The sequence below is a fragment of the Aeromonas sp. FDAARGOS 1406 genome, from assembly GCF_019048565.1.
Classification (GTDB): domain Bacteria; phylum Pseudomonadota; class Gammaproteobacteria; order Enterobacterales; family Aeromonadaceae; genus Aeromonas; species Aeromonas caviae.
Genome location: NZ_CP077378.1, coordinates 173,015 through 230,685, shown reverse-complemented (window position 1 = coordinate 230,685; position 57,671 = coordinate 173,015). Strand labels below are relative to the sequence as shown.

At 61.8% G+C, this 57,671-nt stretch carries 45 protein-coding genes and 1 tRNA gene (2 of these 46 running past the window's edge); 33 read left to right on the top strand and 13 right to left on the bottom strand.

Annotated elements, in window-relative coordinates:
* From pabB to I6L36_RS01055, 3 genes are all read left to right on the top strand, one after another.
* A protein-coding gene (pabB, locus tag I6L36_RS01065; protein ID WP_050498229.1) for an aminodeoxychorismate synthase component I crosses the window boundary here: on the top strand, positions 1-214 show its end. Its footprint begins 1,157 nt before the window's first position; the window shows 214 of its 1,371 coding nt (coding positions 1,158-1,371); the start codon falls outside the window, past its left edge; its stop codon occupies positions 212-214.
* Positions 215-257: 43 nt separating this feature from the next.
* Positions 258-824 carry a CoA pyrophosphatase gene (locus I6L36_RS01060; RefSeq protein ID WP_104453290.1) on the top strand — a complete coding sequence of 189 codons (567 nt, stop codon included), beginning with the start codon at positions 258-260 and terminating at the stop codon, positions 822-824.
* A 215-nt stretch (positions 825-1,039) separates the two neighbouring features.
* Positions 1,040-2,338 carry a serine/threonine transporter gene (locus I6L36_RS01055; protein WP_029314600.1) on the top strand — a complete coding sequence of 433 codons (1,299 nt, stop codon included), beginning with the start codon at positions 1,040-1,042 and terminating at the stop codon, positions 2,336-2,338.
* 735 nt (positions 2,339-3,073) lie between these two features.
* Here I6L36_RS01055 and sstT read toward each other — a convergent pair.
* Positions 3,074-4,324 (bottom strand): serine/threonine transporter SstT, encoded by a 1,251-nt coding sequence (sstT, locus tag I6L36_RS01050; RefSeq protein WP_010674901.1) that lies wholly within the window; start codon positions 4,322-4,324, stop codon positions 3,074-3,076.
* 332 nt (positions 4,325-4,656) lie between these two features.
* On the opposite strand from sstT, the gene I6L36_RS01045 reads away from it, so the two are divergent.
* From I6L36_RS01045 to I6L36_RS01030, 4 genes are all read left to right on the top strand, one after another.
* Entirely contained in the window at positions 4,657-6,579 is a 1,923-nt protein-coding gene (locus I6L36_RS01045) for an ATP-dependent DNA helicase RecQ (protein ID WP_053288419.1), read from the top strand.
* Between the two features lie 572 nt (positions 6,580-7,151).
* Positions 7,152-9,074: a PrkA family serine protein kinase gene (locus I6L36_RS01040; RefSeq protein WP_010674903.1), complete on the top strand. Its 1,923-nt coding sequence runs from the start codon at positions 7,152-7,154 to the stop codon at positions 9,072-9,074.
* Positions 9,075-9,098: 24 nt separating this feature from the next.
* Entirely contained in the window at positions 9,099-10,370 is a 1,272-nt protein-coding gene (locus I6L36_RS01035) for a YeaH/YhbH family protein (RefSeq protein ID WP_053288418.1), read from the top strand.
* A 10-nt stretch (positions 10,371-10,380) separates the two neighbouring features.
* Positions 10,381-11,901, top strand: coding sequence for a SpoVR family protein (locus tag I6L36_RS01030; RefSeq protein ID WP_039040868.1), 1,521 nt, complete (start codon positions 10,381-10,383; stop codon positions 11,899-11,901).
* A gap of 25 nt (positions 11,902-11,926) precedes the next feature.
* Here the strand turns inward: I6L36_RS01030 and I6L36_RS01025 are convergent, their stop codons facing one another.
* Together I6L36_RS01025 and fadR are read right to left on the bottom strand one after the other, a co-directional pair.
* The gene (locus I6L36_RS01025) at positions 11,927-13,129 is read right to left on the bottom strand and encodes an ISL3-like element ISAeme19 family transposase (RefSeq protein WP_081843999.1); all 1,203 of its coding nucleotides are present in this window, start codon (positions 13,127-13,129) and stop codon (positions 11,927-11,929) included.
* 143 nt (positions 13,130-13,272) lie between these two features.
* Positions 13,273-13,986, bottom strand: coding sequence for a fatty acid metabolism transcriptional regulator FadR (gene fadR / locus I6L36_RS01020; protein WP_010674906.1), 714 nt, complete (start codon positions 13,984-13,986; stop codon positions 13,273-13,275).
* Positions 13,987-14,319: 333 nt separating this feature from the next.
* Here fadR and nhaB point away from each other — a divergent pair, with 333 nt between their 5' ends.
* Positions 14,320-15,894: a Na(+)/H(+) antiporter NhaB gene (gene nhaB / locus I6L36_RS01015; RefSeq protein ID WP_052814370.1), complete on the top strand. Its 1,575-nt coding sequence runs from the start codon at positions 14,320-14,322 to the stop codon at positions 15,892-15,894.
* 86 nt (positions 15,895-15,980) lie between these two features.
* A complete protein-coding gene (gene dsbB / locus I6L36_RS01010; protein ID WP_010674908.1) occupies positions 15,981-16,502 on the top strand; it encodes a disulfide bond formation protein DsbB in 522 nt (173 codons plus the stop codon).
* Between the two features lie 246 nt (positions 16,503-16,748).
* Here dsbB and I6L36_RS01005 read toward each other — a convergent pair whose 3' ends face one another.
* From I6L36_RS01005 to uvrB, 3 genes are all read right to left on the bottom strand, one after another.
* Positions 16,749-17,411, bottom strand: coding sequence for a DedA family protein (locus I6L36_RS01005; protein ID WP_010674909.1), 663 nt, complete (start codon positions 17,409-17,411; stop codon positions 16,749-16,751).
* 147 nt (positions 17,412-17,558) lie between these two features.
* On the bottom strand, positions 17,559-17,816 hold the full coding sequence (locus I6L36_RS01000; protein WP_041215068.1) for a DUF1232 domain-containing protein: 258 nt from the start codon (positions 17,814-17,816) through the stop codon (positions 17,559-17,561).
* Entirely contained in the window at positions 17,813-19,825 is a 2,013-nt protein-coding gene (gene uvrB, locus I6L36_RS00995; protein ID WP_052814371.1) for an excinuclease ABC subunit UvrB, read from the bottom strand. The genes I6L36_RS01000 and uvrB overlap by 4 nt, the downstream gene beginning before the upstream one ends.
* Before the next feature lie 132 nt (positions 19,826-19,957).
* Between uvrB and I6L36_RS00990 the strand changes: the two genes are divergently transcribed.
* The 6 genes from I6L36_RS00990 (at position 19,958) to I6L36_RS00965 (ending at position 27,399) form a co-directional block, all read left to right on the top strand.
* Positions 19,958-20,033, top strand: a tRNA-Asn gene (locus I6L36_RS00990).
* Positions 20,034-20,805: 772 nt separating this feature from the next.
* The gene (locus I6L36_RS00985) at positions 20,806-22,491 is read left to right on the top strand and encodes an aspartate:alanine antiporter (protein WP_029314601.1); all 1,686 of its coding nucleotides are present in this window, start codon (positions 20,806-20,808) and stop codon (positions 22,489-22,491) included.
* Positions 22,492-22,668: 177 nt separating this feature from the next.
* Entirely contained in the window at positions 22,669-24,201 is a 1,533-nt protein-coding gene (locus I6L36_RS00980; RefSeq protein WP_109111841.1) for a lytic transglycosylase F, read from the top strand.
* A gap of 174 nt (positions 24,202-24,375) precedes the next feature.
* Positions 24,376-25,341, top strand: coding sequence for a tripartite tricarboxylate transporter substrate binding protein (locus I6L36_RS00975; protein ID WP_201972406.1), 966 nt, complete (start codon positions 24,376-24,378; stop codon positions 25,339-25,341).
* Positions 25,342-25,398: 57 nt separating this feature from the next.
* Complete coding sequence (locus I6L36_RS00970; RefSeq protein WP_005300329.1) at positions 25,399-25,860, top strand: tripartite tricarboxylate transporter TctB family protein; 462 nt, start codon at positions 25,399-25,401, stop codon at positions 25,858-25,860.
* 9 nt (positions 25,861-25,869) lie between these two features.
* On the top strand, positions 25,870-27,399 hold the full coding sequence (locus I6L36_RS00965) for a tripartite tricarboxylate transporter permease (protein ID WP_119197648.1): 1,530 nt from the start codon (positions 25,870-25,872) through the stop codon (positions 27,397-27,399).
* Positions 27,400-27,536: 137 nt separating this feature from the next.
* On the opposite strand, the gene I6L36_RS00960 is transcribed toward I6L36_RS00965, so the two are convergent.
* The 4 genes from I6L36_RS00960 to I6L36_RS00945 all read right to left on the bottom strand — a co-directional run bounded on the left by I6L36_RS00960 (position 27,537) and on the right by I6L36_RS00945 (position 32,766).
* Complete coding sequence (locus I6L36_RS00960) at positions 27,537-28,202, bottom strand: response regulator (protein WP_119197647.1); 666 nt, start codon at positions 28,200-28,202, stop codon at positions 27,537-27,539.
* Positions 28,203-29,786, bottom strand: a complete 1,584-nt coding sequence (locus I6L36_RS00955) for a sensor histidine kinase (RefSeq protein WP_052815431.1) — start codon at positions 29,784-29,786, stop codon at positions 28,203-28,205.
* The gene (locus I6L36_RS00950) at positions 29,783-30,994 is read right to left on the bottom strand and encodes an ROK family transcriptional regulator (protein ID WP_029314606.1); all 1,212 of its coding nucleotides are present in this window, start codon (positions 30,992-30,994) and stop codon (positions 29,783-29,785) included. The genes I6L36_RS00955 and I6L36_RS00950 overlap by 4 nt, the downstream gene beginning before the upstream one ends.
* Positions 30,995-31,098: 104 nt before the next feature.
* Positions 31,099-32,766 carry a methyl-accepting chemotaxis protein gene (locus I6L36_RS00945; RefSeq protein ID WP_216986942.1) on the bottom strand — a complete coding sequence of 556 codons (1,668 nt, stop codon included), beginning with the start codon at positions 32,764-32,766 and terminating at the stop codon, positions 31,099-31,101.
* Positions 32,767-32,894: 128 nt separating this feature from the next.
* On the opposite strand from I6L36_RS00945, the gene I6L36_RS00940 reads away from it, so the two are divergent.
* From I6L36_RS00940 to glpC, 5 genes are all read left to right on the top strand, one after another.
* Positions 32,895-33,350 (top strand): YchJ family protein, encoded by a 456-nt coding sequence (locus I6L36_RS00940; protein ID WP_109111836.1) that lies wholly within the window; start codon positions 32,895-32,897, stop codon positions 33,348-33,350.
* A 221-nt stretch (positions 33,351-33,571) separates the two neighbouring features.
* Positions 33,572-35,251, top strand: coding sequence for an anaerobic glycerol-3-phosphate dehydrogenase subunit A (gene glpA / locus I6L36_RS00935; protein ID WP_041215061.1), 1,680 nt, complete (start codon positions 33,572-33,574; stop codon positions 35,249-35,251).
* The gene (gene glpB, locus I6L36_RS00930) at positions 35,241-36,518 is read left to right on the top strand and encodes a glycerol-3-phosphate dehydrogenase subunit GlpB (RefSeq protein ID WP_201972408.1); all 1,278 of its coding nucleotides are present in this window, start codon (positions 35,241-35,243) and stop codon (positions 36,516-36,518) included. Before glpA ends, glpB begins: the two co-directional genes overlap by 11 nt.
* 1 nt (position 36,519) lies before the next feature.
* Entirely contained in the window at positions 36,520-36,657 is a 138-nt protein-coding gene (locus I6L36_RS00925) for a hypothetical protein (protein WP_201972409.1), read from the top strand.
* Between the two features lie 51 nt (positions 36,658-36,708).
* Positions 36,709-37,911, top strand: a complete 1,203-nt coding sequence (glpC, locus tag I6L36_RS00920) for an anaerobic glycerol-3-phosphate dehydrogenase subunit GlpC (RefSeq protein WP_010674925.1) — start codon at positions 36,709-36,711, stop codon at positions 37,909-37,911.
* A 301-nt stretch (positions 37,912-38,212) separates the two neighbouring features.
* On the opposite strand, the gene I6L36_RS00915 is transcribed toward glpC, so the two are convergent.
* Complete coding sequence (locus tag I6L36_RS00915; RefSeq protein ID WP_216986941.1) at positions 38,213-39,550, bottom strand: IS4-like element ISAeme15 family transposase; 1,338 nt, start codon at positions 39,548-39,550, stop codon at positions 38,213-38,215.
* Positions 39,551-40,312: 762 nt separating this feature from the next.
* Between I6L36_RS00915 and nrfA the strand changes: the two genes are divergently transcribed.
* From nrfA to I6L36_RS00860, 11 genes are all read left to right on the top strand, one after another.
* The gene (gene nrfA / locus I6L36_RS00910) at positions 40,313-41,755 is read left to right on the top strand and encodes an ammonia-forming nitrite reductase cytochrome c552 subunit (protein WP_114523130.1); all 1,443 of its coding nucleotides are present in this window, start codon (positions 40,313-40,315) and stop codon (positions 41,753-41,755) included.
* Positions 41,756-41,806: 51 nt separating this feature from the next.
* A complete protein-coding gene (gene nrfB / locus I6L36_RS00905) occupies positions 41,807-42,442 on the top strand; it encodes a cytochrome c nitrite reductase pentaheme subunit (protein WP_201972495.1) in 636 nt (211 codons plus the stop codon).
* Positions 42,439-43,113, top strand: a complete 675-nt coding sequence (gene nrfC, locus I6L36_RS00900; RefSeq protein WP_201972494.1) for a cytochrome c nitrite reductase Fe-S protein — start codon at positions 42,439-42,441, stop codon at positions 43,111-43,113. Before nrfB ends, nrfC begins: the two co-directional genes overlap by 4 nt.
* An 87-nt stretch (positions 43,114-43,200) precedes the next feature.
* Positions 43,201-44,154, top strand: a complete 954-nt coding sequence (nrfD, locus tag I6L36_RS00895; RefSeq protein WP_216986940.1) for a cytochrome c nitrite reductase subunit NrfD — start codon at positions 43,201-43,203, stop codon at positions 44,152-44,154.
* Between the two features lie 173 nt (positions 44,155-44,327).
* Positions 44,328-46,289 carry a heme lyase NrfEFG subunit NrfE gene (nrfE, locus tag I6L36_RS00890; protein WP_201921943.1) on the top strand — a complete coding sequence of 654 codons (1,962 nt, stop codon included), beginning with the start codon at positions 44,328-44,330 and terminating at the stop codon, positions 46,287-46,289.
* Positions 46,286-46,873 (top strand): DsbE family thiol:disulfide interchange protein, encoded by a 588-nt coding sequence (locus tag I6L36_RS00885; protein ID WP_216986939.1) that lies wholly within the window; start codon positions 46,286-46,288, stop codon positions 46,871-46,873. The genes nrfE and I6L36_RS00885 overlap by 4 nt, the downstream gene beginning before the upstream one ends.
* Positions 46,870-48,060 (top strand): heme lyase NrfEFG subunit NrfF, encoded by a 1,191-nt coding sequence (gene nrfF, locus I6L36_RS00880; RefSeq protein WP_201921949.1) that lies wholly within the window; start codon positions 46,870-46,872, stop codon positions 48,058-48,060. The genes I6L36_RS00885 and nrfF overlap by 4 nt, the downstream gene beginning before the upstream one ends.
* A 350-nt stretch (positions 48,061-48,410) precedes the next feature.
* A complete protein-coding gene (locus I6L36_RS00875) occupies positions 48,411-49,331 on the top strand; it encodes a serine hydrolase (RefSeq protein ID WP_029314613.1) in 921 nt (306 codons plus the stop codon).
* A 160-nt stretch (positions 49,332-49,491) separates the two neighbouring features.
* Complete coding sequence (locus I6L36_RS00870) at positions 49,492-49,632, top strand: DUF2256 domain-containing protein (protein ID WP_080944260.1); 141 nt, start codon at positions 49,492-49,494, stop codon at positions 49,630-49,632.
* On the top strand, positions 49,632-51,152 hold the full coding sequence (locus I6L36_RS00865; protein ID WP_104454267.1) for a cryptochrome/photolyase family protein: 1,521 nt from the start codon (positions 49,632-49,634) through the stop codon (positions 51,150-51,152). The genes I6L36_RS00870 and I6L36_RS00865 overlap by 1 nt, the downstream gene beginning before the upstream one ends.
* Positions 51,153-51,305: 153 nt before the next feature.
* Positions 51,306-52,559, top strand: coding sequence for a D-amino acid dehydrogenase (locus I6L36_RS00860; RefSeq protein ID WP_010674940.1), 1,254 nt, complete (start codon positions 51,306-51,308; stop codon positions 52,557-52,559).
* Positions 52,560-52,613: 54 nt separating this feature from the next.
* On the opposite strand, the gene I6L36_RS00855 is transcribed toward I6L36_RS00860, so the two are convergent.
* Positions 52,614-53,312 (bottom strand): TetR/AcrR family transcriptional regulator, encoded by a 699-nt coding sequence (locus I6L36_RS00855; protein WP_199767332.1) that lies wholly within the window; start codon positions 53,310-53,312, stop codon positions 52,614-52,616.
* Between the two features lie 183 nt (positions 53,313-53,495).
* Here I6L36_RS00855 and I6L36_RS00850 point away from each other — a divergent pair, with 183 nt between their 5' ends.
* Entirely contained in the window at positions 53,496-55,427 is a 1,932-nt protein-coding gene (locus I6L36_RS00850; protein WP_104452994.1) for an amidohydrolase, read from the top strand.
* Positions 55,428-55,457: 30 nt separating this feature from the next.
* On the opposite strand, the gene I6L36_RS00845 is transcribed toward I6L36_RS00850, so the two are convergent.
* Complete coding sequence (locus tag I6L36_RS00845) at positions 55,458-56,591, bottom strand: HPP family protein (protein ID WP_201921952.1); 1,134 nt, start codon at positions 56,589-56,591, stop codon at positions 55,458-55,460.
* A gap of 177 nt (positions 56,592-56,768) precedes the next feature.
* On the opposite strand from I6L36_RS00845, the gene I6L36_RS00840 reads away from it, so the two are divergent.
* Positions 56,769-57,671, top strand: partial view of a glycosyltransferase family 9 protein gene (locus tag I6L36_RS00840; RefSeq protein ID WP_201921955.1) — the 5' portion only. The gene runs 210 nt beyond the window's last position; only the first 903 of its 1,113 coding nucleotides appear in the window; it begins with the start codon at positions 56,769-56,771; its stop codon lies off the right edge, out of view.

The window sequence follows — 57,671 nt, the reverse complement described above, 5'->3', positions numbered from 1 at the left end:
GGTGCGGCGCAATGCCTACTGCGGCAGCATCGGTTATCTGAGTCAGCACGGAAGGATGGATACCAGCATCTGCATCCGTACCCTGATCGCCGAAGCCGGTCAGCTGCACTGCTGGGCGGGGGGCGGCATCATCGCCGACTCCGATCCCGACGCCGAATATCAGGAGACCTACGACAAGGTGGCCCGCATCCTGCCACTGCTCGATGCCCTTTGACCCCATCCGGCCCTGCGGGGCCGACACAAGGAGACCCATGGAGATGACGAGTGCCGAGCTGCTGACCCGCTTTTTGCTGCAGCGCCCCGCCCCCGCCCATCGCCTGGCACTGGCCGGGCTCAAACCTGCCGCCGTGTTGATCCCCCTGGTGGAGCGCCCCGAGGGCCTGCACCTGCTGCTGACGCGCCGCAGCGCCGCCCTGCGCCACCACCCGGGGCAGATCAGCTTTCCCGGCGGGCGCCAGGACCCGGAAGACCGGGACCTCATTCACACCGCGCTCAGGGAAACCGAGGAGGAGCTTGGCATTCCCCCCTCCCAGATCCGGATCATCGGCAGCCTCACCCCTCTCAATACCGTCTCACGCTTCGATGTGCTGCCGGTCCTCGCCATGCTCGACCCAGGCTACGGGCTGACCCTGAGCCAGGACGAGGTGGCCCAGGCCTTCGAAGTCCCCCTCGCCCACGTGCTGGATCCGGGGCAGCACATAGCCCTGAGCCTGCCAAGGGCGGACGGACGTCACACCATCTATTGGATCCCTTGGGAGCAATCTTTCATCTGGGGGGCCACTGCCAGCATGATCCGCCAGCTTGCCCAACACATCTCGACATAACATTTCGACAACATGATGAGGTGGGAAATTATCCAGTTAACATTCAAATAACACTGCATTTGATAAATAAGTTTTGATTTTTTATTCTTTTGATCACATTTCTACAAGAAAGTACGGGTTTTAGCCGCACAAAGGTGAATTTGATCAACATTTTTGATTAAAAAGAAAGTATTCTTGCGCCGACTAATTAAAACCACACATTCGGGGTGAGACACATGTCCAATACTGTCACTGGCGCACAGGATGTTGCAGCCGCACAGGAGCAAGGAATCAGCTCGGTCCAATCTCGCGGTTGGAGTAAACAAGACACCACCTGGGTGATCAGCCTGTTCGGTACCGCCGTCGGTGCAGGTATCCTGTTCCTGCCCATCAACGCCGGCATGGGTGGCTTCTGGCCGCTGGTAGTGATGGCGCTGCTGGTCGGCCCCATGACCTACCTGGCACACCGTGGTCTGGCGCGCTTCGTGCTCTCCTCCAAGCAGCCCAATGCCGACATCACCCAGGTGGTGGAAGAGCACTTCGGCGTGGGTGCCGGTAAATTGATCACCCTGCTCTACTTCTTTGCCATCTACCCCATCGTGCTGATCTACGGCGTGGGCATCACCAACACGGTGGAAAGCTTCCTGGTCAACCAGTTGCAGATGACGCCGCCCCCGCGCTGGATCCTCTCCATCGTGCTCATCATGGCCATGATGTCCGTGATGCTGGCTGGCGAGAAGCTGATGCTGAAAGTGACCGAGTTCCTGGTCTATCCGCTCATCGCCATTCTGGCGGGCATCTCCCTGTACCTGATCCCGGACTGGACCGGTGCGGCCCTGAATGAAATGCCGAGCACCAAGGATTTCGCCACCACCCTGTGGCTGACCATCCCGGTGCTGGTGTTCTCCTTCAACCACAGCCCGGCCATCTCCAGCTTCGCCCTGGCTCAGCGCCGTGATCACGGTGAGCATGCCGTCGCCAAGTCCGACGCCATCCTCAAGCGCACCGCCATCATTCTGCTGGGCTTCGTGATGTTCTTCGTCTTCTCCTGCGTGATGAGCCTGACGCCGGCCCAGCTGGCAGAAGCCAAGTCCCAGAACATCGCCGTGCTCTCCTACCTGGCCAACCAGCATGCGAGCCCCATCATCTCCTACTTCGGTCCGCTGGTTGCCTTCGTGGCCATCGTCTCCTCCTTCTTCGGCCACTATCTGGGTGCCCGTGAAGGTCTGAAAGGGATGATCGTCCAGAACATGCGCAGCTCCGGCAAGGCACCGAACCACAAGAAAGTGGAGCTGTTCATCATCGCCTTCTTCATCCTGACCCTGTGGGGCGTGGCCGTGATCAACCCCTCCATCCTCGGGATGATCGAATCCCTGGGTGGCCCCATCATCGCCACCATCCTGTTCCTCATGCCCATGTACGCCATCAAGCGCGTTCCGGCCATGGCGAAATACCAGGGTCAGATCAGCAACGTCTTCGTGGCGACCATGGGCCTCATCGCCATCTCCGCCATCCTCTATCAACTGGTCGGCTAAGCCTTCCTGCGATACCGTCGGGCCAGCATCTGGCCCGGCGCCTCCCACAGCCCGGCAGATCTCCTCTGCCGGGCTGTGTTCGTTATGATCATCAGACACTGGACTCAGATGATCAGAGCCCCTCAGATCAAAGACAGCCCTTTCATCCACTCTCTTTCCCCTTGGTGACAGCTTGCCGCTCATATTCCTTTCCCCATGGCACACGACCAAGGCGTGCTGCGTTATCCCGTCATCTGCCGCACGCCATTTGCCTTGCCAGACAGAACACCAGAGCCCTTGTCCTTACCAGGAACGCCCGATCTTCGGGGTTTAGCCCAGAGAGCCCAGATCCCCACCCAATTGAGCCTTTCTTCAAGGCATTCAAGGAAAATACCGGCCACAGGGCGCAGGCAAACCGCCGAGAGGGCCTTGACCGGGCTTCCCGTACAGCGTCCGAAGAGCAGATGACCCCTTCGGTCACCAGAGGGGATGCCACAGGCCGCCATGCTGACAGCACAAACAGCCCGATATGCCCTGCCGAATGCAGTGCCGGGCACGCGGGTACAGGGAATGGCTTGTTGGCGGTGGCGAGAACACGTAAGGCGGCCAACGGGCCCCTCCCGGGAAATCACACAGGGGGATCCGAGCACTGTCAGTGCCATGACACGGCGAGAAGGTGCAGGGCGCCTGACGCGCGCGCAAATAAAAAGCGCCCTCCGAAGAGGGCGCCTGTGCAGAGCGGAAAGTCTGAGGGGATCAAGCTTCGCGGCTGGGGACCGGGGCGGCATCCAGCAGGCTCTCATCCTCGGCCATGCAGGCGGCCGCAGTGAACAGCACGTCGGTGGAGCTGTTGAGGGCCGTTTCGGCGGAATCCTGCAACACCCCGATGATGAAGCCAACGGCCACCACCTGCATGGCGATGTCGTTGCTGATACCGAACAGGCTGCACGCCAGCGGGATCAGCAGCAGGGAGCCGCCCGCCACACCGGAAGCGCCACAGGCACTGATGGTGGCGACGACGGAGAGCAGAATGGCGGTTGCCATGTCCACTTCCATCCCCAGGGTATGCACCGCCGCCATGGAGAGCACGGTAATGGTGATGGCGGCGCCGGCCATGTTGATGGTGGCCCCCAGCGGGATGGAGACCGCATAGGTGTCTTCCGGCAGGCGCAGCCTCTCGGCCAGGGCCATGTTGACCGGAATGTTGGCGGCGGAGCTGCGGGTGAAGAAGGCGGTCACACCGCTCTCTTTCAGGCAGGTCAGCACCAGGGGATAGGGGTTGCGCTTGATCTTCCAGAAGACGATGAGCGGATTGACCACGAAGGCGATGAACAGCATGCAGCCGATCAGTACCACCAGCAGCTGGGCATAGCCAAACAGCGCATCGAAGCCGGTTTCAGCCAGGGTGGAGGCAACCAGGCCCAGGATGCCGAGTGGAGCGCAACGGATCACGGCCTTGACGATGGCGGAAACCCCGTGGGACACATCGGAAATCAGTGATTTGGTGCTCTCATTGGCGTGACGCATGGCGATACCAAGGCCGATGGCCCAGGCCAGGATGCCGATATAGTTGGCTTCCAGCAGTGCTTTCACCGGGTTGGTCACCACGTTGAACAGCAGGGTCTGCAGCACTTCCGTGATGCCCCCCGGCGGCGTGATCTCGGTAGCGCCTGCCACCAGATGCAGGTTGGAGGGGAAGAGGAAGCTCGCCACCACTGCCACGGCAGCCGCCAGGAAGGTACCCAGCACATAGAGCAGCAGGATCGGTTTCATGTTGGTCTTCTGACCCTGCTTGTGGCCGATGATCGCCGACATCACCAGCACGAAGACCAGCAGCGGCGCCACGGCCTTCAGGGCGCCGACGAACAGGCTGCCGAGCAGACCCGCCGCCTTGGCCCACTCGGGCATGAACATCGCAAGAAGGATACCGAATACCAGACCGACTAGGATCTGGCTAACCAGACTGGTGCTGTTGACCAGTCGAATGAGGGGGTGTTGTTGTGTCATCAAGTAGTCCCTGTGCACTCATGGTGCGTGAATCATTAGTCCTGTTGGCAACCAGCCCCGCGCATTGGCACCGGTCCGTTGACGGTGACGCCGTGGGCAGCTCTTCTGGTGGATCTGTCCCGTTCGCGTGGGGTTGCGGACAAGAATATCCCATCTGCCATGGTTTTTTTCCACATAATCACTGAAAAATATCAGGGTTACCTCACAAAAAATCTACAACAATGTGATAACACAATATCAACCACGGTCAAAATGTCACCAAACCAGTCCGATCATCGGCCACCACTGGGCCAGAAGTGATATGATGACGCCCTTTTTCAGGGAGCCTTGCCATGATCACCTCTTTATTGACCCGACACTTCGGCTTTGATCGCTTGCGGCCCGGGCAGGAAGCGGTGATCAGTCGTCTGCTGGCCGGCAAGAGCGCCGCAGCCATCTTCCCGACTGGCGCGGGGAAATCCCTCTGTTATCAATTGCCCGCCCTCGCACTGCCCCACCTGACCCTGGTCATCTCTCCCCTGCTGGCCCTGATGCACGATCAGCTCGCCTTTTTGCGCAGCAAGGGGATCGCCGCCGCCACTCTGGACTCCAGCCAGACAGCGGAAGAGAGCCGGCGCGTGATGCAGCAGGCCAGCGATGGCCAGCTCAAGATCCTGATGATTTCGGTGGAGCGCCTCAAAAATGAGCGCTTTCGCCGCTTCATCGCCCACATCCCCCTGTCACTGCTGGTGGTGGACGAGGCCCACTGCATCTCGGAGTGGGGCCACAACTTTCGCCCCGACTACCTCAAGCTGCCGGATCATCGCCGTGAACTGGCCATCCCCCAGGTGCTGTTGCTGACCGCCACCGCCACCCCGGCCGTCATGGCGGACATGCAGGCAAAATTTGCCATCGACCGGGACGATCTGGTGGTCACCGGTTTCTACAGACCCAATCTGGATCTGGCCGTCCTCCCGCTGGCCGGCAGTGCCCGCGATACCTGGCTGCGCGAGGAGCTGCACCGGGATCCGGCCGCCCCCACCATCGTCTACGTGACTCTGCAACACAGCGCAGAGCAGTGCGCCGCGCAGCTACAGGCCAGCGGCATCCGGGCATGCGCCTACCATGCGGGGCTCGATCCCGCCCTGCGCAGCCAGATCCAGCATGACTTCATGGCTGGCAGACTCGACTGCATCGTGGCCACCATCGCCTTTGGCATGGGCATCGACAAGGCCGACATTCGCCGGGTCATTCACTACGACCTGCCCAAGTCCATCGAGAACTACAGTCAGGAGATAGGCCGCGCCGGACGTGACGGGCTTCCCTCCCGCTGCACCGTGCTGGCGAGCCGCGCCCAGTTGCCGGTACTGGAAAACTTCGTCTATGGGGATACGCCGGACAGGGACGCCATCGCGCACTTGCTCGATATCGTGCGCCAGAGCGGCGCTGAGTGGGAATTCAGCCTGCTGCGCCTCTCCAACGAGACCAACATTCGCCAACTGCCCCTCAAGACCCTGCTGGTCTATCTGGAGATGGCGGGGGTCATTGCACCGGCCTACAGCTACTTTGCCGAGTACCGCTTCAGGTTCGTACTGGAAAAACAGGCGATCCTCGCTCGTTTCAATTCCGAACGCCGCCAGTTCCTGGAGCAGGTCTTTGCCTGCGCACCCCAGGCGCGCACCTGGAGCACCATGGACTTCGAAGCGCTGTGGCAGGGATACCAGGGGGAACGCCAGCGCGCCGCGACGGCGCTGGACTACCTGCAGCAGCAGGGTTGGATCGAGCTTGAAAGCAAGCAGATGACCGAGGTCTATCGGGTGCTGAGCCAGCAAATCGATACCGCGACCCTGGCCGAAGAGCTGCATGGATTGTTTGAAAAGAAAGAGCAGAGCGAACTGGCCCGCCTTCAGGCGCTGCTGGCCTTTTTCACCTCGACCACCTGCCTCAGCCATGAGCTTGCCCGCTATTTTGCCGACGACGCGGCCCCCGAGCGGTGCGGGCACTGTTCCGTCTGCCGGGGAGAGATCGCCGTGTTGCCGCCGCTTGCATCACCGGGCTTGCCCAACGAGCACGGTTTGCGCGCCTGGTGCGATCCGCTGATCGCCCTGTGCCATCAGCGCCATCCCAGGATCCTGACCCGTTTCCTGTGTGGCATCGCCACCCCGCTGACGACCCGTCTCAAGGCCAGGGATCTGGCCGGTTTTGGCCAGTTGGCGGACCATCCCTTCGCCGAGGTGCTGGCGGTGGTGTCAGCCCTCTATCCCGCCGAATCCTGAGCTTGCAGGTTTGGCGCCGTTCAGGCGCTGAAAAAATAAGACCCTCGCGGATGCGAGGGTCAAGCCAACGGAAACGTGCTTAAACAGAGCTTAGTATCTGCACAATCACCCACTCTCTTGCTAAAGCGATGACTGCTCGACACAGGGCCAATCTAGAGCAGCCAGAATGTAGCGTCAATGTAAAAATTAGAGCAAAAGCATCAAACAAATAACGTTACGTTAACGTAAGCGACACGTCTTTTTACCCTCTATTCCCTGCCGCCCTTGCCCTTGCTGGCACCGCCCCCTGACAAAACAGAGCGTCACCATTTTCTCCCTCTGGCACACAAAGATTTATTTTTTATGTCTTTGACATTTGCATCACTGTCGTGGCAAAAATAATTTAACAGTCAGTAACATAGGTATGTCACTTACTGCTTCTTCCCGCACGAGGATCGGGAAGCTCCCGCACAAACTTAAACCAATGATGGCGATGGATTACTGGGGGCTGTTGACTAGGCTTAAGAGGTAAACAGAACAAAAGTAGTGATCCACTCTTTTTCAGGGCAAGCGACTATAGCGAGGGCTAAGTTATGGGCATCTTCGAGCACTATCAACAGCGGTATGAGAAGGCCAGAGAGGAGGAGTACAGCATCCAGGAGTTTCTGGATATGTGCAAACAGGACAAATCCTGCTACGCCTCTGCCGCCGAACGTCTGCTGACCGCCATCGGCGAGCCGGAAATGATCGACACCTCGACCAATCCACGTCTCAGCCGTCTCTTTTCCAACCGCGTCGTCGCACGTTATCCCGCTTTCAAAGACTTCTATGGCATGGAAGAAGCCATCGAACAGATTGTCTCCTATCTCAAACATTCCGCTCAGGGTCTGGAAGAGAAGAAACAGATCCTCTATCTGCTCGGACCGGTTGGCGGCGGTAAATCCTCGCTGGCAGAGAAACTCAAATCCCTGATGCAAAAAGTGCCCATCTATCGCATCAAGGGCTCACCAGTGAATGATCACCCCTTCTGCCTGTTTGACATCGACGAAGATGGCGAAATCCTCGAGAAGGAGTACGGCATCCCTCGCCGTTATCTGCGCCCCATCATGTCTCCCTGGGTCGCCAAGCGCCTTCACGAGTTTGGCGGCGACATCACCAAGTTCAAGGTGGAGAAGGTGAACCCCTCCATCCTCGATCAGATCGCCATCGCCAAAACCGAACCGGGGGACGACAACAACCAGGACATCTCCTCCCTGGTCGGCAAGGTCGATATCCGCATGCTGGAACACTTCGCCCAGGATGATGCCGATGCTTACTCCTACTCCGGTGCGCTATGCAAGGCAAACCAGGGGATGATGGAGTTCGTCGAGATGTTCAAGGCCCCCATCAAGGTGCTGCACCCGCTGCTGACGGCGACGCAAGAGGGGAACTACAACGGTACCGAGGGGCTCTCCGCCCTCCCCTTCGACGGCATCCTGCTGGCCCACTCCAACGAATCCGAGTGGCAGCAGTTCCGCAACAACAAGAACAACGAAGCCTTCCTCGACCGTGTTTACATCGTCAAGGTGCCCTACTGCCTGCGCGTCTCGGAAGAGGTGAAGATCTATGAAAAACTGCTGTTCAACAGCGAGCTGACCGAGGCCAAATGCGCACCGGGTACTCTGGAGTTGCTGGGCCAGTTCTCGGTGCTGTCGCGGCTCAAGGAGCCGGAAAACTCCAGCCTCTATTCCAAGATGCGAGTCTATGACGGCGAGAGTCTCAAAGACACGGATCCCAAAGCGAAAAGCTATCAGGAGTACCGGGATTATGCGGGGGTTGACGAGGGCATGAACGGCCTTTCCACCCGTTTCGCGTTCAAGATCCTCTCCCGTGTCTTCAACTTCGACCACGCGGAAGTGGCAGCCAACCCGGTGCACCTCTTCTATGTGCTGGAGCAGCAGATAGAGCGCGAGCAGTTCCCGCAAGAGCTGCACGATCGCTATCTGGAGTTCATCAAGGGTTACCTGACTCCGCGCTACGTCGAGTTCATCGGCAAGGAGATCCAGACCGCCTACCTCGAGTCGTATTCAGAGTACGGTCAGAACATCTTCGATCGCTACGTCACCTACGCCGACTTCTGGATCCAGGATCAGGAGTATCGTGACCCAGAAACCGGCCAGCTGTTTGACAGAGCGTCTCTCAACAGCGAGCTGGAGAAAATTGAAAAACCTGCCGGGATCAGCAACCCGAAAGATTTCCGCAACGAAATCGTCAACTTCGTGCTGCGTGCCCGGGCCAACAATGCAGGCCGTAACCCCAACTGGACCAGTTACGAGAAGCTGCGCACCGTGATCGAGAAGAAGATGTTCTCCAACACGGAAGAGCTGCTGCCGGTTATCTCCTTCAACAGCAAAACCTCGGCTGAGGAGCAGAAGAAGCACGATAACTTTGTCGAACGGATGATGGAGAAAGGCTACACACGTAAACAGGTGCGGCTGCTCTCCGAGTGGTATCTCAGGGTACGCAAGTCATCCTGACCCTGCCGTGTTCAAGGGGGAGTTATGGCGCATTTTATCGACCGCAGGCTCAACGGCAAAAACAAAAGCGCTGTCAATCGGCAGCGCTTCATCCGCCGCTACAAGAAGCAGATAAAACAAGCGGTCTCGGATGCTGTCTCCAAGCGCAGCATTCAGGACGTGGACAAGGGTGAGAGCATCAGCATCCCGACCAAGGACATCGGGGAACCCCATTTTCATCAGGGTCATGGCGGCAAACGGGAGATGGTGCATCCAGGCAACGACCAGTTCGTATCTGGTGACAAGATTGACCGGCCCAAAGGGGGTGGCGGCGGCCAAGGGAGTGGCGAGGGCCAGGCTTCGGATCAAGGAGAGGGAGTCGATGATTTCGTCTTCCAGATCTCCAAGGACGAGTACCTGGACTTGCTGTTCGAGGATCTGGAGCTGCCGCGGCTGCAAAAGACCCAGCTCAACCAGCTGATGGAGATGAAGACCTATCGGGCCGGCTACACCTCCAACGGGGTGCCTGCCAACATCAACGTGGTGCGCTCCCTGCAAAATTCGCTGGCGCGGCGCATGGCGCTGCAGGCAGGCAAGAAACGTCAGTTGCGTGAACTGGAGGAGCGCCTGGCCCAGCTGGCTTGCGAGCCCAACGACCATTTCGCCGAAATGGCGCAACTTGAAAAAGAGATCAGGGAGCTGAAACGACGGATCGATGCGGTCCCCTTTATCGACACCTTCGACCTCAAATTCAACAACTTTGTCAAACGGCCCGTCCCCTCGAGCCAGGCGGTGATGTTCTGCCTGATGGACGTCTCCGGTTCCATGGATCAGGCTACCAAGGAGATGGCCAAGCGTTTCTATATCCTGCTTTATCTATTCCTGAGCCGGACTTACAAGAATGTCGAGGTGGTCTACATCCGCCACCACACCCAGGCCAAGGAGGTGGACGAGCACGAGTTCTTCTACTCCCAGGAGACCGGCGGCACCATCGTCTCCAGTGCGCTCAAGATGATGAACGACATCATCAACGAACGTTTTCCCGCCAACCAGTGGAACATCTATGCGGCGCAGGCCTCTGATGGTGACAACTGGGCCGATGACTCACCCCAGTGCAGGGAGATCCTGATGCGCGACATCATGCCGCGGGTGCGTTACTACTCCTACATCGAGATCACTACCCGCGCCCACCAGACCCTGTGGCACGAATATGAGGCGGTGGCAGAGCAATACGCCCACTTCGCCATGGAGCACATTCGCAAGGTCGAGGACATTTATCCGGTGTTCCGGGAATTGTTCAAGAAGCAAGCGGCTTGAGGGATCACATATGGTAGAAACCGCAAGAAAGATAGCGCCGCTGGACGATGGTCCTGACTGGAACTTCGATCTGCTGGAGCTTTATCACCAGGAGATAGCCCGGGTCGCCAAATTCTATCGGCTCGACACCTATCCCAACCAGATCGAGGTGATCACTGCAGAGCAGATGATGGATGCCTACTCCAGTGTCGGCATGCCCATCGGTTATCAACACTGGTCATTCGGCAAGCGCTTTATCCACACCGAGCGCAACTACAAGCGCGGCCAAATGGGACTGGCCTACGAGATCGTCATCAACTCGGACCCCTGCATCGCCTATCTGATGGAAGAGAACACCATGCCGATGCAGGCGCTGGTCATGGCCCACGCCTGCTATGGTCACAACTCCTTCTTCAAGAACAACTATCTGTTCAAGGCCTGGACCGATGCCTCCTCCATCATCGACTACCTGTTGTTTGCCAAGAACTACATCACCGAGTGCGAGGAAAAACACGGCATCGATGCGGTGGAGAAACTGCTTGACTCCTGTCATGCCCTGATGAACTTCGGGGTGGATCGTTACAAGCGGCCCCAGAAGATTTCTCTGGCCGAGGAGAAACGGCGCCAGAAGGCGCGGGAAGATTATCTGCAAACCCAGGTCAATGAGCTGTGGCGTACCCTGCCCAAGCAGCACAAGATTGCCGGGGTGGAAGACAGGCGCTATCCTGCCGAGCCTCAGGAGAACATCCTCTATTTCATCGAAAAGAATGCCCCCCTGCTCGAGCCCTGGCAGCGCGAGGTGGTGCGTATCGTGCGCAAGATCAGTCAGTACTTCTACCCGCAGAAGCAGACGCAGGTGATGAACGAGGGCTGGGCCACCTTCTGGCACTACACCATTCTCAACCACCTCTATGACGAGGGAAAAATCAGCGATCGCTTCATGCTGGAGGTACTGCACAGCCACACCAACGTGGTCTATCAGCCCCCCTACAACAGCCGGTATTACTCGGGGATCAACCCCTACGCCCTTGGCTTTGCCATGTTCACGGACCTGCGTCGCATCTGCGAACACCCGACCGAGGAGGACAGATACTGGTTCCCCGATTACGCTGGCACCAACTGGGTCGAGACATTGCATTTCGCCATGCAGAACTTCAAGGACGAAAGCTTCATCAGCCAGTTCCTCAGTCCCAAGGTGATGCGCGACATGAAGCTCTTTGCCATCGATGACGACGATCTGAAGAACTACCTCAAGGTGTCCGCCATTCACAATGAAGAGGGCTACCGACTGGTGCGTAGCACCCTGTCCGCTCAATACAACCTGAGCAACCTGGAGCCCAACATTCAGGTCTACAACGTGGCAGTGAAAGGCGATCGCTCCCTGACCCTGCGCTATGTTCCCCACAACCGCATCCCCCTTGGCGAGTCACGCCACGAGGTGCTCAAGCATCTGCATCAGCTGTGGGGCTTCGATGTGGTGCTGGAGCAGGACAATGGCGAGCTATCCGCAGATATCATCGGCCGTTGTCCGGACCGCAAGAGCATGACCTGACGTCAGTGCCGGGCATAAAAAAGGTTCATCGCGGCTTTCCGGGGAAGGCCGCCTTGATTTTCAGAAAAAAGTATTCTGAGTCCCTAAATCCATATGCCATGCGCTTTATCACTTTGATCTTGTTGTTCACCCCTTCCAGCACACTCGTGTGCATCGGGTAGTTTGCACTCGCCAGGATCCCCCGCATATATTTCGATAAATTTCGACCAAATCGTTGCAGCGGCGCTAGCCCGCTTTCCTTCACCTGCCGCATCCAGCTCCGCCATCGTCGCCATCCTTCCCACACGCTCGGCGCATACCAGATGCCCTTCAACGCCTCTTTCAGCACGTACACCATCGCCAGCGGTTGATTCGCCGCCAACAGCTCCTGCAACTTCACATCCTGTTTTTCACTCAGCTTCGCCCGATTACGTAGCAGCAACCAACGCGCACTTTTGACCACTTTTCGCGCCGGTTTATCGCTTTTCAGTGCATTCGCCTGCTCCACTCGCACCCGGTCCACCACCTCTCGGCCATAGCGAGCCACCACGTGGAACAGGTCGTAGACCACCTCCGCCTGCGGGCAGTGTTGCTTCACCTCCAGGTCGAACGCCGTGTTCATGTCCATCGCCACCGCCTCAATCTGCTGGCATCGCTCGCCGAGCTGCTCGAAGAAGGGACGGATAGCGGCCCGACTGTTGCCGTGCCCCACCCACAGGACGCGGGTTCGCTCGGCATCCATGATCACGGTGGCATAGCGGTGTCCCTTGTGCAGGGCAAACTCATCCATCACCAGCCGCCGCACCTCCCCAAGTTCGATGGTGCCCACACTGGTCTGCAAACGGCGCTTGTCGATCTCCTTGATGGTGTGCCAACCGACCCCGGTGAGCTGGCTGACATGGCGGATGGGGAGGTACTGAACGAGCGCTTCAATCCAGCACTGCATGCGCCGGGTGAGGCGGGAGCCAGAGGGGAGCCAGTCGATATGTTCACTGACGCGACCACAGCGCAGACAGTCGACGCGGCGAACAGGCAGTTGTAACCAGACTTGTCGGTCAAATAGGTCTCGCTCACGCACCCGGCGGATACGTTGGTCGTGGATCAATGGCGTGGGTTGCAGGCATCGGCGACAACGGGGCAAGAAGTCGGCGCGAGGCTCAAGGGTAAACAGGGTGTGATGGTTGGCAGAAAGCGCTTGGGCGATGACGGTATAACCTGGCCAGAAGGAGGCAATATCAATATGATGCACGGCGACAGCAGGGTGATGGTGGTGGTGTGTTTGGCGACAACCAGTTTACCAGCACCCTGTCTGTCAACTTCCACTTTCCCAGGATCCCGCGAAGAACCATAAAAAAACGCGCCATCAGGCGCGTTTTTCTTGGATCAGGGCAATCAGTTGTCACACAGGTTGCTTGGCATGTCCTGACGCAGACGGGTCCAAAGCTTGCCAGACTCGATGCCGTACTGGCGTACCGTCATGAACACGGCTTCGTGATCCTTGGTTTCGGCCAGCTTGCGCAGCGTCTTGTAGTAGGCATCTGCGGTTTCCCGCGCCTGTTTGTCCGAGAAGTAGTAGCGGCCAACCCGGCTATACAAGCCCTTGAAACCGTTGAGAATCAAGGCATAGATGGGGTTGCCCGAGGCAAATGAAAGCTGGTGATGCAAACGGTAGTCGAAGTCCGCATAGGCCTCGGCCGTGTTCTCCACATCATCGGCACCCCGCAAGATCTCGGCGGCCTGTTCCGGGTTGTTGCGAATGGCGCCACGGATGAAGATGGTGCAGATGTTGGTCCGGGCGGAGAGCAGCTGTGCCACCAGATCCGGCACCTTGTCCTGATCGAGACGTGCCAGTGTCTCCAGAATGTTGAGACCGGAGGTTTCCCAGAAATTGTTGACCTTGGTCGGTTTGCCATGCTGGATGGTGAGCCAGCCATCACGGGCAAGGCGCTGCAACACTTCACGCAAGGTAGTGCGAGTCACGCCGATCAATTCGGACAGCTCGCGCTCCGCCGGCAGAATGGATCCAGGAGGAAAGCGATTGTTCCAGATGGACTCGATGATGTATTCCTCGGCAAACCCGGCAGGGCTTTGCGCTTTAATGACCATGTAATGACTCTGTTGTAGTGCGTAAAAAGGCCCCCGAATAATAGCAAAGCCGGTCATGCTGGCAAGCAGAAGGTCGGTCCTCTGCTCACATTACCCCGATCTTTTTGTTAAAAATATGTATACAGCAACAAGTGGGGAGTCAACCAACACCAAATGATGGGGATATAAGCGTTTGCTCGCTGGGCAAGTTCGGCGAGCTTATTTATAGTTATCGCTCCCTTGATTAAAATCATGTGCAATCAATCTGATACAGGTGAATATCCGGATGTTCGGCTCGGGTCGGGCTCGACTGCATAGACGCAGATATCAACAACAGAACAGAGAACCATCATTATGCCAATCAGCCTAGGGCGCGCGTTTACAAAGAACTTTTTGGGCAATGCTCCGCGATGGTACAAAATTGCCATCGTTCTATTCCTGCTGATCAACCCGGTCATTTTCTACGTTGATCCCTTCCTGGCCGGCTGGCTGCTGGTTGTCGAGTTCATTTTCACCCTGGCCATGGCCCTCAAGTGCTATCCGCTGCAACCGGGCGGACTCCTGGCCATCGAAGCCGTGCTCATCGGCATGACCTCCGCCAACCAGATAAAGCATGAGCTGGTGGCCAATATCGAAGTGCTTCTGCTGCTGGTCTTCATGGTGGCCGGCATCTACTTCATGAAGCAGTTGCTGCTCTACGTCTTTACCAAGATGCTGGTGCGCATCCACTCCAAAACGTTGCTTTCTCTCGCCTTCTGCCTGGTGTCTGCCTTCCTCTCCGCGTTCCTTGATGCCCTGACCGTGATCGCCGTGGTCATCAGCGTCGCCACCGGCTTCTACGCCATCTACCACAAGGTGGCCTCCCGGGATGAGTCCGGCAATCTGCATCATGATGACGAAGAGATTGACGAGCTCTCCCGCCAGCATCTGAACGAGTTTCGTGCTTTCCTGCGCAGCCTGATGATGCACGCCGCCATCGGTACCGCCCTGGGGGGCGTCTGCACCCTGGTCGGCGAACCCCAGAACCTCATCATCGGTGAACAGGCCGGGTGGCACTTCGGTGAATTTGCCATTCGCATGGCACCAGTCACCATTCCGGTCTTCATCTGCGGCCTGCTGACCTGCATCCTGGTCGAAAAATTCCGCTGGTTCGGTTATGGCGCCCGCTTGCCCGAGCCCGTGCGTCACATCATGGAATCCTACGAGCGCGACGAAGACGCACAACGTACCCCGCAGGACAAGGCCAAGCTGATCGTCCAGGCGCTGATTGCCACCTGGCTTATCACGGGTCTTGCCCTCCATCTGGCTGCAGTTGGGCTGATCGGCCTGACGGTCATCGTGCTCGCGACGGCGTTCACCGGCGTGACTGAAGAACACGCGCTTGGCAAGGCATTCCAGGAGGCTTTGCCATTCACCGCCCTGCTCACCGTCTTTTTCAGCGTGGTGGCGGTCATCATCGATCAACAGCTGTTCAAGCCGGTGATCCAGTGGGTACTGGCGGCCAAGCCGGAGGATCAGCTTGCCCTCTTCTACCTAGCAAACGGTCTGCTCTCCATGGTCAGTGACAACGTCTTCGTCGGCACCGTCTACATCAACGAGGTGAAGACCGCCCTGATCAACGGCGCCATCAACCGGGAGCATTTTGATCTGCTGGCCGTGGCCATCAACACGGGCACCAACCTGCCGTCGGTCGCCACCCCCAATGGCCAGGCCGCATTCCTGTTCATGCTCACCTCGGCCCTCGCTCCCCTGCTGCGCCTCTCTTATGGCCGTATGGTCTGGATGGCGCTGCCCTATACCCTGGTGCTGGGGCTTGTCGGCTTTTTCTCCGTGGAACTGCTCCTCGGTCCTGCAACCGAATGGTTCTATCAGGCAGGGTGGTTGCTGGATCATGGGGCACTGCCACTGCCCACCCCGTCCACACACTGATCATGAAAGGGGCTGTTCGGCCCCTTTCTTTTCAGATGGGGCTCTGCTCTAATTCAGCCACTATTTTTCTCTGAGAGATCAATCATATGATCGAGTATCTTCGCCGCATTGCCAGTCATCGTCTGGCCTGGGGATTGCTGGCAGCCTCCGCTTTCGCGCTGGAACTCTGCGCCCTCTTCTTCCAGCACGTGTTGGGTTTGCACCCTTGCGTGATGTGCATTTATGAACGTATCGCCCTCCTCGGCGTACTCACGGCCGGCCTCCTCGGCATGGTCGCGCCAGAGCGCTGGTACCTGCGCTGGAGTGCCATGCTCCTGTGGGGTTACAGCGCCTTCTGGGGCCTGAAACTGGCGCTCAAGCATGTGGATTACCAGATGAACCCCTCCCCCTTCAACGTATGCGAGGGATTTGTTGACTTCCCTGCCTGGGCACCACTGGATAAGTGGGTTCCCTGGATGTTCTACCCGGACGGCGACTGCAGCGAGATCAGCTGGCAGTTCCTCGGTTTCTCCATGCCGCAGTGGCTCGTGGTCATCTTTGCCGCCTATCTGCTGGTGTTCGTCATCGTGGCTGCTGGCAACCTGATAAAAGGGCGCTGCTGCAACTAGTTCGTCACTCGACCCTAAGAAGGGAGCCCATGGCTCCCTTTTTATTTCCTCTTTATCGCCTCACGACCCCATGCCCAGAGGGCCGGATCTCCTTCTCCCTGTTCTGCCAATGAAGTGGCTGCCTGCGGGTGTGCATCATCGTAACAGGCCACAAGCGGGTCAAAGGGCGCAGCAGCGACCTGCCACTCGGCCTACCAACAAGAAGGGAGCCATCGGCTCCCTTCTTTCATGTCGTGCACGGCGATGTCACGCGCCTTCGGAGGTAGCCTTGCTGGCACTTCTCCTGGCCTTCACCATGCCGATCACCATGGGCAACAAGGAGACCGCGATGATGCCGAAGATGAGCAGGGTAAAGTTGTGGCGCACTACCGGCAGATTGCCAAAGAAGTGGCCGGCATAGACGAAGGAGAGCACCCACAAGAGCCCCCCCACCAGGTTGAACGCCAGGAAGCGGGGATAGGTCATGGCCCCCATGCCCGCCACGAAGGGGGCGAAGGTGCGCACTATGGGCAGGAAGCGGGTGATGATGATGGTCTTGCCGCCATGCTTGGCATAGAAGGCATGGGTCTTGACCAGATAGTCCCGGCGAAAGATTTTGGAATCGGGGTTGCGAAACAGCTGCTCACCGAAGAAGTGGCCTATGGTGTAGTTCACCACGTTGCCGAGCACCGCGGCGATGATCAGCACGGCGGCTAGGGTGTGCACGTCCAACACGCTGCCCACGGTGAGGGCACCTGCAGCAAACAACAGGGAGTCCCCCGGCAGGAAGGGAGTCACCACCAGCCCGGTTTCACAGAAGATGATGAGAAACAGGATGGCGTATACCCAGACGCCATAGTTCTCGAACAGCTCTTTCAGATGCACGTCAACGTGCAGAATAAAGTCGATGGCAAAGAGGATCAGATCCATTTTTTGGTACCCATGAAGTGAACGGCGTGGAGTCTACGCCAATGAGACCTGGCTCACAATCTCCCCATGGTCCCCTTTTTCGAATCCCATGAAGGGAGTCATTCAGTCCCCCCTTCTTTTCCCCTCTCCCTGAACGTAGGCTTCTGCTCACTCGGCCTTGTCCAGAGCGGCCAGCACCTCGCCGGGCAAGCATTTCTCCCAGCCCCACAAGAGGAGCAGCAACAAGGTAGCGTCGTCGAGCCAGCCAAGGAGAGGCACCACATCGGGGACAACGTCCACCGGGCTGATGCCATAGAGCAGAATAAGGATCACCAGCCCCTTCGCCCACCAGGGCGTGCCTGGGTGGCGAAAGCCTTGATAGAGGCGGCGCAAACGCCGCCAGATGAGCCAGCGTCTGGTGCTCATGACTCGATCAGCTCGCCGCGCAGCCGCTGGATCTGATCCCGCAGCGCCGCCGCCTGTTCGAACTCCAGATCCCGCGCATGCTGGAACATCTGCTCTTCCATCCGCTTGATCTCCTTGCTGATCTCGCTGGCAGAGCGGGCATGGTACTCCCCTTGCGGTTCGGCAGCCTTGCGACTCCCCTTGCCCGCCTTGCCCGCCGTGCGGCTGCCCCCCATGTCCATCACATCGCCGATGGCCTTGTTGAGCCCCTTCGGCACGATGCCGTGTTCCAGGTTGTGGGCGTGTTGCAGGGCGCGGCGCCGCTCGGTCTCTTCGATCGCAACCTTCATGGAGTTGGTGATGGTATCCCCGTAAAGGATCACCTTGCCGTTGAGGTTGCGCGCTGCCCGGCCGATGGTCTGGATGAGGGAGCGGGTGGAACGCAGGAAGCCCTCTTTATCCGCATCCAGAATGGCCACCAGGGAGACTTCCGGCATGTCGAGTCCTTCGCGCAGCAGGTTGATGCCCACCAAGACGTCGAACTTGCCAAGGCGCAGGTCGCGGATGATTTCCACCCGCTCCACGGTATCAATATCCGAGTGCAGATAGCGCACCCGTACCTCGTGATCCGCCAGGTATTCGGTCAAGTCCTCCGCCATCCGCTTGGTCAGTGTCGTGACCAGCACCCGCTCCTCCACCGCCACCCGCTTGCGGATCTCGGAGAGCAGATCGTCCACCTGGGTGCTGACCGGCCGCACTTCCACCTCAGGATCGAGCAGGCCGGTGGGACGCACCACCTGCTGCACCACGTCACCGCCTGACTTCTCCAGCTCGTAGGGGCCGGGGGTCGCCGAGACGAACACCGTCTGGGGCATCAGCGCCTCGAACTCGTCGAACTTGAGGGGCCGGTTGTCCAGCGCCGAGGGAAGGCGGAAGCCGTACTCCACCAGGGTCTCCTTGCGGGATCTGTCCCCTTTGAACATGGCGCCGATCTGCGGCACCGTGACGTGGGATTCGTCGATGATGAGCAGGCCGTCCCCCGGCAGGTAGTCAAACAGGGTGGGCGGCGGCTCACCCGGTGCGCGGCCGGAGAGGTAGCGGCTGTAGTTCTCTATACCGGAGCAGTAACCCAGCTCCTGCATCATCTCCATGTCGAACTGGGTGCGTTGGCTGATGCGCTGCTCCTCCACCAGCTTGTTGAGGTTCATCAGCTGCTCGCGCCGCCCCTTGAGCTCCTCCTTGATGTGCTCGATGGCACCCAGAATGGTCTCCCGCGGGGTGGCGTAGTGGGTCTTGGGGTAGATGGTGTAACGCACCACCGTCTGCTCGATGGCGCCGGTCAAGGGATCGAACAGGGAGAGGCGTTCTACCTCTTCATCAAACAGCTCCACCCGCAGGGCCAGCTTGTCCGATTCGGCGGGGTAGATGTCGATCACCTCCCCCCGCACCCGGAAGGTGCCGCGCTGGAAGGCCATGTCGTTGCGGGTGTACTGCAGTTCGGCGAGGCGGCGCAGGATATCCCGCTGATTGATCACGTCCCCCACTTTGAGGTGCAGCATCATGCTGAGGTAGGCCTGGGGATCCCCCAGACCATAGATGGCCGATACCGAGGCGACGATCACCACGTCGCGCCGCTCCAGCAGCGCCTTGGTGGCTGACAGCCGCATCTGCTCGATGTGATCGTTGATGGAGGCATCCTTCTCGATGAAGGTGTCCGTGGTCGGCACATAGGCTTCGGGCTGGTAGTAATCGTAATAAGAGACGAAATACTCCACCGCGTTGTCGGGGAAGAACTCCTTCATCTCCCCATAGAGCTGGGCCGCCAGGGTCTTGTTGGGGGCCAGGATCATGGTGGGCCGATTAAGAGTCGCGATGACGTTGGCCATGGTAAAGGTCTTGCCCGAACCGGTCACCCCGAGCAGGGTCTGGTGGGCCAGTCCCGACTCGATGCCATCGAGCAGCTGGGCGATGGCCCTCGGCTGATCCCCGGCGGGTTGAAACTGGCTGGCCAACTGGAATAACTTGCTCATGACGACTCCCGGCAAAAAACGGCAAGGGAGCAGTGTACCCCGAGTTGAAGGAGCTGGGTATCCGCTCACCCTCCCTGATGGCTATTGACCCTGAAATACGACCTCTGTATGATGCACCTCCTTGCCTGATGTTCCCCCGTAGTTCAGTCGGTAGAACGGCGGACTGTTAATCCGTATGTCACTGGTTCAAGTCCAGTCGGGGGAGCCAATTCCTCACCATCTCGGTGCAAGTTATCCACTTTAGTGCTTTCCTCTTCCAATTTTAATGCACAAGCCCTCCCCTGCGGCCTGACTCCCTTTTGATCTCCCGTTACTGACCAGCAGCGTTTTGTTCTGCTGCGTATAACTATTTGATTTTTATAGAAACAATTTATTGCAGGTATTTTTTGAACAGTCCTTGCAGCCCAGTATTGGCGCGGCTTTCAGCCTGATCGCCAAGTTTCATAAACAGGGTTATCCACAGTTTCTGTGGGTAACTTGACCAAAGCCACGGTTCATCTGGGCTGGCAGCCATTGTCCCCGGTTTGCGATGGCTGCCCCCGCTCTTCCCCATTTTCTGCTGTTTTTCCCTTCCCCCCTAAATGGGATGAATCGACTCGCGGTGCTGCCTGTGGGGGATTTTTTTTCGCTATGCCGCGTCCTGCGGGTCAGCCCTCGCCGGATGAGTCATGAGTCTCTTTTGTTACCCTTCAATTTCCTCAGTGGAAAATGCTGAAAAACATGCCCGTTTGCTCCCCATGCAGCAGGTAATAAATTGTCCACAGGAGCGTCATCCCCTCTCTGCTCGACAGCATATTTCACTCATTGACAGCGGGCCTTGCAGCGTAAAATAGAGGTGTTTTCCCCAGCCCCCCCCTCGCATCCCTATCTTCATCGAAGAGACCAGCACTTAACTGGCTGTTAATCCGCTTTGGCGCTTCTTTCTTGATACAGGATCCGGCACAATATCGGCCTCACTTTTATCCTCGGTTTTTCCGGGCATGACCATAGATTTCGTGACACTGCTACATCAAAGCGACTCCCTGCTGCTGTTCGTGGTACTAGCCTTCGGGCTGCTGCTGGGCAAGGTACGCATCGGCAACTTCCAGATAGGCAACACCATAGGCGTGCTCTTCACCGCCCTGCTGTTTGGCCAGATGGGATTCCAGTTTTCCACCTCCACTGAAAACGTCGGCTTCATGCTGTTCATCTTCTGTGTGGGAATTGAAGCGGGGCCGCACTTTTTCAGCGTCTTCCTTCGCGACGGCATCCACTACATCACCCTGACCCTGGTGATCCTGCTGTCGGCCCTGCTGCTGACCGTGGGGCTCGCCAAGTTCTTTAATCTGGGGCCCGGCATGGCCGCCGGCATTCTGGCAGGTTCCCTCACCTCCACGCCGGCCCTGGTGGGGGCGCAGGACGCCCTGCGAAGCGGATTGCTCAACCTGCCCCACCAGACCGACATGCAGTCGGTGCTGGACAACATGGGCATCGGCTACGCCCTGACCTACCTGGTGGGGCTGGTGGGGCTGATGCTGGTGGTGCGCTACCTCCCCTCCCTGGCCAGGCTGGATCTCAATACCGAAGCGCAGAAGATTGCGCGCGAGCGGGGGCTGTCCGACAGCGAGAGCCGCAAGACCTATCTGCCCATCATCCGCGCCTATCGGGTCGGCCCAGAGCTCGCCGCCTGGATCGGGGGGCGTACCCTGCGGGAGACCGGCATCTATCCCCACACCGGCTGCTATGTGGAGCGCATTCGCCGCAACGGCATCCTGGCGAGCCCCGACGGTGATGCCGTCATTCAGGAAGGGGACGAGATAGCTCTGGTGGGCTACCCCGAGAGCCACGAGAAGCTCGACGTCAACTACCGCAACGGCAAAGAGGTGTTCGATCGCAACCTGCTTGACCTCCAGATCGTCACCGAAGAGATCGTGGTGAAGAACGATGCCGTGGTGGGTCGCCACCTGGTGGAGCTCAACCTCACCGAGAAGGGGTGCTTCCTGAACCGGGTGGTGCGCTCCCAGATCGAGATGCCGTTCGATCGCAATATCATGCTGCAAAAGGGTGACGTGCTGCAGATCAGCGGCGAGAAGCAGCGGGTCAAGCTGCTGGCCAACAAGATCGGCTTCATCAGCATCCACAGCCAGACCACGGATCTGGTGGCCTTTGCCACCTTCTTCGTGCTGGGGCTGCTCATCGGCTCCGTCTCCCTGGTGTTCGGCCAGATAGAGTTCGGCCTCGGCAATGCCGTCGGCCTGCTGCTGGCGGGGATCCTGATGGGCTACCTGCGGGCCAACCACCCCACGGTGGGCTATGTGCCGCCGGGGGCCCTGCGCCTTGCCAAGGATCTCGGGCTCGCTGTCTTCATGGTGAGTACCGGCCTCAAGGCGGGGGGCGGCATCCTTGATCACCTGAGCGAAGTGGGGATGGTGGTGCTCTTCTCCGGCATGCTGGTGACCACCTTGCCGGTGCTGGTAGGCTACCTGTTCGGTGTCTGGGTGCTCAAAATGAACCCAGCCCTGCTGCTCGGCGCCATCACGGGCGCACGTACCTGCGCCCCGGCCATGGACGTGGTGAACGAAGCGGCCAACAGCTCCATCCCGGCGCTCGGCTATGCCGGCACCTATGCGGTGGCCAACGTCATGCTGACCCTGGCGGGCTCCTTCATCATCGGCTTCTGGTTCTAGCCAAACGGGCCCGCAACACGCAGAAAAAGAGGAGCCTCGGGGCTCCTTTTTTCATGGGCGGGCACTCCTGGATGGAATAGTGGAAATCGTGCTATGGGGCCATCTCTATCAAACCCAATAAGCTAAATCACCCACAAGGCGCCACTTACACTCAATAAAACGAGCGAGGTGTAAGTGATGAAACGCGCATGGATGGTCGTGATCTGGTGGTTCTGCTCCCTGACGCCAGCCTGGGGGGCCGAATCCGGCAAGCAGGTGGCCCCCGAGGCAGAGACGGAGAAAAGCGCCCTGAGCTTTGAGGGGGACGAGCTTGCCAGACCCAGGCTGGGAGATCTCGACGTCATGCTGGAGCAGCGCACCATCCGAGTGCTCACCACCTACAACAAGACGGGGTTCTTCATCACCAAGGGCGTGCAGCGGGGCGTCACCTACGATGCCTTCATGCAGGTGGAAAAGCGTCTCAACGAACAGTTGCGCAAGCAAAAGGCGATCAAGCGCCACCTCAAGGTGCACTTCGTCTTCATTCCCGTGGCCCGGGAAGCGCTGCTGAGCTCCCTCATCGAGGGCAAAGGCGACATCGCCGCCGCCAATCTCACCATCACGGACAAGCGCAAGAAGCAGGGTATCGCCTTCACCGATCCCCTGCTTGAAAACGTGCGGGAGCTGCTCGTCTCCGGCCCCCTCTCCCCCAAGGTGGAAAGCGCCGCCGATCTCGGGGGCCAGCGCGTCTTCGTGCGCCCCTCCTCCAGCTACTACGAGAGCCTCATGGCCTACAACCAGGCCCGCAAGTCGGCGGGAGAGCCCCTCATCGACCTCCAACCCGCCTCGGAGGTACTCGAAGATGAAGATCTGGTGGAGATGGTGAACGCAGGCCTGCTCCCCTTCATCGTCATGGACGAGCACAAGGCCCGCTTCTGGCAAAAGATTTTCCCCGGGATCACCATTCACGACGCCCCCGTGTTCCGGGAAGGGGGCGTCATCGCCTGGGCGGTGCGCAAGGAGAGCCCCCAGTTGCTCGCCATGCTCAACGAGCAGATCAAGGCGCTGCGCGGCAAGGCGACGGGGGATGAGATCCTGGCCCGTTATCTCAAGCAGAACAAGTTCGTCAAAAGCGCCGCCGCCGAGGCGGAGCGCAAGAAATTCCTGCAGGTGGTCGAGCTGTTCCGTGAATATGGCGAACGCTATGACATGGACTGGCTGCTGATGGCGGCCCAGGGCTACCAGGAGTCCGCCCTCAACCATCATGCCCGTAGCCATGTGGGCGCCATCGGCATCATGCAGATCATGCCCGCCACCGGCAAGGGGCTGAAGGTCGGCGACATCCGCCAGCTCGAGCCCAATATTCACGGGGGCGTCAAATACATGCGCTGGATGATCGATCACTACTATGCGGACGAGCCCATGACCGCCCTCGACAAGGCCCTCTTCTCGTTCGCCTCCTACAATGCCGGCCCCGCCCGGGTAGCCAGGCTCCGTGCCGAGGCCAGGAAACGGGGGCTGGATCCCAACGTCTGGTTCCACAATGTCGAGTACGTGGCGGCAGAGAAAATCGGCCCCGAGACGGTCACCTATGTGGGCAACATCTACAAGTACTACATCGCCTACAAGCTGGTGATGGAGCAGGTGGCTCTGCGCCAGCAGGCGAGCGATGCCCTGAAACAGGAGGCGAAGGAGAACATCAGCACATCGGCGGCGAAACCGACCCAGTGATCCTTGCCGGACGAGGCGCTCACGGGCGCCTCGTTTCTATACGCGCCCCCCTCTTCGGCCCATGACCAGAATGAACACAATGGCCACAACAGCCTTAATAGCCATTACGGTCAGATTGTTTTCCAGTCAGACATGATTAATTAACCTTCTTGCAACAATCACAAGGAGAGCACCATGTTGCAAGGAACCTTCAAGCGTACCCTGATCGGTAGTCTGCTCGCACTGAGCGTCGGCGCCCACGCCCAGATCAACGAAGTCCACTTCCTGATCCCGGGCGGCGCTGGCGGCGGCTGGGATACCACGGCCCGCGGCACCGGTGAAGTGCTGGCCAAGTCCGGTCTGGTCAAGACCGTCTCCTACCAGAACATGTCCGCCGGTGGCGGCGCCAAGGCCATCGCCCACCTCATCGAGACCTCGGCCCAGTCCGACAAGACTCTGATGGTCAACTCCACCCCCATCATCGTCAAATCCCTCTCCAAGGAGCTGCCCCAGTCCTTCCGTGATCTGACGCCGGTGGCCGCCATCATCGCCGACTACCAGGCGCTGGCGGTGAAGGCTGACTCCCCCTATCAGAACTGGGCCCAGCTGCTGGCCGCCTACGAGGAGAACCCGGCCAAGGTGAAGATTGCCGGGGGTTCCGCCCGTGGCAGCCTGGATCACCTGGTCGCCGCCCTGACCTTCAAGAACGCCGGGGCCGACGCCAGCAAGCTGCGCTACGTCGCCTACGATGCCGGTGGCAGCGCCATGGCCGCCGTGCTGGCCGGAGAGACCCAGGCCATCTCCACCGGCTTTGGCGAGGCAATGGAAGCGGTCAAGTCGGGCCAGATGCGGATCCTCGGGGTCACTTCCGACAAACGCCTGCCGGGGGCGGAGCAGATCCCCACCTTCAGCGAGCAGAACAACCCCACCATCTTCGCCAACTGGCGCGGTTACTTCGCCTCGCCCACCATCAGCCCGAAGAAATCCGCCGAGTTTGCCGCCCTGCTCAAGCAGATGTACGACAAGCCGGAATGGGAAGTGGTCCGCAGCCGCAATAGCTGGACCAACCTCTACCAGTCAGGTCCCGAGTTCACCGCCTTCCTTGACGGCCAGGAGCAGCAGATCGGCGGCCTGATGCGCGAGCTCGGCTTCATCAAATAACCCTCGCTGTCCCATCGCAGGCGGGCGCAGGCCCGCCGCTCATGTTGGAGTCAAAAGATGAACATTACCAAGGAGCGACTGGGGGGCCTGCTGTTTCTGCTGCTCTCCCTCGCCTATGGCTACTACGCCACCGAGATACCGGGCTACCCCGGCGACGAATACGAACCCTTCACCGCCAGCACCCTGCCCTATGCCCTGGCCGGGATCGGGGCGCTGCTCTCCCTGCTGCTGGTGCTCTTCCCCGGGGGCGAGCCCCTGCGCCGGGAAGAGGGGGACTGGCGCCGGGTCTTCATCCTGCTCGGGCTCATGGTCATCTACGGACTGGGGCTCACCTGGTTTGGCTTCGTGCTCTCGACCATCGCCTTCCTGAGCGTGGGCATCCGGGTGCTCGGTGAACCCAGCCTGCGCTACGGCCTGATGATCAGCGTCCCCTTCTCCATCGGCTTCTGGGCCCTGCTCACCAAGGGGCTCAACGTCTATCTGGAGCCGGGTCGCCTGTTCACCCTGCTCGGTTTCTAAGGAGTCACCATGTTAGACGGAATCTTGCAAGGACTCGGCACCGCACTGCTGCCGGTCAACCTGATGATGGTGGTGCTTGGCTGCTTCATCGGCACCTTTATCGGCATGTTGCCGGGCCTTGGCCCGGTCACCGCCATCGCCCTGATGATCCCCATCACCTATGGCCTGGATCCGGCCTCCGGCATCATCTTGATGGCGGGGGTCTATTACGGCGCCATCTTCGGGGGCTCCACCTCCTCCATCCTGATCAACGCCCCCGGCTGCTCCGCCACCGTGGTCACCGCCTTCGACGGCTATCCCCTGGCCTGCAAGGGACAGGCGGGCAAGGCGCTGGCCATCGCCGCCTACGCCTCCTTCACCGGCGGCACCCTCTCCGCCATCATGCTGATGGTGGCGGCGCCCCTGCTCGCCAAGGTCTCCCTCTCCTTCCAGTCGGCGGACTACTTCGCCCTCATGGTGCTGGGCCTCTCCGCCGTGGCAGCCTTTGCCGGCAAGGGGCAGGTGCTCAAGGCGCTGATCATGGCGCTGTTCGGCATCATGATCTCCACCATCGGCATCGACCGCAGCGTCGGGGTGGACAGGTTCACCTTCGGGCTGCCGGATCTGCGTGACGGCTTCTCCTTCCTGCTGCTGGCCATGGCCACCTTTGCCCTCGCGGAGATCCTGATGGCGGTGCTGCGCCCCGGCAAGGACAACAGCGAGGAAGAGGCAAGGCAGATGCAGCAGCTCGGCAGCCTCAAGCTGAGCAAGGAAGAGGTCAGGGAAATCGCGCCTCCCATCGCCCGCTCCTCGGTGCTGGGCTTTCTCATCGGCGTGCTGCCGGGAGCCGGCGCCACCATCGCCGCCTTCATGGCCTATGGGGCCGAGCGCAACATCGCCGGCAAACAGCGCCAGGAGCAGTTCGGCAAGGGCAGCCTGCGCGGTCTGGCCGCCCCGGAAGCGGCCAACAACGCCGCCTCCACCGGCTCCTTCGTGCCCCTGCTGACCCTGGGGATCCCGGGCTCCGGCACCACGGCCCTCATCCTGGGCGCCCTGGTGGCCTACGGCATCCAGCCGGGCCCACGTCTGTTCATGGAGCATCCGGACGTCTTCTGGTCGGTGATCATCTCCATGTATCTGGGCAACGTGGTGCTGTTGATCCTGAACCTCCCCCTCATCCCCTACCTGGCCCGGGTACTGGCGGTGCCGCGCCCCGTGCTCATCCCCATGGTGCTGCTGTTCTCCCTGACCGGGGTCTATCTGGTCTCCTTCAACACCATGGACATCCATGTGATGGCCATCGTTGCACTGATCGCCATCGGCCTGCGCCTGCTCACCTTCCCCATGGCCCCCATGCTGCTCGGTTTCATCCTGGGGGGCATGCTGGAGGACAACCTGCGCCGGGCCCTGGTGATCAACGACGGCAGCCTGAGCTTCCTGTGGGAGCGCCCCATCACCCTCGCCTTCACGGTGATCACCCTGACCATGTTGCTGCTGCCCGTCTGGCAGTGGTGGCAGGCTCGCCGGGCCCCCAAGGGGGAGCCTGCCACCAACCACTGAATCGATGAGCCTCTGCCACCTCTGAACCCTGCCCATAACGCGCAGAGACCTTGATGCCCATGGGAAGCAAACCCTGACAAAAAGAGCGCCGAAAGGCGCTCTTTTCTTGTCTGGACGACAGGTTCCGGGCGACCGGATCACGGCTTGCGGTAACGCCGCTCCGGCCGCCCGACGGTGCCATATTCGAGCTCTGGGCTCGCCAGTTGCTGCCCCACCAGAAATTCCAGATAGCGGCGCGCCGTGGTCCGGCTCACCCCTATCCGGCAGCCTATCTCCTCGGCACTGGCGGCCACCGGAGTCAGGGCCGCCAGCACCCGCTGCAGGGTGAGAGCATCGATGCCCTTGGGCAGTCCTTCTGCCGCCACCTGCTGCAACGGCGTACCGAACAGGGTATCCACCGCCTGCTGGTCGATGTCGGCCAACGCCGCCAGGGCGGCGATGCTCTGACGGTACTTCTCCAGGGTGTCGCGCAGCCGCTCGAACACCACGGGCTTCAAGATGAAATCCACCACCCCGAGGCGCATCGCCTCCTGCAGGGCTGCAGCTTCCCGCGCCGCGGTGAGCAGGATCACATCCAGACTCGCCCCCGACTGGCGCAGCTCTCTCAATAGCGAGAACCCCTCTCCATCGGGCAACCAGACATCCAGCAGCACCAGATCGGGCCGGAGGATCCCTATCTGCTCCCTGGCATCGAACAGGGTCAACGCCACCCCCAGCACCTCGAAACCGGCGAGGCGCTGCACGAAGCGGCGGTGGATCTCGGCAATGGCGGGATCATCCTCGACGATCAGGATCTTGATCACTCACACCTCCTTGGGAATGTAACAGACGACGCAACTTCCCTGCGTCGTGGCTTCGATGGTGATCTCCCCCTGCAGGGCATCCAGGGTCTTGCGCACCAGGGAGAGCCCGATACCGTGTCCTGGCTCGGGCTTGCTACTGACCCCCTGTTCGAACAACCTGTCCGCCAACTGCGGGTCGATGCCGCCAGCCCCGTCTTCCACCTCCAGCACCAGATCCTGCCCCAGATCGCTCAGGGAAACCCGGATGGGCTGATAGGGCGCACCGTGGCGGCGGGTCGCCTCGAAGGCGTTGTCGATGAGGTTGCCCAGCACCGTTACCAGCTGGGAACCGCTGACACGGGCAGGAATGTCGTGCAGACGGGCATCGGGATCGATCACGAGCTCAAGACCGAGCTCGTGTGCCCTGTGGTATTTGCCGAGCAGCAACCCCGCCACCTTGGGTTTGGCGATGGCCCCCATCAGGAAGCCGAGCAGGGTCTGCTCGGTGGCCGCCTCCCGCCCGATGAAGGCGAGCGCCTCCCGGGTGGCACCGAGCTCAATGAGGCCGGCGATGGTCCCGAGCTGGTTGTTGTGCTCGTGGGTCTGCACCCGCAGCAGATCGCTGTAGGCCTGCACCTGGGAGAGCTGGGCACTGAGTTCCGCCAGCTCGTCCTTGCGCCGAAAACTCGACACGGCGCCGATCAGCTTGCCCTCGCGCACCAGCGGCAACCGGTTGACGATGAGGGACTGGCCGTTGAGCACGATCTCCTCGTCAAACTGGGGGGTCTGCTCTTGCAGGATGGAGAGCATGCGACTGCCCGGCAGCAGGTGACCGATGGGCTGTCCAATGGCGGCCCGGGCAGTGGTGTCGTCCAGGCGCAGCAGCTTGATGCCGTTGGGGTTCAGAGAGGTGAGGCGCCCTTGCTCGTCGATGGTGAGGATCCCCTCGCGCACCGTGCGCAGGGTACAGTCTAGCTCCGCATAGAGACGCCCCATCTGCTCGGGTTCAAAGCCGAAAATCGCCTTCTTGTAGCGCCGGGCCAGCCAGGCGGCGGCGACACTGTTGAGCAGCACGATGAGCAAGGTCATGGCCAGGCCGAAGCGCAAATAGTCCTGCAGATCCGCATCGATGTCCCGCACCAGATAGCCGACCGACACCACCCCGATGATCTTGCCCATCTCGTCACGGATGGGCCCCTTGCCGCGCACCGAGACCCCGAGGGACCCCTGGGCCCTGGAGATATAGGCCTCCCCCTGCAGGGCACGCTCGGGATCATCACCCACCATGGGTTTGCCAATCCGGTCCGCATTGGGGTGCGCCAGGCGGCGTGCCTGCCTGTCCCCGATGACGATGTAGCTGGCCCCGACCTCGGCGCGGATCCGCTCCACCAGGGCATTGAGGCGGACCGTATCCGCCCGCTTCACCCCGGCGATGACGCCGGACTCCCGCGCCACCAGCCGTGCCACATCCAGGGCCTGATCCCCCACCTCACGGTAGCGCTGCTCGGCGACATAGTAGTAGCTGGCCCCGCTCAGCAACACCAGTTGCAGCAGACTGACCAGACAGAGAATGAGCAGGAAGCGTCCTTGCAACCCGAGCCTCATGCCTCCTTGTCGCCTCGCAACAAGTCGAGCAGCAGACTGCCATCGCGCAGGGCCTTGTGCACCTGCACCGAGGTGGGTTTGGTGGGATCTTCGTAGAAGTGGGTGGATTCAATCTGCAGGCGCACCAGGTACTCGGCGGGCAACTGGCTTGCCAGGGACTGGTGCAACATGGGGAAGAGCAGTCGATCGGCCCGGGTGATCTCCCCCCCGAGCAGCAGCTTGCCCGGATTGAGCAGGCAGATGAGGTTCGCCAGGACCCGGGAGAGGCGGCCTGCTGCCTGGTGCAGGATGTCCTGACACAGGCTGTTGCCGGCCAGCGCCAGCTCGCACAGCTCGCGTATGGTGACGCTTTCGGGCAGATCGAACTCCTGCATCCGTTCGCGCAGCTCCCGATATTGCGCCTCCAGCGCCTGATTGGTCACGAGGGTGCAGGCGCAGCCGAAGCCACCGCAGTAGCAGCGCTGGCCATAGGGTTCGAGCTGCAGGTGGCTGAGATCCCCGAGCAGAGCCGACTCGCTCTCGATGAGCTGGCCATTGACCACCATGCCGACCCCGATGTCGTTGTGCACGAACACCAGCACCGCATCCGAGCAGTTCCTGGCGGCGCCCCACTCCCGCTCGGCCTGGATCCAGGTGCGCACGTCGCCGCTCACCAGCACGGGTACCGAGAAGGCTTCCTGCAGGGTGGGACCGAGGGGCCAGTTGCGCAGATCGTAATAGGGAAAATGCTTGACCATGCCGGAGTGGCGCTCCACCTGGCCGGGCAGGCAGAGGGCGATGCAGGCCAGACGCAGCGCCTTCTTGGGCAAAAAGCCCTCGATGGCCCGCACCAGGCTGGCCAGCAGCTCGGCACGCTCCGCCTCGTTGAAAACATGGCGATGGCGTGCCAGGGAGTGACCCGCGAGATCGAACAGGGCCATGTCCACATAGCCGCGCCCCAGGCGCATGGAGAGAAACTGGAAGCGGCGCTCGTTGATGCGCAGCAGGGTCTGGCGACGACCACGCCCCACCGAGCTCTCGCCGCAGGTGACCACCAGGCCGCCGTCCAGCAGCTCGCGGGTGATCTTGGTGATGCTGGCCGGCGACAGGCCGGTCAGACGGGACAGATCGGTACGGGACAGCTCCTTGTGCTCCTCCAGGCTGGCATAGACCAGGCCGTAGTTGAGCTGACGGATCAAATCGATACTGCCTTTCACGATCTCATTCATAGGGTTGGGGCTAACGAAAGGAACGAATGGCGCGATTTTCACACATTCTGCGCCGATCCCCAAATTTGCCGTCTGGAAATCCTGTCCAGACGGCAAAAATGTGATTAGTAACGGAAGCGGGAGACGAGTTGGCGCAATTTGTCACCCGTGCCTGCCAGGGCGCGGGTGGTGGTGCTGGACTCCCCGGACGCCTCGGTCAGCTCGCTGACGATCTGCTGGATGGCCACCAGGTTCTTGTTGATCTCCTCGGAGACCGCGTGCTGCTCCTCGGCGGCCGTGGCGATCTGGATGTTCATGTCGTTGATGGTGCCGACCGCCGCCAACATGCTGTCCAGGGAGCTGGCGATGTGGCTCGCCTCCTGCACCGTCTCCTGGCTGCGTGCCTCGCTGGCCTGCATCACCTCCACCGCCTGTTTCACTCCGCCCTGCAGGCGCTGGAGCATCTCGTTGATCTCCTTGGTGCTCTGCTGGGTACGGCCCGCGAGGGATCGCACCTCGTCCGCCACCACCGCAAAGCCGCGCCCCTGCTCGCCCGCCCGGGCCGCCTCGATGGCGGCGTTGAGGGCCAGCAGGTTGGTCTGATCGGCGATGCCGCGAATGACCTCCACCACGGAGCCTATCTTGCCGGTCTCGTGGGCGAGCTGCTCGATGACCCCGGCCGCCACATGCACTTCGCCCACCAGCCGGTTGATGCTGCCGATGGCGCTGTTCACCACGCCGCGGGCCGCATCGGACTCGCGGGCCGCATCGCTGGTGGCGCTGGCGGCGTTGGAAGCGCTCGCCGCCACCTCCTGGGCGGTGGAGCTCATCTCGGTCACCGCTGTCACCACCTGATCCGTCTCCTTGCCGTGGCCCTGCATCTGTCTGTCCGCATGTTCGCTCAGGCTATGCAGCCGATCCACGGCCCCCAGCAACTGGTGACTGGTCTCCCCCACCTGGCTCACCACCGACTGGATCCGCTCGACGAAGCGGTTGAAGGCGGCGGCCAGCTGCCCCACCTCGTCCTTGCTCTGCACCTTGAGGCGCTGGGTCAGATCCCCGTCCCCGTCGGCGATGTCGTTGAGTGCGGCGACCGCATCCGCCAGCGGGCGGGTGACCCGGTTGCCGATCACCACCGTGGCCGCCAGGGTCACCCCCAAGATCACCAGGATGAACAGCACCCCGGTTTTCAGGGAGCCATACATGGTCTCCTCCCGCTCGCTGCGCAGGGTGGCCAGCTCATTGTCGATGTCGTCGATGTAGAAGCCCGTGCCCACGACCCACTGATATTTGTCGAGCACCAGGTTGAAGGAGAGCTTGGGGGCATCCCGCCCGACAGAGGGCTTGTTGGTCCAGTACTCCGAGAAACCATCTCCTTCCCGCGCCGACTTGATGATCCCCTGAATGAGGAAGGCACCCTTGGTATCCTTGTCCTGCCAGCGGTTCTTCCCCTCCATCTCGGGCCGGGTCGGCAGCAGCACGGTATTGCCCTGATAGTCATAGACGAAGAAGTAGCCGTCGCTGCCATAGCGCAGCGGCCGCAATATCTCCTTCACCTGCTGGCGCACTTCGGGACTGTCAGGCTTGCCGTAGCTGCCCTCGATGGCCGTCTTGGCCAGCATCAGATAACTGCTGAGCAGCGCCTTGCGCTCCTTGATTGCCCTCTCCCGCGTCACCACCAGATCCGACTCCAGATCGCTCCTGGCCACCAGATAGTTGCTGAGATTGACCACCAGGGCCATCAGCAGCACGGGGATGGCCCCCAGTAACAGGATCTTCTGCTTAAGTGTCATGGTGTCACCCTTTGTGCTGTGTTCATTGCTGCATGATGTCTGCCTAAACGGCATGGGAAGCTGGCCGAAAGGGAAGTGCGTTCGCTACAATCCCGCCACCTTTAATTATCGACCAGATGAGCTGACTCATGAACCTATGTCCTTGCGGTTCCTCTCTTTTTCTTGCCAAGTGCTGCGGTGTACTCCACGCAGGTCAGCCCGCCGCCACCCCGGAGCAGCTGATGCGATCCCGCTACAGCGCCTTCGTGCTGGGATTGGGAGAATATCTGGTACACAGCTGGCACCCGGACTATCTGAACGGGCTGACCGCGGCCGACCTCTCATCGACCGACACCCGCTGGGATGGCCTCGAGATCCTCGCCAGCCAGGGCGGCCCCGATGACATCCTCGGCATGGTGGAATTCAAGGCCTGGTTCCTGGAGGGGGACGAACGTCACTGCCTTCATGAGCGCTCCCGCTTCGTGCGCCATCAGGGGCGCTGGGTCTACACCGACGGCGAGCAGGATCCGGCGCCGCTGCGGGTCGGGCGAAACGACCCCTGCCCCTGTGGCAGCGGCAAGAAGTTCAAGAAGTGCTGCGGCTGAGGTTTCCCCCACGCCGCCCTCTGGCCAGCCCCCGGGCTGGCCTTCTCCCCTCCCGTCATGCTTTCCCCTGCCTGCCTCGACGGTGACGTGAGGTTCATCACATTTCGCTCATCACCTCACACTTAATGAGCGTTTACGAACATTAATTTGGCCCATATCAAACATTTTACGTCGTGGAGGCGCCACACTGGCCTCATCTGGAAGAGATGAGACGGGCACGAATGAAAAGAATCACCACACAAGTCGTCATCATAGGGGGGGGCGCCACCGGCGCCGGCATCATGCGCGATTGCGCGCTGCGCGGCATCGACTGCATCCTACTTGAGCGGGACGACATCGCCGCCGGCACCACGGGCCGCAACCATGGCCTGCTCCACTCCGGCGCCCGCTACGCGGTGACGGATCAGGAGTCCGCCCGCGAATGCATTCAGGAGAACCGCATCCTCAAGCGGATCGCCAGCCACTGCGTCGAGGACACCGGCGGCCTCTTCATCACCCTGCCGGAAGATGACATCCATTTTCAAAATACCTTCATGGACGCCTGCGCCCTGGCAGGCATCGACGCCCGCCAGCTGGATCCCGCCGAGGCGCTGCGCCTTGAACCCAACGTCAACCCGGCGCTGATCGGTGCCATCCAGGTGCCGGACGGCACGGTCGACCCCTTCCGTCTGGCTGCCGCCAACGTGCTGGACGCCAAGGAGCACGGCGCCCGCATCTTCACTCACAGCAAGGTGCTGGGGCTGCTGCGCACCCAGGATAGGGTGCACGGGGTCAAGGCCATCAACACCCGCACCGGCGAAGCGTTCGAGGTGGAGTGCCAGGAGGTGATCAACGCCGCCGGCATCTGGGGCCAGCAGATCTGCGAGTATGCCGACCTCGGCATCCGCATGTTCCCCGCCAAGGGCTCATTGCTCATCATGGATTACCGCCTCAACCAGCTGGTGCTCAACCGCTGCCGCAAACCGGCGGACGCGGACATTCTGGTGCCGGGCGATACCATCTCCCTCATCGGCACCACGTCGAGTCGCATCGATTACCACAAGATTGACCAGCTCACCGTCGAGCCCGAAGAGGTGGAGGTGCTGCTGCGCGAGGGGATAAAACTGGCCCCCATCATGGCCCGCACCCGATTGCTGCGCGCCTACGCCGGCGTTCGCCCTCTGGTGGCAGTGGATGGCGACGAGTCCGGCCGCAACATCAGCCGTGGCATCGTGCTGCTGGATCACGCCGAACGAGATGGCCTCCAGGGTTTCAACACCATCACAGGCGGCAAGCTGATGACCTACCGGCTGATGGCCGAATGGGCCACCGACTTGCTTGCCAAAAAGCTTGGCAACAGCAAGCCCTGCCGCACCGCCGAGCTGAGCCTGCCCGGCTCGCGGGATCCGGAGAAGGTCTCCGCCCCCGGTCTCTCGGTACCCGCCGAAGGCTCGGCCCAGTACCGCCACGGCGAGCGGGTCATCGCCTTTTTCCGCGACAACCCCAAGGCCAACGCCCTCATCTGCGAGTGCGAGATGGTGACCGCGGGCGAGATTGAATACGCCCTGCGGGAGCTCGACGTGGACAACCTGGTGGACTTGCGCCGCCGCACCCGCCTCGGCATGGGCCCCTGTCAGGGGGAGCTGTGCGCCTATCGCGCCGCCGGTCTGATGCAGGAGTACGGCAAGGCGGACGGTCGTCAGGCCTGCGTCATGCTGCGCCAGTTCCTGGAGGAGCGCTACAAGGGCACCCGGCCGGTGCTGTGGGGCGATGCCCTGCGGGAAGCGGAATTTACCTACTGGATCTACGAAGGGCTGTTCGGCCTTGGCGAGTGGACGGCCCCCCACCTGGTGAGCGAGCCCCCCTTCCCGCTCGATGCCAGCACCGCCAATTCCACCAAGGAGCGCAGCCATGAAATTTGACAGCATCGTGATCGGCGGCGGCATGGCGGGCCTCTCCGCAGCCCTGCGCCTCGCCGAGGCGGGCCAGAAGACCCTGCTGATGGCCTCCGGCCAGAGCGCCCTGCACTTCTCCTCCGGCTCGGTGGATCTGCTGGAGAGCGACGGGGATCCCCGCGCCGCCCTGCCCGCCTTCATGGCGGCCCATCCGGATCACCCTTACAGCAAGGTGGGGATGCAGAATATCGAGGGGAGTCTGGCCGACCTGCAACGCCACTGCGCAGAAGAGGGGCTACCCTTGATGCGCCAGGAGCACAACCACCAGCGGCTGACCCCCATCGGCACCCTGAAATCCACCTGGCTCTCCCCCGACACTTGCGCCTGCATGACCGATGCCCCCGCCCCGGACGTCATCCTGCTCGCCACCCTGGAAGGGTTTCGCGATTTTCACCCGGCGCTCGCGGCGGCGAATCTCGCGACCCACGCCCGTTTTGCCCACAGCCGCATCCTGACCGGGGAAATTCGCCTGCCCCAGCTCGCCCAGTTCAGCCGCAATCCCCACGAGTTTCGCTCCGCCGACATCGCCCGCCTGTTCGACAAGCAGGGGCCTGGCCAGCAGGACCTGCTGGCGGATCTGGCCCGCGAGATCAGCCGCATGGTGCAGGGATGCGGCGTGCCCGGCTGTCGCCATATCGTGCTGCCCGCTTGCCTGTCGCTGGGGCTGGTCGGCCCGCGTCTGAGCGAGCTGGAACGGCGCACCGGCTGCACCATCAAGGAGGTGGCCACCATGCCGCCGTCCCTCATCGGCATGCGAATGCAGGAGGCCCTCAAGCGCCGCGTCATGACCCTTGGCGGCACCTTCCTCACCAGCGAGCGGGTGCTGGGCGCCCGCTATGACGGCGACAAGGTGATCGGGGTGCACAGCCAGCACGGGGAGGATCAGCTGTTCGAGGCGGACCACTTCGTGCTCGCCTCCGGCAGCTTCTTCAGCCGCGGGCTGGAGTCGCGCCTCGGGGGCATTCGTGAACCCATCTTCGATGCCGACGTACTGAGCCTTGCCGAGCGCGACGCCTGGGCCGGCCGCCGCCTGTTCGACCACCACCCCTTCATGGGCTTCGGGGTCAAGACCGACGAGCGGCTGCGGGTGCTGCGCGGCGGCAGGCCCCTCACCAACCTCTACGGCGCCGGCAGCGTGCTGGCGCACTATGACCCCATTAAAGAAGGTTCCGGCTCCGGCGTGGCCGTTGCCACCGGCTGGCAAGCCGCTGGCCATATTCTGGCGGAGGGCTGAGATGAATCACATATTCCCACTCCAACGACACAGCGTGCTGGCCCACGACGATGCCCAATCCATGGAGGGCTCTGGCTCAGGTGTCGCGGTCGCCACCGGCTGGCAGGCCGCCGGTCACATTTTGAGTTCAGCCCAATGATGATTTCGCCCCATATCCCGTGCCTTCACACCCAACGGGAGGAGAACTGACATGCTACTGGATCATGCCAACCAGACTTTCGATCAGTGCATCAAATGCACCGTCTGTACCGCCTACTGCCCGGTGGCCAAGGCCAACCCGGCCTACCCCGGCCCCAAGCAGGCGGGCCCGGATGGGGAGCGGCTGCGCATCAAGAGCCCCGAGCTCTTTGACAGCGCCCTCAAGTACTGCACCAACTGCAAGCGCTGCGAAGTGGCTTGCCCGAGCGGGGTGCGCATCGGCGACATCATCGCCAAGGCCAAGCACCAGTACAGCGGCTTCAAACCGGGGATCCGCGAGTTCGTGCTCTCCCACACGGATCTAATGGGCAGCATGTCCACCCTGATGGCCCCGGTGGTCAACTTCACCACCGGCCTCAAGCCGATGAAGCAGGTGCTGGACAAGGCGCTGGGGGTCTCCTCCCACCGGGACTTGCCCAAATACTCACAAGGCACCTTCCGCGGCTGGTACAAGAAGCAGAAAACGACTCAGGCCCGCTTTGCGCGCCAGATCGCCTACTTCCACGGCTGTTATGTGAACTACAACCACCCCCAGCTCGGCAAGGAGCTGGTGCAGGTGCTCAACGCCATGAACATCGGTGTCCAGCTGCTTGCGCGGGAGAAGTGCTGCGGCGTGCCGCTGATTGCCAACGGCTTCATGGACAAGGCCAGGCAGCAGGCGGCTTTCAACATCCAGCAGCTGGAGAACACCCTGCTCGGCAACGAGATGCCGCTCTTGGCCACCTCCTCCACCTGCGGCTTCACCCTGCGGGACGAATATCCCCACCTGCTGGAGCAGGACAACCACAAGGTGCGCGATCGCATCTCCCTGGTGACCCGCTTCCTGTGGAACGAGTTCGATCGGGGCAACAAACCGGCCATGAAGCCCCTCAATCTGCACATCGCCTACCACACCCCCTGCCACCTGGAGAAGATGGGGGGCGTCATCTACACCCTCGAGCTGCTGCGGGCCATCCCCGGCGTCAAGGTGACGGTGCTGGACTCCCAGTGCTGCGGCATCGCCGGCACCTACGGCTTCAAGTCGGAAAACTACGACACCAGCCAGGCCATCGGTCAGGGGCTGTTTGATCAGATAAACCGGCTCAAACCCGATCTGGTCATCACCGACTGCGAGACCTGCAAGTGGCAGATCGAGATGAGCACGGCGTTTCGCTGCGAACACCCGGTGCACCTGCTGGCACGGGCGCTGGCCTGACCGCTATCCCCCGGTCCGCCCATCATCAGGGGCACCGGCTTGGAAGAGACACTCCCGGTCAATGCCTGCGCCCCCTCTGGCCGGCATTGACCGGGATCGGCGCGGCAAGGCTCTGACGCCGCCCGGGCAGCCCGATGGGAGGCCCGGGCGGCGAACTCTTTTGGTTGTTTGAACCGCTAGCACAGTGAAAAGCAGCAACAACACCCACTCTGTTAAAAACCACCTCCCATTGCCACCACCAGAAAACATCAAGCCAGCATATTCAGCCAAAAAAAAGAGCCGGCATTCGCCGCAATGCTGTTCACTTAAGCGGAGCCGCATTGCGATTTACCGGAAAACGGGTCTTTGATATCTTCACCGCCCTGGGTCTCGATGGCCTGGGGCGTTTTTCTATGAACATGACGCCTATGCAGCCCCGCAACTCCGCCAACCTCCGTGGCGTATGGGCTGGCGATAACGCGCCCGCCATCACTGCCATCTGGTTCGCGATGAACTGACAGGCAAACTTAAAGCTCACCTCATTGGGCGCTCGCTGATGGGCTACGGCGGCCTGGCTGGCCTCCCGCCTGACCAGATTGTATCCAAGCAGCAATCCCCACAGCTCCTGATAGACCAAGTCCACTTTCTTGCTTCTCAGCGTGATGGCGTTGTGCTGCATCGCGCTTTTGATATCCCGGTATCCCAGCTCGATTTCCCAGCGCTCGTGGTACAGGGTCGCCACCTGAGCTGCGCTGAATCGCGCCACGGGCAGGGAGGTAAAGACCGTTTTCTCCTTGCCTGCCACCTCATAGGTCACTGCGCGAACTTGCCAGTGTGTCGGCAACGCCGGGTTTTTCTTGCGAGCCTGAGGCGAGACCGTCATTTGCAACAGACGGTCACCGTCGCCATAGCGCTCAAGTTCCGTGTATACCAGCCCCTTGCGTTCCGGGATGAGCCAGTGACGGTCGGTGTCTTCGGCCTGAATACGCAGCAACAGGTCGGCACCGAAGAAGCCTTTATCCAGCAGGGTCACTGACTTGTCCGGCAATGAGTGAATGAACTCGCTGGCCAGGGGGATTTCCCCTTTGCGGTACGGGCTGATGGCCGCGTTGGCAATGACATGCGAGCGGACATTCATGAGCGTGACCAACCGCAGCATCGGGTAGGGTGTCTGCCGGTTGGTTGAGGTGTTACCCGAGCCGAAATGTGCTCTGAGTTCAGGCATATCCTGGGTTCGGAACAGGGCCCCATCGATGGCAAAGACCTGTAAACCGTGCCAATGGTCTTCAGGATAACGTTCCCGCCCCCACACATCGGCGCACTGTTTGAACAGCCACTCGAGCGGCTGTTTGCCGAGTCGCTGACGGGCCTGAGACAGGGCACTGTCCGCGAGCAAGGCATCATTGGCCAACCCTTCTGCACAGATGTTGAGGCGCCGAGCGACCTCGGAGATGGGCTCATTGCGGAAAAAGGCCATCCCCACGACGAGCCACAAGACCATATCAGAAGGTAAGCAGCGTCGGCGGATAGTGGCCTTTTCAGACAAGGCGGCAGCGGCAGTAATCCATTCGTCGGGAATATGGTCGGCAAAAATGGCCAGCCGAGCCAGCATGTCGCCAGATGCCTCAACAACATCGTTCAGATCGTTTGCAATAGACATAAAAAATCCGGAACCAGTGATTGGTTCCGGATTGTCCTACAGCAGAAGGATCGGTCAATGGATCCTTAACTGATCAGCATTGCCGTGACAGGCGGCTATTTTACCGTCAATAACCCCCTATAACCCTTCGTCATTTTCGAAAATATCGAAAGTAAATGCCGCCAACCGTCCTATTAAATTCAATAAGACGCTATCAAGCCGCGAATATGCTGGAATAAAGCCCTTATTTTCCCTTTCATGAAAACAGATGGCTCTCTTGGCACCCATTTCTACGACAGCTTCTGTCACAAAGTCCCTTGACAGGGACCATGGTGATGGAAAACCGAAGCCTCCCCCTCACCCCTTCGCAAGCTTAATATTGAATTTAAATTCAATATCAGCAGTTTATTCTCTCTCTGCATGCGGTGTATCTCTCCGCCGCCTCTCGCCCAGCCCTCCTCGCCAACATGATGAACATCGTTTTTACCTATTTTCATCAAAAGAGAACGGGTGGAAATAACCCTTGGATGAGGTTCAATAATTCCACCTGGATCGCACTTTTAGCATCCCTCATCCCCCTCAATTGATCTAGCGCAACTCTCACGGGGATAAATGATTATCCATTTTACCCATTTGGTATTATTCCCTCGAGCAATTGCATAAATACCAATTTATATGCAGCCATAACAATGGATCGGCCTGCCATGCCCGTCGATGATGAGCACAGATGTCCACACCAAGATGGAACGGTCAGGCCCGACATGGACTTTTTATCTGGGAGTGATGACCGTGGGTTCATATGACAAGCTATTTCGACCAGGGCTGGCGGCCCTGCTGCTGACCGCCCTGCTGGGTGCAGGCAGTCTGGCGCAGGCAGACGACAGCGCCCCCAAAGGGAAGATTGAGGCGCGCAGCGAGCTGTTCGCCAAGGATCACGCCGATCAGTTCACCAGTTGGAAAGGCACCAGCGAGAGCCGCGAGCGCACCGACGCCCTGGCGGAAGATCCGCAGATGGTGGTGCTCTGGGCCGGCTACCCCTTCTCCAAGGATTACAACAAGCCGCGCGGCCACTTCTATGCCCTGACCGACGTGCGGGAAACCCTGCGCACCGGCGCCCCAAAAACTGCCGAAGACGGTCCGCTGCCCATGGCCTGCTGGAGCTGCAAAGGCCCGGACGTGGCCCGCGTCATCGACGAGAAGGGTGAGGATGGCTACTTCAAAGGGATGTGGGCAAAGGGCGGACCGGAAATCGTCAACACCATAGGCTGCGCCGACTGCCACGACACCGCCTCGAAAGAGTTCAAGGAGGGCAAACCTGCCCTGCACCTCTCCCGTCCCTATGCCGACCGGGCCATGACCGCCATCGGCAAGCCGTTCAAGGAGCAGGGGCGCTTCGATCAGCAGTCCCAGGTGTGCGGCCAGTGCCACGTGGAGTACTACTTCAGCGGCCCCACCAAGGCGGTGAAATTCCCCTGGGACAAGGGCACCACAGTGGAGCAGATGGAGCAGTATTACGATGAAATAGGCTTTGCCGACTGGACCCATGCCCTCTCCAAGACCCCCATGCTCAAAGCCCAGCACCCCGAGTACGAGACCTGGCGCGCCGGCATTCACGGCCAGAACAACGTCGCCTGCGTCGACTGCCACATGCCCAAGGTGCAGAACGAGCAAGGCAAGGTCTACACCGACCACAAGGTAGGCAACCCCTTCGATCGCTTCGACCAGACCTGCCGCAACTGCCACACCCAGAGCAAAGAGATGCTGCAAGGGGTGGTCAAGCAGCGCAAGGACGCCGTCACCGAAATCAAGCTCAAAGTCGAGAAGCAGCTGGTGCACGCCCACTTTGAAGCCAAGGCCGCCTGGGATGCCGGCGCCACCGAGGCCGAGATGAAGGACATTCTGCAGGACATCCGTCACGCCCAATGGCGCTGGGACTTCTCCATCGCCTCCCACGGGGTGCAGATGCACGCCCCGGAAGTGGCGCTGCGCATGCTGGGAACCGCCCTGGACAAAGCCGCCGATGCTCGCACCAAGCTGGCACGCCTGCTGGCCGCCAAGGGGATCAGCCACGAGATCGCCATTCCTGACATCTCCAGCAAGGAGAAGGCCCAGGCCGCTCTTGGCATGGACATGAAACAGATGAACAGCGACAAGGCCCAGTTCCTCAAGACCACTGTCCCCGCCTGGGATGCCGAGGCCAAAGCGGCCGGACGGCTCGCACAATGACGAGGCATGCGGGCCCCCAGTGTCGGGCCCGCAGCCGGATGGAGGCTTCCTATGGGTGATTTAACGATGGATTTCTTACGACTGATGCTGATGGCAGCCATGCTGCTCACCAGCCTGCAGGGCCAGGCGGCCGATGCGGCAACCGCCCCGGCACCGACTACACATGAAGTGGAATTTCTGCGCAGTGCCGACAAGGCCTGCACCGACTGCCACAAGGAGCAGGTCGAAGGCATGCACGGCAAGCACGGCCAGGCGACCAACCCCAACAACCTGGCGCCGGTCACCTGCACCAACTGCCACGGTCAACCCTCCCCCCAACACCGGGAAGGGGTCAAGGACGTGATGCGCTTTAGCGACAGCTTCAATGACAAGCAAAGCGTCCTGGCAGACAAGCAAAGCGCCTTGGCAGAAAAGCAGAGCACCGAGAGCTACCCCATCGCCGAGCAGAACGGGGTCTGCATGAGCTGTCACGAGCCCAAAGTGCTGCGCGAGGCGCTCTGGGCCCACGACGTGCACGCCACCAAGCTCACCTGCACTAGCTGCCACCAGCTGCACCCGGCCAAGGAGCCCATGGTGGCAATTCCGGAGAAGTCCCGCATCAAGCTCTGCGTCGACTGCCACAGCAAGCAGCATGAGGCCGTCAAGGCGGCCAAGGCGAACACCACCTCGGGCAAGGAGGCACAATGAGCTGCTCTCGCCGTCACTTCATGGCGGGGATGAGCGCGGGGGCCCTCATCATGATGACGGGGGCTGCTCGTGCCACCACCCTCGCCCACAGCCAGACCATCGACGGGGTCCGCTTTGGCATGATCCACGACGAGACGGCCTGCATCGGCTGTACCGCCTGCATGGATGCCTGCCGGGAGGTGAATCAGGTGCCAGAGGGGGTCTCACGCCTCGAGATCATCCGCTCCGGCCCCATCGGTGAATTTCCCGATGCCGAGTACCACTTCTTTCGCAAGTCCTGCCAGCACTGCGACAACGCACCCTGCGTGCACGTCTGCCCCACCGGTGCCTCCCATATCCGCAAGGAGGATGGCATCGTCGACGTCAACCCGGATCTCTGCGTCGGCTGCATGTACTGTCTGGCCGCCTGCCCCTATCAGGTGCGCTTTATCAGCCCGGTCACCCGAGTGGCGGACAAATGCGACTTTTGCCGCAAGACCAACCTGGCGGCGGGCAAGGAGCCGGCGTGCGTGGAGTCCTGCCCCACCAAGGCGCTGGTGTTCGGCAATCTGGATGACCCGGACAGCCCCATCGCCAAACGGCTGGTAAAGGAGACCACCTATCGCTACAAGCAGGCACTCGGCACCTCGCCCAAGATGTACCGCGTGCCAAAAGGGGAGATAAAGTCATGACGATGCAAGAGGCGTTTCACTTCCCTTCCCTCGTGTGGGGATTTGTCCGATCGCCATCTACCGCAGTAAAAGAAAGAGGAATGGATCATGTTGCATGACGCATTTCACTTCTCCTCGCTGGTGTGGGACTGGCCCATCGCCATCTATCTCTTTCTGCTCGGCATCTCCGCCGGGGCCACCACCCTCTCGGTGCTATTGCGCCGCAAGGGGGCCGGCAGCGAGAGCGGCATCATCAAAGCGACCGCCATTCTGGCGCCGGTGAGCGTGGTGCTGGGGTTACTGATCCTCATCTTCCACCTGGCCCGCCCCTGGACCTTCTGGAAGCTGATGTTCCACTACCAGTTCGACTCCGTGATGTCGATGGGGGTCATGCTGTTTCAGGTCTATATGGCGGTGCTGTTTGCCTGGCTGGCGGTGGTGTTTCGGGCCGAGATCGAGACCTTGCGCAGTCACCTGCTGCAAGAGAAGTTGGCCTTTGTGGATGGTCTGATTGGCTGGCTTGCCCGCATCGAGCGGCTGCTGGCGCCGCTCTTGCTGCTGCTCGCCGTGCTGCTGGGGGCCTACACCGGCTTTCTGCTCTCCGCGCTCAAGACCTATCCGCTCTTGAACAACCCTGTGTTGCCGGTGCTGTTCCTCATCTCCGGTGTCAGCTCCGGCATCGCTTCCACCATCTTGCTGGCGGTCACCCTGTTCAAGGAGAACCATCACAGCCAGGGGGTGAGCTTTGTTCACCGCTTCGAGCGGCCGGTGCTGGCGGTGGAGATCCTGCTGTTGGTCTGCTTCTTTACCGGCCTCTACTTCGGTGGCGGCCAGAAAGAGGTGGCCATGTGGGCCGCCATCGGCAGCGGCTTCTGGGCCCAGGTGTTCTGGGTGGGCGTGGTGGGGATCGGCATGCTGCTGCCCCAGCTGCTGGCCCTGCTGGCCCCCGCACCGCTGCGGGCCAAGAACGGCTATCTGGTGCTGGTCTGCAGCCTGACCCTGGTGGGGATCCTGCTGCTGCGCTACTTCGTGCTCTATGCCGGCCAGATGACAGTAATTTAAAGGCATGACCACCAGCGCCAGCCGCCCTCCGGTGACTGGCGCTGATTTGTTGCTGGCCCAATGAATTTCTGGTGATGCCACACCCGTTGCTTGGCAATGTTTTTCCCCAAAGGAAGACGACGCGGCGTGTGTGGCATGACATGAATGACATCAAAGATTGAAACGGAGGTTGTGTGCTGGCAGAGCTCGGCTATCTCTCACTGTTGCTGGCGACCGGGCTCGCCCTGCTGCAAGGGCTGTTGCCCTGGCTAGGGCTGCGGCTCGCCTCACGCCCGCTGCTCGGCTGCGCAGCACCGCTGGCCCTCCTGGTCGCGCTCCTGCTCGGGGCTGCCCTGCTGCTGCTCGCCAGCTGTTTTGGCCAGGATGACTTCACCCTGGTCTATGTGGCCCAGCACGCCAACAGCGCCCTGCCCCTTGGCTTCAAGCTGGCGGCCGTGTGGGGCGGCCACGAGGGCTCCATGCTCTTTTTTGTCTTTGCGCTGGGGCTGTGGGGCGCCCTGGTGGCCCTTTGCTCCAGGCGGGTCGATCCGCTGATCACAACCCGGGTATTGGCCATCATGGGGCTGATCGTCGGGCTGTTCGGCCTCTATACCCTGGTCTTCTCCAGCCCATTTGACCGCCAGTTCCCGGGGCCGCTGGAGGGGCGCGATCTCAACCCCATGCTGCAGGACATCGGCCTCATCATTCACCCGCCCCTGCTCTATCTCGGTTACGTCGGCTTTGCGGTTAACTTCGCCTTCGCCATGGCGGCGCTGCACTCGGGTCGGCTCGATGGCGCCGTGGCCCACTGGAGCCGCCCCTGGGCGCTCGGCTCCTGGGTGTTTCTCACCGCCGGCATCGTGCTGGGCTCCTGGTGGGCCTATTACGAGCTCGGCTGGGGCGGCTGGTGGTTCTGGGATCCGGTGGAAAATGCCTCCCTCTTGCCCTGGCTGCTCGGCACCGCCCTGCTGCACGCCCTGGTGGTGTGCGAGAAGCGCGGCGCTTACGGCCACGCCGTGCTGCTGCTCTCCATCTTTACTTTCTCGCTGAGCCTGCTCGGCACCTTCGTGGTGCGCTCCGGGGTGCTCACCTCGGTGCACGCCTTTGCGGTGGACCCCAGCCGCGGCCTCACCCTCTTGTTGCTGCTCGGTTTGCTATTGACCTGCGCCCTCACCCTGTTTGCCCTGCGGGCGGACATTCGCGCCCCCTATGCCCGCTTTGGCTTGCTGTCAAAAGAGGGGCTGCTCGGCGCCGCCATCCTGCTGCTCAGCGTGGCCTGCGCCAGCGTGCTGCTCGGCACCTTCTACCCCATGGTGTTCCAGTCGCTCCATCTGGGCTCGCTCTCGGTGGGGGCTCCCTATTTCAATACCATCTTCGTGCCGCTGGCCCTCTGCCTGATGGCGCTGATGACCCAGCTGCCGCGTCTGCGCTGGCAGCATCTGGCAGTCCAGCGCCGCATCAAGGTGCTGCTCCCATGCCTGTTCGGCCTGCTGGGGGGCGCCTTGCTGAGCTTCACCTATCCCGAGCCGCTGCGGGGCGGCTGGCTGGGGCTCGCGGCCAACGTGTTGAGCCTCTGGCTGATGGCCAGCCTGCTGCTCCCGCTCTTGCAACCGGTCGCCCTGCGCGAGCTCACCCTCAATCGGTTCGGCAGCCTGCTGGCCCACCTCGGGGTGGCGGTGTGCGCCCTCGGCATCGCGCAGGTGAGTCACCACAGCCAGGAGGGGGGTGCCGTACTCGCCGCAGGCCAGCCCTATCGGCTCGGCGCCTTCGAGTTTCGCTATGAGGAGAGCGAGCCGATCATAGGCCCCAACTACACCGCCGAGCGCATCACGCTTAGCGTGCATAAAGACGGTAAAGAGGTGGCGCGGCTCATCCCGGAGCGGCGTCACTACAGCGTGCGCACCATGAACATGAACGAACCCGGCATCGCGTGGGGAATACTCGGCGATCTCTACGTGGTGCTTGGCGAGAAGATGGGACCCGGCGCCTATGCCATGCGGCTGCACTACAAGCCGCTGGTGCGCTGGATCTGGCTAGGTGGCCTGTTGATGATGGCGGGTGGCACCCTGCGCCTGCTCGCCCGCCGGCCGCTGCTGGCTAACCATCCTGCGCCAGCTACCGCCCCCTGCCCTCGGCTTGAACAGGAGTCCTTATGAACGCCCGTCTGCGCCTGTTCGTACCGCTCCTGCTCACCCTGGGGCTCGGTGCCCTGCTCTGGCTCGGCCTTGGCAACAACCCCTACAGCCAGGATGAGGCCGTCGCCGGGCGCACCCTGCCCGCCTGGCAGAGTGACGATCTACTTGGTGGCGCCCCCATCCACACCGCGGCGCTCAAGGGGGAGCCCTTCGTGCTCAACGTCTGGGCCAGCTGGTGCCCCAACTGCCGCGCCGAGCATCCGCTGCTGGGTGATCTGGCCAGTGCCGTGCCCCTCTATGGCCTCAACTACCGGGACAAGGGCGATGCCGCCCGCGCCTGGCTCACCGAGGCGGGCAACCCCTATCGCACCGTGCTGGCCGACACCGACGGCAAACTGGCCCTTGAGCTCGGCGTATACGGCACGCCGGAGACCTATCTCTTCGCCGGCGATGGCACCCTGCTGACCCGCCATACCGGCTTGCTCACCCGGGACATCTGGCAACGCCAGTTTGCCCCCCTGCTTGCAAAGGCCCGCAGCAACACCGCCGGACAGCCCGAAGTGGAAAGAGAAGTGGAGAGACAAGTGCGGGAGAGCAAGCCATGAGACGTCTCGGCCACGCCCTGACCGCACCGCTCTTGCTGGCCTTGAGCCTCGGGGCCCTTGCCAGCGGGGTCGACACCTATGAGTTTCGCCACCCCGAGCGGCAGACCCGCGCTCAGGAACTGGCCCGCGCCCTGCGCTGCCCCCAGTGCCAGAACCAGAACCTGGTGGAGTCCAACTCCCCCATCGCCCGGGATCTGCGGCTTGAGGTCTACCGCTGGGTGGACGAGGGACAGTCTGATGAGCAGGTGATCGCCCGCATGACGGAGCGCTTCGGCGATTTCGTGCGCTACGATCCCCCCTTCAAGCGCAGCACGGCGCTGCTGTGGGGCGGCCCCGCCCTCTTGCTGCTGCTGGCGCTCCATCGCCTGCGCAGGAGCCTGCATCGCCGGCAACCGGCGCGGGTGCCGCTTGTCGGCGACAGAGCCGAGGGGGCGCTCGCTCACGACCCCAGGGCCGAGCTGAACCGGCTGATCATGGCCGAGCAGCAGGCGGGGCTTGCCCCCCACAGCCGCCTCTACCGGGAGCTGGAGCTGGCCCGCCTCGCCAACGCCACCCCACCTGCCGAGCAGGCCCTGCGCGAGCGGCTGGCCAAGGACCGCACCGTCCGTCCGCTGCCCTGGCTGCGCTCCTGGATGCTGCTTGGGGCCCTGTTGCTGGCGCTGATGGCCGGTATTTATGCCGGCACCGGCCGCTATCAGGCGTGGCAGGCGTATCAGGCGCGCCCCGATCCGCTGGCGGGATTGAGCCCGCGGGATCTGCAGGACAAGGAGCTGGGCGCCCTGCACCAGCGCCTGCAAGCCAACCCCACCGATCTCGACGGCTGGGCGGCGCTCGGCCAGCTCTATCTCTATCGGGACGAGTACGACAATGCCCTGCTCGCCTACCAGCGCCTCGCCCTGCAAGAAGGGGGCGCCAGCGCGGCGACCCAGGCCGCCCAGGCCACCGTGCTCTACTACCAGGCGGGCCAGCAGCTCACCCCGGAGGCGCAGCGTCTGCTTGATAGCGCGCTCAAGCAGGACAAGGGTGAGGTGAGCGCCCTGATGCTGCTCGCCTCCGATCACTTCCTGCACGGCCGCTACTCCCAGGCCATCGCCCTCTGGCAGCAGTTGCTGGACGAGGAGCGCCCACGCATCAACCGGGTCGCGCTGATCAAGGCCATTCAGACCGCGCGAATGATGGGAGGATGACGCGGGGCAAAACGGCGATAATGCAGCGGACCATCTTCCCTGCCGGGCGCCGTTTTTATCGCCATGGTCGCCATTAACGACCCCTTCATCATCCCAAGGCGCCGAAAGGTGCAAAAAGAGTCGTCATCCCGCCCCTCGCCAGCATATAGTGCGCCCCCGTGGTGGCGTGTCTGCCATGGCCTGGCAGGCCTCTATGACTCCCTTTTGCGGGCCCAATAGCCCCGATGCGGGGGATTTCAAGGTGCGCTGGCCCATAAAATGGAAATATCCGGCCACCAGACGTTGTGAAGCGTCAATTACCGTCATATAACTTAGCCAAATGTCCCTGTGAGTCGTAGTAGAGTCAAATCATGAACCTTCGTCCTTTTCTTCCCTTGCTGCTCGGCGCCTTCCTCCTTCCCGCCAGCATGGAAAGCGCCCATGCCAACCCGTTTTCTGCGACCTCTTCTTCCACCAACAGCCTGCTCGAACCCCGCAGCAACCTGCCGCTGAGATCCGATGCCTACGTGGTCGTCAATCCGAAAACCGGCGAGACACTGGCAGAGCGCAACGCCAACCGGGTGATGTCCATCGCCTCCATCACCAAGCTGATGACAGCGCTGGTGGTACTGGATGGCAATCAGCGCCTCAACGAGACCCTCACCGTCACCATGGATGACGTGGACAGACTCAAGGGCACGGGGTCGCGCCTCGCGGTGGGCTCGCGCCTGAGCCGCGCCGACATGCTGCACATCGCACTGATGTCCTCTGAAAACCGCGCCGCCTCCGCCTTGGGACGGCACTACCCGGGTGGCCGCAAAGCCTTTATCGAGGCAATGAATGCCAAGGCCCGCATGCTCGGCATGTGGAGCACCCATTTCGCCGACAGCACCGGGCTCAACCCCCGCAACGTCTCCACCGCACACGATCTCGCCAAACTGGCTGCCGCCGCATCCACCTACCCGCTGATCCGCCAGTACACCGCCTCCGAGCAGCGTCTGGTACGCAACGGCAAGCGCCAGTTGCACTACCTCAACTCCAACCGCCTGGTACGGGAAGGAAGCTGGCCCATTCTGGTCTCCAAGACCGGTTATATCCGCGAGGCGGGGCGCTGCCTGGTCATGGGAACCCGGGTCAACAACGAGCCCGTGGTCATGGTGCTGCTTCACGCCAACACCACGGATGAACGGGTCGCCGATGCCAGAAAGATCAAGAGCTGGCTGGAAACCTCGGGCCGCATGACCCTGACGGCGCAGTCCACTCCCCAGCCCAGGCTCTTCAGCAGCCAGTAACGGCTACGAGAACAAGGGCCCCCAACCGGCAGGTGCGGGGGCCTTTTTCATGAGTGGCAATCACCCCCTATTGCCTCTTTCTGCTCCCCCAGTGATCCCGACCGTATGGTGCTTCGTTAAGGAGGCAGAGAGAAACCAAGGGCATCAACAGGGCCGCCACATGCACCTCAAACCCCATCTTCCCGAGAAGATCTGTCCCGTCTGCCAACGTCCTTTTGCCTGGCGGCGCAAGTGGGCCCGCTGCTGGCAGGAAGTGCGTTATTGCAGCGAACGTTGCCGTCGTCGAAAGGAGCACCCCTGATGGAGCTGCGCCTCATTCTCGGGGATCAACTGAACGCAGGTCACAGCTGGTTTCGCACGCAGGATCCCGCTGTCTGCTACCTGATGGCGGAGCTGCGCCAGGAGACGGACTACTGCCGCCACCATCGCCAGAAGGTGCTCGCCTTCTTTGCCGCCATGCGCGCCTTCGCCGCCGCCCTCACCAAGGCGGGCCACCGGGTCTGCTACCTGACTCTCGATGAGAGCGCCCCCTGGCCCGATTTGCCGAGCTTGCTGGCGGCCCAGCTCGAAGCGCATCAGGCCGAGCGCTTCGCCTGGCAGAGCCCGGACGAGTGGCGCCTTGCAAGCCAGCTGACCCAGTGGGCCTCAGGCCTTGCCATCCCGACCGCTGAGGTGGACAGCGAACATTTTCTCACCCCCCGCGATGGCTGGCGACGCTACCCCCACAGCCGGATGGAGTTCTTCTACCGCGCCCTGCGAAAGCAGTACCGGGTATTGCTCGATGAGCGCGGCCAACCCCTTGGGGGGCGCTGGAACTTCGATGCCGAGAATCGCGCCAAATTGCCGGCGAGCCAACCCATCCCGGCGCCCCTCACCTTTGCCAACGAGGTGAGCGACATCGATGCCATGCTGACCCGCCACGGCGTCGCCACCATTGGCAGTGCCGATGCCGACGCCCTGCCCTGGCCCGTCACCCGGCGCCAGAGCCGCACACTGCTTGAACACTTCCTTGCACACTGCCTGCCCCACTTCGGCCGCTATCAGGACGCCCTGAGCGAGCGGGGCTGGAGCCTGTTCCACAGCCGCTTGTCGTTTTCCATGAACAGCAAGATGCTCCATCCCCTCGAGGTGATCCGCGCTGCGCAAGCTCACTGGCAGGCCAATCAGGCCACCATTTCCCTGGCGCAGGTGGAGGGGTTCATCCGCCAGATCCTCGGCTGGCGCGAGTTTGTCCGCGCCCTCTACTGGGAAAAGATGCCCGAGTATCGGCGCACCAACTTTCTCGGGGCCGAGCGCCCCCTGCCCGGTTTTTTCTGGAATGGAGAAACTAGCATGGCCTGCGTGCGTCACGCCCTTCGACAATCTCTGGAGCACGCCTATGCCCACCATATCCAGCGGCTGATGGTGACCGGCAACTTCGCCCTGCTGGCGGGGATCCACCCTGACGAGGTGGATACCTGGTATCTGGGCATCTATGTGGACGCCATCGAGTGGGTGGAGCTGCCCAACACCCGCGGCATGAGCCAGTTTGCCGATGGCGGCCTGATGGGCAGCAAGCCCTACGCCAGCAGCGGCGCCTATCTCGAGCGGATGGGTCACTACTGCAAGGGGTGTCACTATCAGGTGAAGGCCCGCAGCGGGCCGGACAGCTGCCCCTTCAACAGCCTCTATTGGCACTTTCTCTGGCGCAACCGGGACAAACTTGGCAACAACCCTCGCCTCGCCCTGCCTTATGCCAACTGGGATGGCCAAACCACAGAACAGCAGCAAGCCATCCTGACGACGGCAGAGCATCATCTGCTCCACCTGGAGCGGCTCTGAATCGACCGGATTTCATGCCAGAAAGTGAGCAAATGACAACATTGAGAGCCAGTTAACAAAATGTGAATAGCGATAACCACCAATGACATCGACACCAGTTGAATATCCTGTGGCGGCTGATTAAGGTGGAGGCCCCAGTCAAGGAGAGACAAGATGGACATAGTGGTACTCGGTGGTGGCGTGGTCGGTGTGACCAGCGCCTGGTATCTGGCCAAGGCCGGTCACAAAGTGACCCTGCTGGAACGGCGTGACGGGGTGGCCCTTGAAACCAGCCATGCCAACGCGGGTCAGATCTCCCCGGGTTATGCTTCCCCCTGGGCTGCCCCCGGCATTCCCCTCAAGGCCGCCAAATGGCTGCTGCAAAGGCACGCCCCCTTCACGGTGCGGCCCACCTCGGACCCCTTCCAGCTGCGCTGGATGCTGAAGATGTTCGCCAACTGCACGCCGGCGGCCTATGCGGTCAACAAGGGGCGCATGGTGCGGCTGGCCGAATACAGCCGCGACTGCATGAAGCAGTTGCGGGGCGAGCTGGCGCTCGACTACGAAGGGCGCCAGCTCGGCACCCTGCAACTGTTTCGCAGTCAGGCGCAGCTCGATGCCAGCCAGCGCGACATCGCCGTGCTCGAGGAGTACGGCGTCCCCTATCAGTCTCTGAATGCCGACGGCTGCGAGGAGGTCGAGCCCGCCCTGGCAAGGGTGCGTGGCAAGGTGGTGGGCGGCCTGCGCCTGCCGGGAGATGAAACCGGTGACTGTTTCCGCTTCACCCAGGCCCTGGCGGACGAGGCCCGCAAGCTCGGGGTGAGCTTCGTCTTCAACTGCGCCATCGACGAGGTCGAGATCGCGAAGGGACGCGCCGTGGCGGTCCGTGCCGGCGAGCAGCGCTTCCAGGCCGACGCCATCGTCTGTGCCCTCGGCAGTTATGGCACCGGCTTCCTGCGCCCCCTCGGGATAGAGCTCCCCGTCTACCCGGTCAAGGGTTACTCCCTCACCCTGCCGATGACGGATGCCGAGGGCGCGCCGCGCAGCACTGTGCTGGACGAGACCTACAAGGTCGCCATCACCCGCTTCGACGAACGGATCCGGGTGGGCGGCATGGCCGAACTCTCGGGCTTCAACCTGGCGCTCAACCCCAGACGCCACGATACCCTGGCCATGGTGGTGAGGGATCTCTTCCCCCAGGGGGGAAATCTGGAGCAGGCCACCTTCTGGACCGGGCTGCGCCCCATGACGCCGGACGGCACACCCCTGGTCGGCCCAAGCCCCATTCCCGGGCTCTGGCTCAATACCGGCCACGGTACCCTGGGCTGGACCATGGCGGCAGGATCGGGCCAGTTGCTCAGCGATCTCATCTCGGGCAATACCCCGGATATCAGCGACGAGGGGCTCACCCTGGCCCGCTACGGCTAGCCCGCTGGGCGCAATGCCAGATGCAAGAGAGGGAGTGCCCGGCACTCCCTCTCTTTATTCGTCCCTCTTCGCCGGAACTGGGCCAGCCGGTGCCAGCCCCGGCATCGACTGCCAGACCCGGGCGGGGTCAGGCTCCTCAATGGCCGCCATCATCAGCTGCTCGCTCCAGCGTCTATGGAGTTGCCACAGCGCGCTGCCCGCCTCCCCCTGCCCCTTGGTGCACTGCTTGGCCACGTCCGCGGTCCGGTAGAAGTAGCGCACCAGGGTGGTGAGCTCGGGCTCGGGCCAGCGGCAGCCAAAGTGGCGCAGCCGCTCGGACCAGAACGCAATCTGGCGTCCCTCGTGCTCCTGCTCGACCCCGTGCAGGGCGGGGATGAGATCCATCGCCTGCCACAGCGCCCCATACCCGACGAAGCGTTCATCCAGTGCCTCCAGCGCCTCGTCCAGCAGCAGCAGGGTCTGGGGCCAGCTGTCGGCCTGCTCGCGGATGCGCTCCTGCGCCTCGCACACCGCCGCCAGCCAGTCCATGGCCAGCCGGCAGATAATGGCCTCCTTGTTGGGGTAGAGATGGTAGAGCGACTTGATGCCCACCCCGGCGCGGGCGGCGATGGCATTGGTGTTGAGGGCCGCAAACCCCTGCTCCTGCAACAGGGCCAGGGTGGCCTGCTCGATGCGGCTCGCCACCTCCTGGCTGCGCAGTTGCCTGGGTTGGCGCCGCATGCAAAGTTCGGCCGGCAGCACGTGTTGTGACATTCTCTTCCCCCGATGCGGTGTCCGCCCCCAAGGGGCAACTGGTGTTCATAACTACATGATGAGACAAGGTAAACACAAGTCAAAAAAAGTGCAGTAATCGCTGGCATTTTTCAGAGTAGCTGCAATAACCATAGGTGCTCATATCTGCAGTAAGAACTGCAATTAACCCAAGGAGAGCGCGCAATGGATAGCAAACACCCCAATCTCAGGCTGGGCACCATCGCCCTGCTGCTAGGTGGCCTGCTCGGCTGCCAGCAAGACAACAGTGAGCCACCGCCCGGCAACACCCTCTATCTCAACGGCAAGATCCACACCCAGGATGGGCAACGCAGCCAGGCCGAGGCCATGGTGGTGCAAGGGGGCAAGTTCACTTACGTGGGCACTCGCGAAGGGGCCGAGGCCTTGAAAAACAGTGCGACCCAGGTGGTGGATCTGCAAGGCAAAATGGTGCTGCCGGGCCTGCACGACAACCACATCCACCTGCTCGGCACCGTGGCGCTGGACATGTGCGATCTGGACGGCCAGAGCGTCAACCTGGATCAGCTGGCGGCCAAGATCGGCGAGTGCCTGCCCCGCTACGCCCCGGCTCCCGGGGAGTGGCTGGTGGTCAACCAGTGGTCGCCCTATGACGGCAACACCCCCACCGCCACCCATGCCACCCTGCTGGCGGCCCTGGATGCGGCGGCGCCGAACAACCCCGTGATGCTGGCCGGGGTCGACGGCCATGCCGGCGGCTACAACTCCCAGGCGCTGGCGCAGGCACAGGACGAAGAGGGCAATGTGGTCGGCTTCAATGCCACCACCCTGGCTCCAGGCGGCGTGTTCGAGGCCTTCATCCCCTATGTGGATCTCGCAACCGGCGTGGTCCGGGACGCGGCCCGCAGCGCCATTGCGGTCCCCGACACCGGGGTGCTGAGCGCGGAGGGTGAACAGGCTGCGGCCCAGTATGACAAGATACTCCCCGCCATCTCCGAGCTGATGGCGTCCCGCGGCATCACGGGGGTGCAGGATGCCTGCGCCAACGACTTCATCCGGGGTCGGCTGCGCAAGATGCAGGACCAGGATCTGCTGCACATGCGCGTCACCGCCGCCACCTGCTTCAACCAGGATGACTACAGCGGCAAGCTGGACATCGACGGGCACCTGGCCAAGGCGAACCAGGTGCGCGACGCCTTCGCAGGCAACCCCCTCATCAAGGCCGATGCGGTCAAGATCTTCCTCGACGGCGTGCTGGAGGGGGATCCCTTCACCAGCCCCCCCTTCCTGCCCAATGCCGGCATGCTGGAGAACTACCACAGTCCCCATCTGGCCCTGGATCCCGCCAGCGGCGAGGTGAGCATCACTGCGGACAGCGAGGATGCGGGCAGCAACGGCATAGTCAACTACAAGGAGGCGGATCTGACGCGCTACGTCACGGCACTGGATGGGGCCGGGTTTGGCATCCACATGCACAGCATCGGCGATCGCAGCACCCGGGTGGCCCTCAATGCCCTGGAGGCGGCCCGCGCCAGCAACGGGAACAGCGGCATCCCCCACACCCTGGCTCACCTGCAGGTGGTGCATCCGGACGATCAGAAACGCCTCGGCGAGCTTGGCCTCTACCTCACCTTCACCTATGCCTGGACCACGCCCCAGCTTGCCTACGACATGCTGGTCAGCCCCTTCATCCAGCCAACCAAGGCAGGGCAGTCCCTGAGCGAAGCCATCTACGACCCCATGGGCTATCTCCATGACGCCCTCTACCCGGTCGAGCGTTCGCGCCAGGCCGGCGCCGTGCTGGTGGCGGGCAGCGACGCCCCGGTGGACAGCCGGGACCCACGCCCGTTCGCGAACATGGCCGCCGGCATAGTGAAGGCGGCCGGCAGCGGCGACGACTTCCGGGCCAGTCAGCGCACCTCCCTTGCCGAGATGCTGGCCGCCTACACCATCAACGGCGCCAGGGCGGTCCGTCAGGGCGACATCACCGGCTCCATCGAGGCGGGCAAGTCGGCGGACTTCATCGTGCTGGACAGGGACCTGTTCGCCCTGGTCAAGGCCGGCACCCCGGAGCAGATCGCCGATGCTCGGGTCGAGCAGACGGTCTTCATGGGGCAGACCGTCTATCCCAGACCCTGAATGACACGGGCCCCGCAAGGGGCCCGTTTCTTATGGCTCATTCTTATGGCTCACAGGGGGCACCTCCTCCGCCAGCCCCGGCTGCAAAGCCAGGGTGAACAGGGCCGCCACCATGTCGGACTGGGTGATGATGCCCACCAGCTGCTCCCCCTCCACCACCGGCATGTGGTGCAGCCCCCCGTCGGAGAAGGCCTCCACCAGATCGTAGAGAGGCTGGTAGCGCCGCGCCGTCTGCACCTCCCGGGTCATCAGATCCGCGACCTGCTGCTGCTCAAGGGCCTCCTTCGCCCTCGGCTGGTGACCCGCCCGGTCGATCATCAGGTCGTGCAGGGTGATGATGCCGACCAGCCTCTCCCCCTCATCCACCACCGGCAGCGCCTTGATCTGGTGGTGGGAGAGCAGATGCCACGCTTCCATGGCGAGCGCCTGTGGCGTCGTCACGACGAGATCCCGCGACATCACATCCTGGCAACGCACCGTCCCCACCCGCTCGCGCAGGGCGTGCAACTGGGCCTCCTGCAGCAGCTCTTGCAGATCCTGGCGGCTGATGTCCAGCAGTTCCCCGTGCTTTTGCAGGGCAAAGTCGATGTCCTGGGTGGCGAGTCGGGCACTCGGCTGGGGATCCGCCGTCTGGTGGCGATTGGGCGCCGCCTTGCCGCCATGGGGATAACGACGCCCCAGAGTGCGGTTGTAGAGCAAGCCCAGACTCAGCAGCAACAGGGAGTTGAGCAGCACCGGCAGCAGCACGTAGCCGACCCCGAGCGCCCGGACTCCCTCGCCGCCGATGACGGCGGTCAGGGCCACGGCGCCGCCGGGCGGGTGCAGGCTGCGGGTGAGGAACATGGCGGCGATGGCCAGCATCACCGCCAGGGCCGAGGCGATAGCCATGTCCGGCACCAGGCTCGCACTCAATACTCCCATCAGCGCCGACACCCCGTTGCCCACAAGGATGGACCAGGGCTGGGCCAGGGGGCTCGCCGGGGCGGCAAACAGCAGCACGGCGGAGGCCCCCATGGGGGCGATGAGCCAGTGCACCTCGAGCCCCAGCCCCCAGCGGCACAGCAAGGCGGTGCCGAGCAAGCCGACGAAGGCGCCAAGGGCGCCGTAACAACTCTCTTTGACGCTGGTATTGGTCGATACCGGCAAAAAATCCCTGAACTGCATGGTGCTCCCGCTGGCGATAACATTTATTTCAAATGCGCAATTCTAGCCACTTTCCCCCGTCCCGCACCAGCACCCCGCTCCGCCATGGCCATCATCCGCACGCTTTTTCCCTTCTTAACATTGTCTTAAGAGTCCGCTGGCACCCTCTACACCATCCCAACACTGGAGCCCAACGGTATGACTCACCTCAACGATGCCCTGCGCCGCTTCGACGGCCAACGCCGGGTCTGGACGGCGGGACTGGAGCGAACCCTACTCGGCTGGCTTGCCAGTCGCAGCGCATTGCCGCCCTCTTCGCAGGCACCCCGCCGGATCCTGGTCATTCGCAGCACCAACCGCATCGGCAACAACCTCTTCCTGCTGCCCTTCCTGCACCAGCTTCATCGCGCCCATCCCCACGCCGAGCTGGAGCTGGTGTGCAGCCCCACCACCCTGCTCCCCTTCCTGGCCGATCTGCCCCTGCGGCGCATTCATCAGATCCGGTTGCAGGGCAGACACCTGCCGGGCGCTCTCTCGGCACTCTCGCGTCTGCGCCGCCAACACTACGACAGGGTCTACGTCCCCTTCGCCTCCAGTACGGATCACTTCATCGCCGCCTGGGTACAGGCCCGTGAGAAATGCGGCTTCGACGATGGCCACGGGGATCTCATCTTCCCGCGTCCGCGGGCTGCGGACAGTGAGTGCCACTACGCCCACCAGCCCCTGCAACTGCTCGGCATACCGGGCAATCCGGCTGAACCCATCCCCCTTGGCAGCCTGTTGCAGGGGCCAAGCCCGGCCTTGAGTGCGCTGCGACGAGCCCATCCTGGCCGTCCCCTGATCGGCTTTTTCACCGGCGCTCGCAAGGGCAAGGGGCTCTCCCAGCCCCAGTGGCAGCGGTTGCTTGGGGATCTGCGCCGTCACAGCCCGGATGCCCTGCTGATCCAGCTCGCGGATCCCGCCGCCCCCGAGCACCTGCTCGGGGACGTGCACGTTTCCCTTGGCAACATGGGGGAGCTGGCCCGCTTCACGGGCGGCCTCTCCCTCTTCGTCAGCGCCGACACCGGTCCCCTGCACCTGGCTGCCGCCAGCGGTGTGCCC

Bases quoted from the DNA above. Each gene is read 5' to 3' on its own strand.
- I6L36_RS01060 (WP_104453290.1), top strand. From the start codon at position 258: ATGACGAGTGCCGAGCTGCTGACCCGCTTTTTGCTGCAGCGCCCCGCC.
- I6L36_RS01055 (WP_029314600.1), top strand. From the start codon at position 1,040: ATGTCCAATACTGTCACTGGCGCACAGGATGTTGCAGCCGCACAGGAG.
- sstT (WP_010674901.1), bottom strand. From the start codon at position 4,324: ATGACACAACAACACCCCCTCATTCGACTGGTCAACAGCACCAGTCTG.
- I6L36_RS01045 (WP_053288419.1), top strand. From the start codon at position 4,657: ATGATCACCTCTTTATTGACCCGACACTTCGGCTTTGATCGCTTGCGG.
- I6L36_RS01040 (WP_010674903.1), top strand. From the start codon at position 7,152: ATGGGCATCTTCGAGCACTATCAACAGCGGTATGAGAAGGCCAGAGAG.
- I6L36_RS01035 (WP_053288418.1), top strand. From the start codon at position 9,099: ATGGCGCATTTTATCGACCGCAGGCTCAACGGCAAAAACAAAAGCGCT.
- I6L36_RS01030 (WP_039040868.1), top strand. From the start codon at position 10,381: ATGGTAGAAACCGCAAGAAAGATAGCGCCGCTGGACGATGGTCCTGAC.
- fadR (WP_010674906.1), bottom strand. From the start codon at position 13,986: ATGGTCATTAAAGCGCAAAGCCCTGCCGGGTTTGCCGAGGAATACATC.
- nhaB (WP_052814370.1), top strand. From the start codon at position 14,320: ATGCCAATCAGCCTAGGGCGCGCGTTTACAAAGAACTTTTTGGGCAAT.
- dsbB (WP_010674908.1), top strand. From the start codon at position 15,981: ATGATCGAGTATCTTCGCCGCATTGCCAGTCATCGTCTGGCCTGGGGA.
- I6L36_RS01005 (WP_010674909.1), bottom strand. From the start codon at position 17,411: ATGGATCTGATCCTCTTTGCCATCGACTTTATTCTGCACGTTGACGTG.
- I6L36_RS01000 (WP_041215068.1), bottom strand. From the start codon at position 17,816: ATGAGCACCAGACGCTGGCTCATCTGGCGGCGTTTGCGCCGCCTCTAT.
- uvrB (WP_052814371.1), bottom strand. From the start codon at position 19,825: ATGAGCAAGTTATTCCAGTTGGCCAGCCAGTTTCAACCCGCCGGGGAT.
- I6L36_RS00985 (WP_029314601.1), top strand. From the start codon at position 20,806: ATGACCATAGATTTCGTGACACTGCTACATCAAAGCGACTCCCTGCTG.
- I6L36_RS00980 (WP_109111841.1), top strand. From the start codon at position 22,669: ATGAAACGCGCATGGATGGTCGTGATCTGGTGGTTCTGCTCCCTGACG.
- I6L36_RS00975 (WP_201972406.1), top strand. From the start codon at position 24,376: ATGTTGCAAGGAACCTTCAAGCGTACCCTGATCGGTAGTCTGCTCGCA.
- I6L36_RS00970 (WP_005300329.1), top strand. From the start codon at position 25,399: ATGAACATTACCAAGGAGCGACTGGGGGGCCTGCTGTTTCTGCTGCTC.
- I6L36_RS00965 (WP_119197648.1), top strand. From the start codon at position 25,870: ATGTTAGACGGAATCTTGCAAGGACTCGGCACCGCACTGCTGCCGGTC.
- I6L36_RS00955 (WP_052815431.1), bottom strand. From the start codon at position 29,786: ATGAGGCTCGGGTTGCAAGGACGCTTCCTGCTCATTCTCTGTCTGGTC.
- I6L36_RS00950 (WP_029314606.1), bottom strand. From the start codon at position 30,994: ATGAATGAGATCGTGAAAGGCAGTATCGATTTGATCCGTCAGCTCAAC.
- I6L36_RS00945 (WP_216986942.1), bottom strand. From the start codon at position 32,766: ATGACACTTAAGCAGAAGATCCTGTTACTGGGGGCCATCCCCGTGCTG.
- I6L36_RS00940 (WP_109111836.1), top strand. From the start codon at position 32,895: ATGAACCTATGTCCTTGCGGTTCCTCTCTTTTTCTTGCCAAGTGCTGC.
- glpA (WP_041215061.1), top strand. From the start codon at position 33,572: ATGAAAAGAATCACCACACAAGTCGTCATCATAGGGGGGGGCGCCACC.
- glpB (WP_201972408.1), top strand. From the start codon at position 35,241: ATGAAATTTGACAGCATCGTGATCGGCGGCGGCATGGCGGGCCTCTCC.
- I6L36_RS00925 (WP_201972409.1), top strand. From the start codon at position 36,520: ATGAATCACATATTCCCACTCCAACGACACAGCGTGCTGGCCCACGAC.
- glpC (WP_010674925.1), top strand. From the start codon at position 36,709: ATGCTACTGGATCATGCCAACCAGACTTTCGATCAGTGCATCAAATGC.
- I6L36_RS00915 (WP_216986941.1), bottom strand. From the start codon at position 39,550: ATGTCTATTGCAAACGATCTGAACGATGTTGTTGAGGCATCTGGCGAC.
- nrfA (WP_114523130.1), top strand. From the start codon at position 40,313: ATGACCGTGGGTTCATATGACAAGCTATTTCGACCAGGGCTGGCGGCC.
- nrfB (WP_201972495.1), top strand. From the start codon at position 41,807: ATGGGTGATTTAACGATGGATTTCTTACGACTGATGCTGATGGCAGCC.
- nrfC (WP_201972494.1), top strand. From the start codon at position 42,439: ATGAGCTGCTCTCGCCGTCACTTCATGGCGGGGATGAGCGCGGGGGCC.
- nrfD (WP_216986940.1), top strand. From the start codon at position 43,201: ATGTTGCATGACGCATTTCACTTCTCCTCGCTGGTGTGGGACTGGCCC.
- I6L36_RS00885 (WP_216986939.1), top strand. From the start codon at position 46,286: ATGAACGCCCGTCTGCGCCTGTTCGTACCGCTCCTGCTCACCCTGGGG.
- nrfF (WP_201921949.1), top strand. From the start codon at position 46,870: ATGAGACGTCTCGGCCACGCCCTGACCGCACCGCTCTTGCTGGCCTTG.
- I6L36_RS00875 (WP_029314613.1), top strand. From the start codon at position 48,411: ATGAACCTTCGTCCTTTTCTTCCCTTGCTGCTCGGCGCCTTCCTCCTT.
- I6L36_RS00870 (WP_080944260.1), top strand. From the start codon at position 49,492: ATGCACCTCAAACCCCATCTTCCCGAGAAGATCTGTCCCGTCTGCCAA.
- I6L36_RS00865 (WP_104454267.1), top strand. From the start codon at position 49,632: ATGGAGCTGCGCCTCATTCTCGGGGATCAACTGAACGCAGGTCACAGC.
- I6L36_RS00860 (WP_010674940.1), top strand. From the start codon at position 51,306: ATGGACATAGTGGTACTCGGTGGTGGCGTGGTCGGTGTGACCAGCGCC.
- I6L36_RS00855 (WP_199767332.1), bottom strand. From the start codon at position 53,312: ATGTCACAACACGTGCTGCCGGCCGAACTTTGCATGCGGCGCCAACCC.
- I6L36_RS00850 (WP_104452994.1), top strand. From the start codon at position 53,496: ATGGATAGCAAACACCCCAATCTCAGGCTGGGCACCATCGCCCTGCTG.
- I6L36_RS00845 (WP_201921952.1), bottom strand. From the start codon at position 56,591: ATGCAGTTCAGGGATTTTTTGCCGGTATCGACCAATACCAGCGTCAAA.